Consider the following 57,671-nt stretch of genomic DNA (forward strand, 5'->3'; position numbering starts at 1 on the left):
AGGCATGATTATAGGGCTAGTTTTAGAGCCGGTGCCACCAGGTTTAGTGGCATTGAGCGCGTTAGTGTTGTGCGTGGCGTTAAAAATTGGAGCGAGTGATAAAGTAGCGAGCGCTAATAAGGCTATTTCGTGGGGTTTGAGCGGGTATGCGAATAAAACGGTGTGGCTTGTGTTTGTCGCTTTTATTTTGGGTTTAGGGTATGAAAAAAGCTTGTTAGGGAAACGGATCGCTCTTTTACTGATTAGGTTTTTAGGGCAAACCCCTTTAGGTTTAGGCTATGCGATTGGTTTGAGCGAATTGTGTCTAGCCCCCTTTATCCCTAGCAATTCCGCTAGAAGTGGGGGCATACTCTATCCAATCGTTTCTTCTATCCCGCCTTTAATGGGTTCGACTCCAAATAATAACCCTGACAAAATCGGCGCGTATTTGATGTGGGTCGCTTTGGCTTCAACTTGCATCACTTCGTCCATGTTTTTAACCGCGCTCGCTCCTAACCCCCTAGCAATGGAAATTGCTGCCAAAATGGGGGTGAATGAAATCTCATGGTTTTCGTGGTTTTTAGCGTTCTTGCCTTGTGGGGTGGTTTTGATCTTGCTTGTGCCTTTATTAGCGTATAAAACCTGCAAACCCACCTTAAAAGGCTCAAAAGAAGTGAGTTTGTGGGCTAAAAAAGAATTAGAGGGCATGGGGAGGTTTTCTTTAAAAGAAATTTTAATGCTCAGTCTCACTTTACTAGCTTTATTGGGTTGGATTTTTGGCAAACCTTTAGGCTTGCATGCGAGCGCGACGGCTTTGATCGTCATGGTTTTAATGGCGTTTTGTAAGATTGTAAGCTATGAAGACATCATCAAAAACAAGAGCGTGTTCAACATTTTTTTATTGCTTGGATCGCTGCTCACGATGGCTGGCGGGCTTAAAAATGTGGGTTTTTTAAATTTTATCGGCAATGCGGCTCAAAATTTTTTAGAGCATGCCAACTTGGATCCGTTAATAGCGGTATTATTTATTGTAGCCCTCTTTTATCTGTCGCACTATTTTTTCGCTAGCATCACCGCCCATGTGAGCGCGTTATTCGCGCTTTTTGTAGGGATTGGTTCACACCTTCAAGGGGTCAATTTGCAAGAACTAAGCTTGTTTTTAATGCTTTCTTTAGGGATTATGGGGATTTTAACCCCCTATGGCACAGGCCCATCCACCATTTATTACGGGAGCGGGTATATTCAAAGTAAAGATTTTTGGAAATGGGGGTTTATTTTTGGCTTTTTGTATTTAATCGTGTTTTTAAGCGTGTGCGTGCCTTGGGTCAAATTCATCGCTTATAGGTGGTTGTAGTTGGAAACTTTACACAACGCCCTTTTAAAATGGTATGAAGAATGTGGGCGCAAAGGTTTACCTTTTAGGAATTTAAAGGGCATTAACGCTCCTTATGAAGTCTATATCAGCGAAGTGATGAGCCAACAAACCCAAATCAACACGGTAGTTGAGCGTTTTTATTCCCCTTTTTTAGAAGCTTTCCCCACTTTAAAAGACTTAGCGAACGCTCAATTAGAAGAGGTTTTATTGCTCTGGCGAGGGCTTGGTTATTATTCAAGGGCTAAAAATTTAAAAAAAAGCGCTGAAATTTGCGTGAAAGAACATAACTCACAATTACCCAATGACTATCAAAGCCTGTTAAAACTCCCTGGGATTGGTGCATACACGGCTAATGCGATCTTGTGTTTTGGTTTTAGGGAAAAAACCGCATGCGTGGACGCTAATATCAAGCGCGTGCTTTTAAGGCTTTTTGGTTTAGATCCTAATACCCACGCTAAAGACTTACAAATTAAGGCGAATGACTTTCTTAATCCTAATGAAAGCTTTAATCATAACCAAGCCCTAATTGATCTAGGGGCTTTAATCTGCTCCCCTAAACCCAAATGCACGATTTGCCCTTTCAATCCTTATTGTTTAGGTAAAAACCACCTAGAAAAACACACGCTTAAGAAAAAACAAGAGATCATTCAAGAAGAGCGTTACTTGGGCGTTGTGATTAAAAATAATCAAATCGCTTTAGAAAAAATAGAGCAAAAACTCTATTTGGGGATGCACCATTTCCCTGACTTAAAAGAAAATTTAGAATGCAAACTCCCCTTTTTAGGCGCGATCAAACACAGCCACACTAAATTCAAGCTCAATTTAAACCTCTATTCAGCTGCAATAAAGGATTTAAAAAACCCTGTTCGTTTTTATAGCCTTAAAGACTTAGAAACTTTACCCATAAGCTCTATGACGCTTAAAATCTTGAATTTTTTAAAACAAAAAAATTTATTTGGGGGTTAAACCCTTCCAAATCTAAAATGGCTCTACTTTATCGCAGGCACCACTTCAGGGATCAAATACGCAATCGCGCTGATCACGACTCCCATAATCGCTACAAAAATAAGCGAGTATTTAACCGTGAATTTGAATAAATCGCTCTCTTTCCCGGCTAACCCCACTGCCGCGCAAGCGATAGCGATGCTTTGAGGGCTTATCATTTTGCCCAAAGTGCCACCCACGGTATTAGCCGTTAGGGTTAAAACCTCAGGGAGGTGCAATCGTTGGGCGGTGAGTTGCTGTAAAGAGCCAAATAAAAGATTAGAACTCGTATCGCTCCCGGTTAAAAACACGCCTACCCATCCGATCAAGGGCGAGAAAAAAGTAAAAGCCAGACCCGTATGGGTGAGCGCTAAGGCTAGAGTGGAAGAAATCCCGCTGTAATTAGACACATAGGCAAAGCTTAAGACTAAACCAATGGTGAGAATGGGGTAACGCATTTCTTTTAAAGTCTCGCCAAAGACGCTCAGCGCATCGCTCACTCGCACCCTTAAAACGAGCATGCTAACAAGAGCGGCCAAAAAAATGGAAGTGCCAACCGTGTTGATTAAGAAAAATTTAAACACCACCGGAAAACTCACGCTTTGATTGGCTTCTACAAAAGGTGGGCTTTTAAAGATGTGGTTACTGATGTTATTGAATTCAAAATAAAAATTAGAAAAAGCTAACAAGCCGTCTTTTTCAAATAAAGCTTTAAAAAAAGGCTGTATCCATAACACAATCACTAAAACCAAAATCACAAAAGGAGACCAAGCGACATAAACCTTACAAATATGATGGTTACTCTTAGTGAATGAGGCCGCTTTGCCGTCGCTTCTAAAAATCACTTTAGGCTGCCAGAATTTCAAAAAGAGCGCTGTTGCAACGAGTGAAACAAGGGCTGAAATAATACCGGGCAATTCTGGCCCTAAATAATTAGAGCTTAAAAATTGCGCGCCAGCGAAAGAAAAAGCCGCGATAAAAACGGCCGGAAAAGTCTCTTTAATCCCCTTAAAGCCATCCATTAAAAACACAATGAAAAACGGCACTAACAAGCTCACAAAAAAGAGGATTTTACCCGTCATGGCTGAAATTAAAATCGCTGGCACCCCTACCGCGCTCGCCATAGCGCTTATAGGGATACCCACTGCGCCAAAAGCTACAGGAGCGGTGTTAGCGATTAGGCACAATCCGGCAGAATATAAGGGGCTTAACCCTAAGCCCACTAAAATCGCCGCTGTTATAGCAATAGGCCCTCCAAAACCGATCGCTCCTTCTAAAAACGAGCCAAAACAAAAGCCAATCAAAATCACTAAAATCCGGTGATCTAAAGTGATGGATTGGACGCTTTCTTTTAAAATTTCAAAATAGCCGGATTTAACGCTGAGTTTGTATAAAAAAATCGCCGCAATGATGATCCATGCGATCGGCCATAAGCCATAGAGGAAGCCATAAAGAAAGCTTGATCCCACCATGCTAACAGGCATTTTATACACTAAAACCACAATAATGGCTGATAAGGCCACGCTCAAAAAGGCCGCTGTATAACCTTTGAGTTTAAAAACCATTAAAGATAAGAAAAATAACAAAATCGGCAATAAAGCTACAAGAGCGCTCAGCCAAATATTACCCAAAGGGTCATAAATTTGATGAAATTCTGACACTAAAAATCCCTTTAAAAAATATTCTCTTACTCCCCCAAACCCCCTCCATTAAGTAGGAGTAACTGGAATAATAAAGGGGAAGACATAAGCAATAAGAGTGAAGACAATCCCCATAATGATTGCCAAAGCGATAGAGTATTTTACTGTAAATCTGAACAATTCGCTCTCTTTCCCCACTAACCCCACCGCTGCACAAGCGATAGCGATACTTTGAGGGCTTATCATTTTACCCACAACGCCCCCGGAAGTGTTGGCCGCTAAGAAAAGCACTTCAGGCAAGCCAAGCTGTGTGGCGATGAGCATTTGCAAAGAGCCAAATAAAAGATTAGAACTCGTATCGCTTCCGGTTAAAAACACCCCAAGCCAGCCTACAACAGGCGAAAAGAAAGTGAAAACATGCCCGGTATCCGCTAACGCTAAAGCGAGCGTGGCGCTCATGCCGCTATAATTAGCCACATACGCAAACGCTAAAACCACGCCAATGGTTAAAATCGGCAAACGCATTTCTTTTAAAGTAGCCCCAAACACCCCTATCGCATCGCTGATTTTCACGCGCAACAAAAACACGCTTAAAAGAGCGGCTACAAAAATGGAAGTGCCTGTCGTTAGAATCAGAGGGAATTTAAACACGACAGGGAAATTGGTCGCTTCAGTAACAATGGGAACGGTTTTAAAAATCTTTTGACTGATGGAATTAAATTCAAACGCAAAGCTAGAAAACGCCAAAGCCCCGCCTTCTTTAAAGAGTGCTTTAAACCAGGGTTGTGTCCATATGATAATCGTAATAGTGAGCAACACAAAAGGCATCCACGCCACAACCACCTTACAAATATGGTGTTTTTCTGTGCTGATTGCAGGCTCTTTGCCATTGCTGGTGAAAATGCGCTTGGGCTGCCAGAATTTTAAAAATAAAGTGGTAGCGATCAATGACACTAAAGCTGAAATAATATCCGGGAGTTGCGGCCCCAGATAATTAGAGCTTAAAAATTGCGCAATAGCGAAACTAAACCCGGTAACAGCCACTGCAGGAAAAGTTTCTCTAATCCCTCTAAAACCATCCATTAAAAACACGATGAAAAAAGGAATGCCAATGGAAAAAATGGGTAACACCCTGCCCACCATTTGAGAAATCTCTAACTCAGGGATACCCACCACGCTAGCCATAGCCGTAATAGGAATACCCACTGCGCCAAAAGCTACAGGAGCGGTGTTAGCGATTAGGCACAATCCGGCAGCGTATAAGGGGTTTAGCCCAAGGCCGACTAAAATCGCCGCTGTGATCGCTACCGGGCCTCCAAAGCCGATCGCTCCTTCTAAAAACGAGCCAAAACAAAAGCCAATCAAAATCACTAAAATGCGGTGATCCGGCGTCAAACTTAAAATGCTTTCTTTTAAAATCTCAAAATACCCGGATTTCACTGAAAGGTTGTAAAGAAAAATCGCAGCGATCACAATCCATGCGATCGGCCATAAGCCATAAAGAAAGCCATAGAAAAAACTCGCGCTCACCATTTGAGCAGGCATTTTATACACAAATAATGCAATAATGATTGAAAGCACTAAGCTTAAAAACCCAGCGCTATACCCTTTAAGTTTAAAGACAATAAGAGAAATAAAAAAGAGCACAATAGGCGATAGCGCCACTAAAGCGCTCAGCCAAATATTACCTAATGGGTCATAGACTTGATAAAATTCCATAAATTTTCCTTGAATAATTAAAAGTACTTTTTTATCTTACTTAAAAGAAAAAACTAATTTTAAGTAGCATTTAATATTAAGTCAAATTTAATGGTTTTGTGGTTTATTTTAGTAACAATGTTTGAGCGAGTGGGTTGATCAACTTGTGGTTACAATCTTACTAATTTTGAGTATCATATTGTGTTTGAAACTCTTAATTTGGAATTTTAAGGAGCCTTCTTTGAAAGTCAATTTCTTTGCTACTTGTCTAGGAGCAGCCATATACAGCAACGCATCGCTTAACGCTATCAAATTACTCCGTAAGGAAAATTTGGAAGTGGTTTTTAAAAAAGACCAGACTTGTTGCGGCCAGCCAAGCTACAACTCAGGGTATTATGAAGAGACAAAAAAAGTCGTTTTATACAATATCAAACTTTATTCCAATAACGACTACCCTATTATTTTACCGAGTGGTTCATGCACGGGGATGATGCGGCATGATTATTTGGAATTGTTTGAAGGGCATGCGGAATTCAACATGGTTAAAGATTTTTGCTCTAGGGTGTATGAATTAAGCGAATTTTTGGATAAAAAATTGCAAGTCAAGTATGAAGATAAGGGCGAACCCCTTAAAATCACATGGCATTCTAATTGCCATGCCTTAAGGGTGGCTAAAGTGATTGACTCGGCGAAAAACCTCATCAGACAGCTTAAAAATGTGGAACTCATTGAATTGGAAAAAGAAGAAGAATGCTGCGGGTTTGGAGGGACTTTTTCGGTTAAAGAGCCTGAAATTTCAGCGGTTATGGTCAAAGAAAAGATTAAAGACATAGAAAGCCGTCAGGTGGATGTGATTGTTTCAGCGGATGCTGGGTGTTTGATGAATATCAGCACCGCTATGCAAAAAATGGGCTCTCTAACAAAACCCATGCATTTTTATGACTTTTTAGTCTCAAGGCTTGGGCTTTAACATTAAAGAATTGTTTTAAGGAATAATCATGGAAAAATACCATAGCGACCAAGAATACGAAGAAATCATCACCGACCAATTAGGCGATATGCAATTAAGGGAAAATTTGCGTTCTGCAATGGATACCTTAAGGGTTAATCGCAAGAATTTGATTAAGAATCGTTACAGCGAGTGGGAAAATTTAAGGGAATTAGGCAAAGAAGTCAAGCTTAAAATCTTATCCAGGCTTGATGAATATTTGGAATTGTTTGAAAAAAACGCCACTCAAAACGGCTTTAAAATCCATTACGCTAAAGACGGCAATGAAGCTAATGAAATCATTTACAACCTCGCTAAAGAAAAGAATATCAAGCGCATTTTAAAGCAAAAATCCATGGCGAGCGAAGAAATTGGCTTGAACCATTACCTCAAAGAAAAGGGCATTCAAGCGCAAGAAACGGATTTGGGCGAATTGATTATCCAGCTCATTAATGAACACCCTGTGCATATTGTCGTGCCGGCTATCCATAAAAACCGCAAGCAAATCGGTAAGATTTTTGAAGAAAAACTCAACGCCGCTTATGAAGAAGAACCTGAAAAGCTTAATGCGATCGCCAGAAAACACATGCGCAAAGAATTTGAAAGCTTTAAAATGGGGATCAGTGGGGTGAATTTCGCTATCGCTAATGAGGGAGCGATCTGGTTAGTGGAAAATGAAGGCAATGGTCGCATGAGCACCACCGCATGCGATGTGCATGTCGCTATTTGCGGGATTGAAAAATTAGTAGAAAGCTTTGATGATGCGGCGATTTTAAACAATCTGCTCGCTCCAAGCGCTGTGGGTGTGCCTATCACATGTTATCAAAACATCATCACAGGCCCTAGAAAAGAGGGCGATTTAGACGGCCCTAAAGAAGCCCACATTATTTTATTAGACAACAACCGCTCTAATATTTTGGCTGATGAAAAGTATTACCGCGCTCTTTCATGTATTCGTTGCGGGACTTGTTTGAACCACTGCCCTGTGTATGATAAAATCGGTGGACATGCCTATCTTTCTACTTATCCTGGCCCTATAGGCGTGGTGGTATCCCCCCAACTCTTTGGCTTGAATAATTACGGGCATATCCCTAATTTGTGCAGCCTTTGCGGGCGTTGCACTGAAGTTTGCCCTGTAGAAATCCCTTTAGCCGAACTCATTAGAGATTTACGATCCGATAAAGTGGGCGAGGGCAGAGGCGTAGTTAAGGGGGCTAAAAGCACCCAACACAGCGGGATGGAAAAATTCTCTATGAAAATGTTTGCCAAAATGGCAAGCGATGGGGCTAAATGGCGCTTCCAATTGAAAATGGCTCAATTTTTCTCGCCTTTAGGCAAGCTTTTAGCTCCCATACTGCCTTTAGTCAAAGAGTGGGCGAGCGTGAGAACCTTACCCAATATAGACACAAGCTTGCATGCAAAAGTCCAACACTTAGAGGGGGTGATTTATGAGTAAAGAGCTTATTTTAAAGTGCATTAAAGAAGCCAGAGCCAAGCATGCCATTCAGGGAGCAAACCCTATTTATAGGAATATCATTAAAGTGGAGTTTGAAGACTTGGTGGAAGAATACAAACATTTCCAAGTGTTGAATAAAGCTGAAGTCATTGAAAGCGCTAAAGAAAATTTAGAGCAAGCAATTTTAAAGGCTTTAGAAAATTTTAAGAGCAAAAAAGTCTTACACTCTACAGATTTAAATTTGAATTTTGAAGCGTTTAAGGATTTTACTTTACAGCCTTATGATAAAGAAATTGAAGCGATGCGTGAAGAGTTGTTTGAGATTGATACGGCTTTATTGCATGGGGTTTGTGGGATTTCAAGCTTGGGCATGATCGGGGCGGTTTCTTCGCATGCAAGCCCACGATTGCTTTCGCTCATTACCCTTAATTGCATTATCTTATTGAAAAAAGAATCCATTGTACGCAATTTAAGCGAAGGCGTGCAAGCTTTAAAAAACCAAAGTAAAAACGGCGTATTACCCACCAACATGCTCCTTATTGGCGGGCCTAGCCGGACAGCCGATATTGAATTAAAAACCGTTTTTGGGGTGCATGGGCCTCAAAAAGTCGCTATCATTCTCTACTAAAGGATACGAATGGAAAAATTAGAAGTGGGGCAATTAGCCCCTGATTTCAGGTTGAAAAACAGCGATGGCGTAGAGATTTCTTTAAAAGATTTGCTCCATAAAAAAGTGGTTCTGTATTTCTACCCTAAAGACAACACCCCCGGATGCACTCTAGAAGCCAAAGACTTTAGCACTCTGTTTAGTGAATTTGAAAAGAAAAACGCTGTTGTCGTAGGCGTAAGCCCTGATAACGCTCAATCGCATCAAAAATTTATCAGCCAATGCTCTTTGAATGTGATCTTGCTCTGCGATGAAGATAAAAAAGCCGCCAATCTTTACAAAGCTTATGGCAAACGCATGCTTTATGGGAAGGAGCATTTGGGGATTATCCGCTCCACTTTCATTATCAACACGCAAGGCGTTTTAGAAAAATGCTTCTACAATGTCAAAGCGAAAGGGCATGCTCAAAAGGTTTTAGAGAGTTTGTAGTTTAACTTTCTAACTTTCGCCCGTTTTAATTTGAGATTTTTTAGCCATTCTCTCACTTTTAAAAACTTGTTGTTTTAAATTTTGTTTTAGTTTTATAATAAAACTCATAAGGGATGATAGGGGGTGTTTTGAAATCATTCCCCTTTAATAGCCCTTAAGACCGCTTTACAAAAGACGACCACCCACTAGCTTTTTGATTGTGTTATTTTAAAAACGCTTTTGAGTATTTTTACAATTTTTATTTTTGTTCAGGTTGCCAAATGGTTTTTTCTGAAGGGGTGCTATCGGCTTCGTTTTGTAAGATTTGTTTTTTAGTTTCGTGGCAAGCCACAAACAATAACGCTAAAATTACAGCTAAAAGAGAAATTCTCATTTCAAGCTCCTTTGAATATTAAAATGCTTACGATAATTATAAAGTAAAAGAGTTAAAAAAAGATTAATCTCTTTTTAACTAAGCATGTTGTTTTTTAAGCATGTCAGCGATTAAAAAAGCGAGTTCTAGGGCTTGGGTAGCGTTTAGCCTTGGATCGCATTGCGTATAGTAATGGCAACTCAAACCCTCTTCGGTGATCGCTTGCGAGCCACCGATACATTCTGTAACATTCTCACCTGTCATTTCCAAATGAACCCCTGAAGCCAAACTCCCTTCAGCCCTATGGATTTCAAAAAAGCTTTTCACTTCATCTAACACGCTATCAAAAGCCCTTGTTTTAACCCCCAAGCTGGTTTTAACCGTGTTGCCATGCATGGGATCAATGCTCCATAAAATATGGCGTTTTTCTTTCAACACCCCTTGTAAAAGTTTAGGTAAACGCTCTTTAATCGTCTTAGAACCCATGCGCACGATCAAATTCAAACGCCCCTTAATGTTATGCGGGTTTAAAACATCGCACAATTCTAACACTTCGCCCGCGCTCGCATTAGGCCCGATTTTCACGCCAATAGGGTTACAAACCCCCCTTAAAAACTCCACATGCGCACCCTTAGGGTCTCTTGTCCTTTCGCCAATCCACAGCATGTGCGCGGAGCAATCATAAAACTGGTTAGTCAAACTATCCTTACGCACCAAAGGCTCTTCATAATGGAGCAGTAACGCTTCGTGGCTGGTGTAAAATTCCACTTCCCTAAGAATAGGCGTTTTTTCTATCTCCACCCCGCATGCTTGCATGAACCCTAAAGCTTGCGTGATTCGGTCAGCGATTTGCTGGTATTTTTGCCCAAAGTCGTTGTTTTTGACAAAATCCAAATTGAAACGATGCACTTGCTCTAAATTGGCTAACCCGCCTTGAGCAAAAGCTCTGATAAGGTTTAAAGTCGCTACGCTTTGATGATAAGCTTTAAGCATTCTTTCAGGCTTTGGCTCTCTTTCTTTTTTGGAAATCCCATTGATAATATCCCCCCTATAGCTTAGCACTTCTTCATTATCTAGTATTTCAGTCGCATTGGAGCGAGGCTTGGCAAATTGCCCGGCAATGCGCCCCACTTTCACGATCGGTATAGAGCCAGCAAAAGTTAAGACAATCGCCATTTGCATCATCACTTTAAACATGTCCCTAATTCGGTTAGCACTAAATTGAGAAAACGACTCAGCGCAATCGCCCCCTTGCAATAAAAACGCCTTATTGTCAATGACTTGAGCTAAGCGCTCTTGCAAGTTCCTCGCTTCGCCAGCAAACACTAAGGGAGGGTAAGAGCGCAATTCTTTTTTGACCCTTTCTAATTCTTGTTTATCTTTATAAGTGGGGTGTTGCTCTATCTTAAAAGAATGCCATGAAGCGGGCGACCAAGTTGTGTTTGACATTTCTACCATCCTTTATTAATCTTTTTTTAAGCGTTATTATAGCTTGTGCGGGTTAAATCGTGGATTTTAGAAAATAAATGCACGCTAAAAACCACCCCCCTAATCTCAAAAAACCCCAATCATAAAAAGCTTTATGCTACAATGAGAACTCTTTAACACGATAAAAGGGCGGTTTAATAGCATGGCACAAGAAAAAGCGGTCATAAGAGATCCTAAAAAACTCAATTTGTTTGATTTGCGTTGGATAGCGTCTTTATTTGGCACGGCGGTGGGGGCTGGGATTTTATTTTTGCCTATTAGAGCCGGTGGGCATGGGATATGGGCTATTGTGGTGATGAGTGCGATCATCTTCCCTTTAACTTATCTAGGGCATAGAGCTTTAGCTTATTTCATAGGATCTAAAGACAGAGAAGACATCACCATGGTCGTTCGCTCTCATTTTGGCGCTCAATGGGGTTTTCTTATCACTTTGCTTTATTTCTTGGCGATTTATCCTATTTGCTTGGCTTATGGGGTGGGTATCACTAATGTGTTTGATCATTTTTTCACTAACCAGTTGCATTTAGTACCTTTTCATCGGGGCTTACTGGCTGTGGTGTTAGTTTCTTTAATGATGTTGGTGATGGTTTTTAACGCTACGATTGTTACGCGCATTTGTAACGCTTTAGTGTATCCTTTATGCTTGATTTTATTGCTTTTTTCTTTGTATCTTATCCCTTATTGGCAAGGCGCTAATCTTTTTGTGGTGCCGAGTTTTAAAGAATTTGTGTTAGCGATTTGGCTAACCTTACCGGTGCTTGTGTTTTCATTCAACCATAGCCCCATTATTTCAACCTTCACCCAAAATGTGGGAAAAGAATACGGTGCTTTCAAAGAGTATAAACTCAATCAAATTGAATTAGGGACATCGCTGATGCTTTTAGGGTTTGTGATGTTTTTTGTGTTTTCGTGCGTCATGTGCTTGAATGCTGATGATTTTGTGAAAGCAAGGGAACAAAATATCCCCATTTTAAGCTATTTTGCTAACACTTTAAACAACCCTTTAATCAATTATGCGGGGCCTGTGGTGGCTTTTTTAGCAATTTTTTCATCTTTTTTTGGGCATTATTATGGGGCTAAAGAGGGTTTAGAAGGCATTATCATTCAAAGTTTAAAATTGAAAAAAGCTTCTAAAACCTTGGGCGTTAGCGTAACGATTTTTTTATGGCTGACTATCACGATTGTGGCTTATATTAACCCTAATATCTTGGATTTTATTGAGAATTTAGGCGGCCCCATTATCGCGCTCATTCTGTTTGTGATGCCCATGATAGCTTTTTATAGCGTTTCTAGTTTGAAGCGTTTTAGAAATTTCAAAGTGGATATTTTTGTGTTTGTCTTTGGGAGCTTAACGGCTTTGAGCGTGTTTTTAGGACTATTTTAATGGCTAGTTTTTCTATTTTATCCATTTTTAAAATCGGCGTGGGGCCTAGCTCTTCACACACCATAGGGCCTATGGAAGCGGGAGCGAGATTTTGCGGGTTGTTAAAAGGCGTTTTAGAGCAGGTTGCGCGCGTTCAAATCACCTTGCATGGCTCATTAGCTTTAACCGGCAAAGGGCATTTGAGCGATGAGGCGGTTTTAATTGGCTTGCATGGTATTTATGCTAACGAATTAGAGGTAACAACCAAAAAAGCCTTATTGCATGAAGTTTTTGAAAACAAGGTTTTAAAACTCGCTAACCAGCATCGCATCCATTTTGATTATTCTAAAGATTTGATTTTTGACAATAAACCTTTAGCCAAACACCAAAACGCTCTCATTCTAAAAGCTTTTAACACTAAAAATGAGGTTTTAAAAGAAGAGACTTATTATTCTGTCGGTGGAGGGTTTGTCTATACTGAAAAAGAATTAGACAACTTGTCTGAAGAGAGCGGGAATGGAAGTATTGCCTATGATTTTTCAAGCGCTAAGGAATTGCTAGAATTATGCCAAAAACACCAAAAAAACATCGCTGAAATCGTGCGTTTGAGAGAAGACGCTCTCAAAAACCGCCCTGATGCAATGATGGCTAAAATTTATCATGCGATGCTTGAGTGTTATGATAATGGGGCTAATTCTAAAGAAAAGTATCTGCCCGGTTCTTTGAGAGTAACACGATTAGCTCCAAGCATTAAAGCGCGTTTAGAAAAACACCCCACAAGTGGGAAAGACCCCTTAGCGTTGATTGATTACATTTCGCTTTACGCTCGCGCCATTGCTGAAGAAAACGCTAGTGGAGGAAAGGTGGTAACCGCTCCCACTAATGGAGCGTGCGCGGTGGTGCCAAGCGTGCTTTTATACGCTAAAAACCATTTGTTTGAAAATTTATCGCAAAAGGTCATCAATGATTTTTTACTCACCAGTGCAGCGATTGGCTATCTTTACAAGAAAAACGCTTCCTTAAGCGGTGCAGAAGCGGGGTGTCAGGCTGAAATTGGCGTGGCAAGCTCTATGGCTGCGGGGGGGTTAGCCTGTTTGTGCCAAGCGACCACGCAACAGGTTTTAATCGCTAGTGAAATCGCTATGGAACACCATTTAGGATTGACATGCGATCCGGTGGGGGGCTTGGTGCAAATCCCTTGCATTGAGCGCAATGTTTTAGGAGCGATTAAAGCGATCAGTGCTTCTAAATTAGCCCTAGAAGATGAATACAAGCCTAAAGTGAGCCTAGATGAAGTGATCGCTACGATGTATGCGACCGGAAAAGACATGAATGAAAAATACAAAGAGACATCGTTAGGGGGGTTAGCTAAGACTTTAGAATGCTAATGGATAGCTCTAATCTTTAGGGGTTTTATTTCCTAAAAAAGGCTTTATTTTTATCAAATGCAAACAAGCTTTATCCAACTTTAATATCCTTCAAAAATTTTAAACATAGGGTTTTAAAGCGTTATTTTATTGTTCTGGATTCCATTTTATAGTAAAAAGTTTATTTAAAACTCATAAGGGGATAAGGAGGTATTTTGAAATAACTCCCCCTAACCCTATAAGAGTGCGTTATGAGAAATTATGTTGGTGCAGGCTCTTTTATTTTGATTGTAAAAAACACTCAAAGGCATTCATTTGATTACCAATACTCCATTAAAAATTTTATAGGCTTTATAAAATGCGTTGGAATGTCTTAAGGTTATGTTTAACTCTATCAACCGCTGTATTTCAAAGATTTTTGCGCAACAAAACCTTAAGCTTACCGCAAAAAAACTAAAAAGCTTAAAGTCTAAAGGTTTTAAAAAAGCGGTGGTTTTTAAAAAAGATAGTCCTAACACAGAACGGAGTGATAGGGAGCTAAAAGCTTAAAAAGGAGTGTTTAAGAGACTCATTTAAAGCCCCCTACTAAAAAAGTAAGTTAGCTATTTTTCAGACTTACTAGAGTCGCTAATTTGTTTTTCAAACTCTTGTTGCAAGGCTTGTTGTTGCTTTTCTTTCTTTGAAAGACGGCGTTTTTTCTTAGGTTTTTTCTCTTTCTTTGAAGAAGTCTCCGGCTCTTTTGAAGCTGTTTCTTTGAGCGCGTTAGCATTGGTCGTAGGATCTAGATCCGAATTAGAAGCGTTCTGTGTATTCTTAGAATAGCTTATAAATTCAGGGCTATCAGTATGGTCTTGAATCTCCCCACTACTCCTCTTTTGAAACGCTGCCTTAGTGTCTTTCTCAGCCTGATCTTCCATTTTTTTAAGAGTGACTGCATCCAGTTTTTTAGTCTTTTCTCTTTGGCTTATCCTAACCATGCTGATCAAATATTTGATATACCCATCATACATATCCCCAAACTGCTCATGCAAAGCCCCAAAATCCGAGCCTTTGTAAAGCCAGTTAAACAAAGGGAGTGAAAGCTCTGTCCCTAAGTCTTTAAGCACATGTTTATAAAACTTCTCCCTGTCATTCACCACAAAAGAAACCTTGCCATTTCTATGCTCATAATAACAAATCTTTTGATCCACGCAACTTTCCAAACTCCCCTTAAAGAAAGCTCCAAAAGCGGATAAGTCGCCCTTACTCATCTTGGTTTCAGAATACTGGTTAAAATTCTTCACGCGCTCTTTTTCCAAATTAACCATGCTCTTTAAAACCCTCTTGCGGTCTTTTTTCACATTCCCTGTGGAGCTTTCAGAAAACATAACATTGGGATCAATCGTAGTGTTAATAGTGGCAGAATCCGTTTCTGCTCTCAACAAAAAAGTCGTAGCTACTAAAAAAAATAAAATCCGTTTCACACCAAACTCCTAATAAATATATAACCGCAACAAAAATAAATACTGTTCTTCATAAGCTCTCTTTTGAAATCTTCTTCTATTGATAAAAAACCACCTAGAATTCAAGCTGTTTTAGCCGTCTTAAAATACAGACTTTCAAAGGGTCTTTACTATTGGGTATGATACTATAAATATCCAAAAAATACAAACACTCCAAAAACTTTAACTCTAAAAAATTGGCATGCCCTTCACAGCTAAAGGATTTTAAGAGTAGCAAAGCCCACTCACCAGGCAAGTAGCCTCTATTTTAAGAGTCAATGCCCAAACGCTATGACGAATCATAACAAAAAAACGCCTTATATCCCCCTAGCCAAAAGCTAGGGACTTACGGCGTGGCTTCACAAAAATCAAAAAGTCAGCACACCTTAAGCGTTAATGCTCATGATGGTTTGGTTTTTTCCCTTTCTTTCCCTTTTTTTCATGATCGTGAAAAGGACCTTCACATGCGCAATCGTGCAAATCTAGCCCCTCTTCACGATATTCTTTCATGGTCATTGTTTTCTTTTTGTTAGCAATCACTTCAAGAATTTCTTTTTTACGCTTGTTGCGATCTTCTTGGCTTAAAGAAGCTAAATTTTTATCCATCGCTTTCTTAAAATCCGCTTTATATTTTTTACGCTCTTCTTCTTTCATCACTGCTAATCGCTTATTGATTTCTGCGCGAAACTCTGGAACTTCGCTAGGAGCAACTTTCCCTGCTTGCTCTAATAGTTGCTTGTCATCCATGCTCTTAAAATCGCTCGCATTCAAAAAAAGCCCCAAAAAAGTCCCTGTAAATAATAAAGAAAACGCCAATTTTTTCATCAAATGCTCCCAATTCAAAAATAAAAGACAAATTCTATCATTTGATTGATTAAAGATAACTTACAGTGCTTTAACAGCGAATTGATTTTTAGATTTTATGATCAGCGCTCCGTTAAAATCATTAATTCATTTTTGATTTTTCAAAGATTTGTTTGTGTGCTGTTGTTGGTAAGTTTAATTGCCTGTAAGGATTGTGCTTTAATTTTTATGCCGTATTGATTTTTTGAAGCCTTTGATACAAGAAAACTATAAAAGGCCATAAAGAGCAAAAGCCCTTTTCTATGCCCCCATAAGATTAACCCTAAAACACCTTAAAAGCTTACAATGTAACGCCAATAAAAGGCATAGGGGCGGTGGAAGGTGAATCTATAAGTAGTCCCTTCAGGCACATTATCCGCACTAGCGGTATAATAATTGTTGCGAATAGTTTGGATTTTCAAGCCAATTTCAAAACCTTGGTGTTTAGTGCCTAATCGGATCCCACCATTAACTAAGACCTGGAAATTTGATGGGTGGAAACTCCCTCTGTATTCATCAGCTAGGTCCTTAAAATAATAATTTGTTGGACCCCAAGAGGTGCCACCGATCGCAACGCCAACGAAAAACCCAAAATGCAAGTTCTCACGATTGAAAATAGCCGGGTTAAACAACACATCTGTGCCAGCCCCATAGCCAAACATGAAACTTTGAGAACCCTTGCGAGCGTCTCTCATACCATAATCATTATAAGTGTAATACTTATAATAAGAGCTTGCAAAATCAAAGAATCCGTAATAACGCATTCCAAATTGCGGGGATTTCTTAAAAAAATGCTTATACCCTACAACAAAACCAAAACCATTGATAGCGTATTGCTGATTGCTTAAGCCCTTATACCCACGAGTCCCTAGAGCACCATGAGTAAGACCTCCTGTTGGGTTTGACGCTGTAGGCATGTTAGGCGTATTAGAGCCATAAGCCCCACTTTGATTACCATTACAATTCCCATGGGAACAATTTTGAGCGGTAGTGCTAAGCATACCCAACTGGTAATCAATCCCTATAAAAGCAGCATTTCTTTCACCTTTTTTGGTAGGGCTAGTCTTAATAGCTTTTTCTTGCTTAGGGGTCTCCGCTGACAATAAGCTTGTCATTGCTAGAGAGACAGCACCTACTATAACAGATTTCTTCATGTATTCCTTCCTTCTACATTTTCTCTACTTGAGTTCTAAATGCTACATTCTACTATAAAATTGCTTTCTTTTTGATTAAATGTAGCGATTGAATGAGAATAAATTGAAACAAAAATCAATTTTAGGAACTTTTTAGTAAAAAGTCCTAAATCCTCTCCCTTTTTTAGGCTAAAACTAAAACCTAACAGCCAATAGAGATTAAAGATGCTCTTTCACGCTCTCTAACACGCTCTCAAAAGCTTGCATGTCATTCATCGCCATGTCTGCTAAAACCTTGCGGTCTAACTCCACGCCAGCCACTTTCAAGGCATGCATGAAGCGCGAATAGCTTGTATTGTGCATTCTGCAAGCCGCATTGATCCTTACCACCCACAAACTCCTGAATTCTCTTTTCTTTTGTTTGCGATCCCTAAAGGCGTAATACATGCTTCTTTCAAGCTGTTCTTTAGCCTTTCTAAAATGCTTTCTTCTGCCACTATAAAACCCTCTAGCGAGTTTTAAGACTTTTTTATGGCGTCTTCTGCGCACAACGCCTGTTTTAACTCTCATTTCTTTACCTTTCTTTTTAAAATATTTTTAGGTGCGTTTTTACAACGACTTTCCCTTAAATAAGGGGATTAACTCCACTTTCTAATCAGCATTCTCAAGCCCTGCAAAGCAACGACATGACAGAATGCGCGTTAGTGTGATGCACATGTTTTGGCGCGTTTAGATTGGCTTTACGCTTAGGGCTTTTTTTAGTCAAAATATGGCTTTTAAAAGCACTGCCACGCTTAATCAAGTTTTTTTTAACTTTGAAACGCTTAGACGCGCCGCGATTAGTCTTCATTTTTGGCATGATTTTCTCCTTTCATAAGGTTAATACGATTAAAAGGCGGGTTATTTTCTTTGGTTTTCTTTTCGTTTTTGGGGGCTTCTTTAGCCTTAGGCACAAACATCCACGAAACAAAACGCCCCTCGGTTTTTGGCTCTTTTTCAGGGTTGGCTAAATCTTGCATCATCGTTTGGACCCTAAAAAGCACATCAAGCCCGGCTTTTGAGTTTTGGCTCTCCCTACCCTTTAAAACCACTTTGAATTTGACATGCTTATTGGATTCAATAAATTCTCTCGCATGCTTGACTTTGTAGTTAATATCGTTTTGCGCGATTTGAGTGGAAAGCTTGATCTCTTTGATTTCAATTTGCTTTTGCTTTTTCTTGGCTTCCTTGATTTTCTTTTCATTCTGGTAGCGGAATTTATTATAATCCATCACCTTGCACACGGGAGGTTTCGCGCTCGCTGAAATCAAAACCAAATCCAAACCTAAATTTTGAGCGATATTGAGCGCTTCTTTGGAAGAAATGATCCCATACACTTCGCCATTATCGCCCACGCAACGCACTTCTTTAAAATTAATGTCTCCGTTTAACAACACTTCGTTTCTACTCAAAAACTAACCTCTTGCATCTTAGATTCAACCATGTTTAAAAACTCCTTTAAGGGTATTTTATATTGAGCTTGTTTTTCTCTGTCTCTAATGGATAAAATTTCTGTTTCCACTTCTTCATTCCCTAACACTAAAATCATAGGGATTTTTTGCTTTTCGGCTAAGCGTACCTTTTTATTCAAGCTGTCGTTTTTATCCAGCACTTCTACAAAAATATCGCGCTTTTTTAGTGCCTCTTTTAATTTCAAAGCAAAAACATGATGCTCTTCATTAATAGGAATGAGAGCAATTTGAGTGGGCGCGACAAAGAAAGGGAAATTCCCCCCAAAATGTTCGCTCAAAATCGCAATAAACCTTTCAAACGAGCCTAAAATCGCTCTGTGGATCATCACCGGCTGTTCAGCGTGATTATGCTCATTAGTGAAAGCGAGCTTGAAGCGTTCAGGCAAATTCATATCCACTTGAATCGTGCCGCACTGCCATTTACGCTTTAAAGCGTCAGTGATCTTAATGTCAATCTTAGGCCCATAGAAAGCCCCTCCGCCTTCATCAATCTTGTAATCAATGCGGTGCTCTTTTAGGGCTTCTTTTAAAGCGTTAGTGGCCTTTTCCCACACTTTATCATCGCCTATGGATTTAGCCGGCCTTGTGGATAATTCCATTTCATAGCTAAAATCAAACGCTTGCATGATCTTATGCGTAAAATCTAAAATCGCGCTCACTTCGCTTTGAATCTGTTCAAAAGAGCAAAAAATATGCGCATCATCTTGGGTAAATTCCCTAACCCTTAAAAGCCCATGCAACACGCCACTTTTTTCGTGCCGATGCACCACGCCGTATTCATAAAACCTTAAGGGCAAATCTCTGTAGCTGTGTAAAGCGCTTTGATAGACTTTAATATGCCCCACGCAATTCATAGGCTTTATGCCGTATTCTTGCTCATCAATCGTGGTGAAATACATGTTTTCTTTATAGTTGTCATAATGCCCGCTGATTTTCCACACATCGCTCTTTAAAATCTCAGGACCTTTAACCGGCTCATAGCCTCTTAAAAGTAACGCTTTACTCAATAAATCTTCAATGCGTTTTCTGAGTCTTGCCCCTTTAGGCAGCCATAAGGGTAAGCCCGCCCCTATCTCATCATCAAAACTAAAAAGTCCTAGCTCCACGCCTAACTTTCTGTGATCTCGTTTTTTCGCTTCTTCTATTTGGAAAAGGTAGTCTTTTAAGCCCTCTTTAGTGGCAAAAGCGATGCCATAGATTCTAATGAGCATTTCATTGTTTTCATCGCCACCCAAATAAGCCCCAGCCAGTTTAGTGAGCTTGAAATGGTTTAAAAAACGAGTGTTTGGGAGATGCGGCCCCTTACACAAATCTTCAAACTCGCCTTGTTGATACACGCCAAATGCATCGCCACTGATTTTACTCATGACCGCATGCTTTAATTCATCGCCCTTAAAACGCTCCAAGGCTTGCTCTCTGGTTAAAACCTCTTTAGTGATAGCGAGCTTTAACTTCGCAAATTCTTTCATTTTCGCTTCAATTTTAGGCAAATCCTCTTCGCTGATTTTTGAAGCAGTCTTAAAATCGTAATAAAACCCCTCTTCTACCACAGGGCCTACAAAAAATTTTGCGTCCGGATAAAGGGCTTTCAAGCTTTGTGCAAGCAAATGCGCACATGAATGCCTGATCACTTCTAAAGCCAAAGGCGAATCATCAAAATATATCGGCTCGCTCCCTTTTAACGCTTTAATCCCATCGCTCAGCCCTAAGACCTTCGCGCCCTCTAAATCTATTATTTGCTCATCTTTATAAACAGCAATCAGTTCCGCACTCATTCTTTAAAACTTATGTTTCCTTTCTTATAAACCTTAAAATTTAGCAATCTTTTGAGCCAAACCCACATTGCACTTGCGAATCCACTTTCTCAGCTTTAGGGTCGCTCATAGGCTTTAAACACGCTTGTAAAAACACCATACAAAGCAAATTCAATAACAACCGCCTATACAAAACCACCCTTTCTATTCAAAAATACCTAACTAACCGCCCATTATACAATAAAATCATAAACCAAAAAGAATACACCCCTTATTAAAAAGCTTGGAATACAAACTGGCTAAAACTAAAGCTCTATCATGCTATCATTATTATATTTTTGTTTTAAGAGACTTAATGATCATTTTTAAGGGAGTTTTGTGCGATATATCAAGTTTTTCAAAGAGTTGAACAATAAGAATGTGAATCTGGTTGGGGGCAAGAACGCTAGCATTGGTGAGATGTTTCAAGAATTAGTGCCTATTGGCATCAAAGTGCCTGATGGCTTTGCGATCACAAGCGAAGCGTATTGGTATCTTTTAGAGCAAGGGGGGGCTAAGCAAAAAATCATAGAGCTTTTAGAGAATGTTGATGCCACGGAAATTGATGTGTTAAAAATCCGCTCCAAACAAATCAGAGAGCTTATTTTTGGCACGCCTTTTCCTAGCGATTTAAGAGATGAGATTTTTCAAGCTTATGAAATTTTAAGCCAGCAATACCACATGAAAGAAGCCGATGTGGCGGTAAGAAGCTCCGCTACCGCAGAAGATTTGCCGGACGCTTCTTTTGCCGGGCAGCAAGACACCTATTTAAACATTAAGGGTAAAACAGAATTGATCCACTATATCAAATCCTGTTTAGCGTCGCTTTTTACCGATAGAGCGATTAGCTATAGAGCGAGCCGTGGGTTTGATCATTTAAAAGTCGCCTTGAGTGTGGGGGTGCAAAAAATGGTGCGAGCGGATAAAGGTAGCGCGGGCGTGATGTTTTCTATTGACACCGAAACCGGCTTTAAGGATGCGGTATTTATCACTTCAGCGTGGGGGTTAGGCGAAAATGTGGTGGGCGGCACGATAAACCCTGATGAATTTTATGTGTTTAAGCCCACTTTAGAGCAAAACAAACGCCCCATTATCAAACGCCAACTCGGCAACAAAACGCAAAAAATGGTCTATGCCCCAAGGGGTAGCGAACACCCCACCAGAAACATTAAAACCACCAAAAAAGAATGGCAATCCTTTTCACTGAGCGATGAAGACGTGCTGATTTTAGCCAAATACGCCATTGAAATTGAAAAACATTACTCTAAAGAAGCCAAACAATACCGCCCTATGGATATAGAATGGGCTAAAGATGGCGATAGCGGGGAAATCTTTATCGTTCAAGCGCGCCCAGAAACCGTTCAAAGCCAAAAAACCAAAGAAGAAAGTCAAGTCTTTGAAAAATTCAAATTCAAAAACCCTAACGAAAAGAAAGAGATTATCTTACAAGGCAGAGCGATTGGGAGTAAAATTGGCTCAGGGAAAGTGCGTATCATCAATGATTTGGAGCACATGAATTCTTTTAAAGAGGGCGAAATTTTAGTTACGGATAACACCGACCCAGACTGGGAGCCTTGCATGAAAAAAGCGAGCGCGGTTATCACCAATCGTGGGGGGCGCACTTGCCATGCCGCTATTGTGGCTAGAGAAATTGGCGTGCCAGCGATTGTTGGGGTGAGCGGGGCGACTGATAGCCTTTATACCGGCATGGAAATCACGGTTTCTTGCGCTGAGGGCGAAGAGGGCTATGTGTATGCGGGCATTTATGAGCATGAAATTGAAAGGGTGGAGCTTTCTAACATGCAAGAAACGCAAACAAAAATTTACATTAACATTGGAAACCCTGAAAAAGCCTTTGGCTTTTCTCAGCTCCCTAATCACGGCGTAGGGCTAGCCAGAATGGAAATGATTATTTTAAATCAAATCAAAGCCCACCCTTTAGCCTTAGTGGATTTGCACCACAAAAAAAGCGTGAAAGAAAAAAATGAAATTGAAAACCTCATGGCAGGCTATGCTAACCCTAAAGATTTTTTTGTGAAAAAAATCGCTGAAGGCATTGGCATGATCAGTGCAGCGTTTTACCCTAAACCTGTGATTGTGAGAACGAGCGATTTCAAATCCAATGAATACATGCGCATGCTTGGCGGCTCTAGCTATGAGCCTAATGAAGAAAATCCCATGCTTGGCTATAGGGGGGCTAGTCGGTATTATTCAGAAAGCTATAATGAAGCGTTTTCATGGGAGTGTGAAGCTTTAGCGTTAGTGAGAGAAGAAATGGGATTAACCAACATGAAAGTGATGATCCCTTTTTTGCGCACCATTGAAGAGGGTAAAAAAGTCCTAGAAATCTTAAGAAAAAACAATTTAGAATCCGGTAAAAACGGGCTTGAAATTTACATCATGTGCGAATTACCGGTGAATGTCATTTTGGCTGATGATTTCTTAAGCTTGTTTGATGGCTTTTCTATTGGCTCTAATGATTTAACCCAGCTCACTTTAGGCGTGGATAGAGACAGCGAATTGGTCAGCCATGTCTTTGATGAAAGGAATGAAGCGATGCTAAAAATGTTTAAAAAAGCGATTGAAGCTTGTAAAAGGCACAACAAATATTGCGGGATTTGCGGGCAAGCCCCAAGCGATTACCCTGAAGTGACAGAGTTTTTAGTCAAAGAGGGCATCACTTCCATTTCTTTAAACCCCGATAGCGTGATCCCCACTTGGAACGCTGTAGCCAAGTTAGAAAAAGAGTTGAAAGAACATGGCTTAACTGCACATTGATAATAAAGGGGTTGATCTAACTTGAGTGGGTTTTTTCGTATTGGTTTCCATGATGTAGTTTTGATGGGTAAGATTATTTTTTAAAAAAAAGGTTGGTAATGGAATCAGTAAAAATAGGAAAAACAAATAAAGTTAGCAAGAACACAGAGATGGCTAACACAAAGACAAGTAAAGAGACTCATTTTAAACAAGTGAGCACCATTACAAATACACTCCGATCAATTGGTGGGATTTTTACAAAAATTGTAAAGAAAGTCAGAGAGCTTTTCAAAAAACACCCCAAGAAAAGCAATGTGGCGTTAGTAGTATTAACCCATGTTGCATGCAAGAGAGCAAAAGAATTAGACGATAAAGTCCAAGATAAATCCAAACAAACTGAAAAAGAAAATCAAATCAATTGGTGGAAATATTCAGGATTAACCATAGCGACAAGTTTATTGTTAGCCGCTTGTAATGCTGGTGATATTGATAAACAAATAGAACTAGAACAAGAAAGACAGAAAACAAACAAGAGTGGGATAGAGTTAGAACAAGAAAGGCAAAAGACAAATAAGAGTGAGATAGAGTTAGAACAAGAAAGACAGAAAACAAACAAGAGTGGGATAGAACTCGCTAATAGTCAAATAAAAGCAGAACAAGAAAAACAAAAGACAAGCAATACACAGAAAGATTTGGTTGAAAAAGCAGAACAAAATTGCCAAGAAAATCATAGTCAATTCTTTATTAAAAAATTAGGGATTAAGGGTGGTATTGCTATAGAAATAGAAGCTGAATGCAAAACCCCTAAACCTACAAAAACCAATCAAACCCCTAAAGAGCCAAAACACCTTCCAAACTCCAAACAACCCCGCTCTCAAAGAGGATCAAAAGCGCAAGAGCTTGTAGCTTATTTGCAAAAAGAATTAGAATCTCTGCCCTATTCACAAAAAGCTATCGCTAAACAAGTGGATTTTTATAAACCAAGTTCTATCGCCTATTTAGAACTAGATCCTAGAGATTTTAAGGTTACAGAAGAATGGCAAAACGAAAATCTAAAAATACGCTCTAAAGCTCAAGCTAAAATGCTTGAAATGAGAAAAACACAAGCCAACCTTTCAACCTCTCAAAGCCTTTTGTTCGTTCAAAAAATATTTGCTGATGTCAATAAAGAAATAAAAGTAGTTGCTAATACCGAGAAAAAAGCAGAAAAAGCGGGTTATGGCTATAGTAAAAGGATGTAGCGCTTAAAAACATTAAGTTTTTAATGATCTGTCGGCTTTTGAGATCATTTTTTATGGTGGCGTTATTTGGTAATAAAAGAGATCCTTATTTAAAAGCTTAAGCTATCCCTAAAGTAAGGTAAAACTATGGGTTACCAATGGAGGTTAAAACGTGCAATAAAACTCCAAAGAGCCGACTTTTTTAATCGTAATTTGCTTATGGTTTAATAAAGTTTCTAAATGCTTAAAGGTGTTAGGATCTAGTATTAGGGGGGCTTCTTCTGCACTTAAAGGGCGCCTAGAAATTAAAGCGAGCAATTCGTCTATACCGCAAGAAATCAATTTTTTGGCTTGAGTAATGGATCGTTTAGGCAAACTCACGCAAAGCCCTTCAAAAAACAAAGAGCATTTTAACAATTCATCTTCGCTTAATTTAGGGGCTTTAAAGCTTGAGGGTCTGTCTATGGTGCTTAAATCCACTCTGGCTATATTGATTTGTTTTAAAAATTCAGCGATGAGCTTTAAGTTGTTCGCGCTATCATTCACGCCCTTAACCAACAGCACTTCAGCCACCAGTTGCCCTTGATAGATTTGAGAAAAGCTCAAAATCCCCTCTAAAATCTTGTTAATGTCTTTGGAATAAGGCTTATCCACTCTTTCAAAGGCTTTCAAATCAATAGCATCTAAAGAAAATTTAACGATGTCAAATTCCTTTAAGGCTTGCTGGACTTTTGGCTCATAAAAGAGCGAGCCATTGCTTAAAATCAAAGTTTTAACGCCCTTTAAAAAAGGCTTGATACTTTGGATAAGCTCTAATAAATGAGGGTATAGCGTGGGTTCGCCATTAGCGGTAATGGTTAAAACATCAATGGGGGTAGCAAGGTTGTTTAGGGCGTTTTGAATGGCGTTAATCAAGGTTTCTACTTTTATCACTTCTTCCATGCACTCAATGGGCTTGGCTTTACCCAACTCGCAATAAATGCAATTGTAATTGCATTGTTTTTTAGAGGGCGATAGATCCACGCCCAAAGACTTCCCAAAACGCCTAGATAAAATGGGTCCAAAAACGATAGGCAGATTTTCTTTAGCCATCATCTTCCTCTAAAAACACGCGCTCTTTGCATTTAATGCATTCATGCGCCTTTTTTTTGCGATAGATTCTTTCACTCATTAAATAATGGCATTTCTCGCAACGCTTATTGATGGGCTTATGGTTGGATAAAAAATGGCATTTAGGGTAATTGTTGCAGCCATAAAACGAGCCTTTCTTGCTCCTTTTTAAGGCAATATCCCCCCCACATTCTGGGCATTTCACGCCTTCTATTACTTCTTTTGCGTTAGGGGTGTTTTTTAACGATTTGGTGTTTTTGCATTCAGGGTAGTTGTTGCAAGCCAAAAACGCCCCGTTTCTGCTGAATTTTTGCACCATTTCCCCTCCGCATTTTTCGCACAATTCTTGATTGGCTCCATCATTGGCGTTTTCAGTTTGTTTGACATATTTGCATTTAGGGTAATTGTTGCAAGCGATAAACTCCCCATAACGGCTATTTTTTTTGACCAATTCCCCACCGCATTTAGGGCATGATTGGCCGGTTTTTTCATGCACTTTTTGAGAGATGATGTTCTTTTTCCCGGCTTCAATTTTATCCATAAAAGGGTAGTAAAAGTCCTTTAAGACTTGCTGGTAGTCGGCTTTATTTTGAGCGATATTGTCCAGTTCCTCTTCTAAAGAAGCGCTGAATTTGGAATCCACGATTTCTTCAAAATGCTTTTCTAAAATTTCTATCACCTTAAACGCGCTCTCTAAAGCGCTGATCTGCTTTTTTTCTACCTTAATATAGTCTCTGTTTTGCAAAAGGGAAATCGTTGGGGCGTAGGTGCTAGGTCTGCCTATGCCTAAACTTTCTAAAACTTTAATCAAGCTCGCTTCTGAATAGCGCGCTGGAGGTTCTGTAACATGGGCGTTGCTCTCTAGTTTTTCTAATTTAATGGGGTTATTTTCTTTCAAATTGGGGAGCAATTTGTCCTTATCGTCATTGCCTAAAATTTTATAATAGCCATCAAAAAGGAGTTTTCTGCCACTCGCTTTAAACTCGCCTTTTTCGCAAGCCACAACCACGCTTTGGCTTTCAAAAAGAGCGTCTTGCATTTGAGAAGCTAAGAAGCGTTTGTAAATTAAAGTATAGAGCTTTAATTCTTCAGGCTTAAGATAGTCTTTTAAAGCGTTTGGCTCTAAAATAATAGAAGTGGGCCTGATCGCTTCATGGGCTTCTTGGGCGTTTTTATTCTTGCTGGAATAGACTTTGGCTTTAGGGGGTAAGTAGTCTTTGCCGTAGTCTTTTAAGATCTTATTCCTCGCTTCTTCTAAAGCTTCTTTAGCGATATTCAAGCTATCGGTCCTCATGTAAGTGATCACCCCCATAACCCCTTGCGGGGTGGCTACGCCCTCATACAATTTTTGAGCGATACTCATGGTTTTTGTGGGCGAAAAGCCTAAAAGACTGGAAGCGCTTTGCTGTAAAGTAGAAGTCATGAAAGGGGGCGGTGTGGGGGATTTTTTAGATTTTTTAACGATACTGGAAATAGCGTAGCTTTCTTTTTCTAATTCGTTTTTAATCTCTTGAGCTTTTTTTTCATCAATGAGTTCTTGGGCTTTGAGTTTGTTGCCTTTATAACTAATGAGTTGCGCTTCTAAATGCGACTCAAAATAAGCGTCTAGCGTGAAGTAGGTTAAAGGCTTAAAGGCTTTGATCTCCCTTTCTTTATCAACCACAAGCTTTAAAGCGGCGCTTTGCACCCGCCCAGCGCTCAAACCTTTAATGATTTTTGATGAAATCAACGAGCTGAGCTTAAAGCCCACGATCCGATCTAAAAAGCGTCTGGCTTGTTGGGCATTGACCTTAGACATGTCAATTTGTCGTGGGGTTTTTAGAGCGTTTAAAATCGCATTTTGCGTGATCTCATGAAAAACAATCCTAGGATAGCTCTCCAATTTCCCCCCAATCAAGCATGCCACATGATAGCCTATCGCTTCCCCTTCTCTGTCTTCATCGGTAGCGATGTAGGTGGTAGATGCCTTTTTAGAAAGCTCTATGATCTGTTTGACAAGCTCTTTATGGTCTTTATCCACGACATAATTAGGAGTAAAGCCGGTTTCATCAATCTTAATGCCTAAAGCGAATTTGGATAAATCCCTAACATGCCCTTTAGAGGCAATGACTTCATAATTTTTATCCAAAAAATTTTTAATGGTTTTGGCTTTTGCTGGGGATTCTACGATAATAAGGTGCTTCATTGAACGCCTTTAATGAAATGTTTATACCTATTAGGAATGATTGTAGCATAGAATTTTGACTGAACGCCCTATTAAACCATAAAAACGATAACAGCACTAAAAATCAAAGAGTTGGAACACCCTTTGCTTGACTAACAGCAAATATCTATGCAAAGGATGCAAACATGAGTTTTAGGATAAATACCAATATCGCCGCTTTAACTTCTCATGCGGTAGGGGTTCAAAACAACAGAGACCTTTCAAGCTCGCTTGAAAAGTTAAGCTCAGGGCTTAGGATCAATAAAGCCGCTGATGATTCTAGCGGGATGGCGATCGCTGATAGCTTAAGGAGTCAAAGCGCGAATTTGGGTCAAGCGATCCGCAACGCTAATGACGCTATTGGTATGGTTCAAACCGCTGATAAAGCGATGGATGAGCAAATCAAAATCTTAGACACCATTAAAACCAAAGCCGTTCAAGCCGCTCAAGATGGGCAAACTTTAGAAAGCCGAAGAGCGCTCCAAAGCGATATTCAAAGGTTGTTAGAAGAACTAGACAATATCGCTAACACCACAAGCTTTAACGGCCAACAAATGCTTTCAGGAAGTTTTTCTAACAAAGAATTTCAAATTGGTGCGTATTCTAACACCACAGTTAAAGCGTCCATTGGCTCAACGAGCTCAGATAAGATTGGGCATGTGCGCATGGAAACCTCTTCTTTTAGCGGTGCAGGCATGCTCGCTAGCGCGGCGGCACAAAACTTGACTGAAGTGGGATTGAATTTCAAACAAGTCAATGGCGTGAATGATTACAAGATTGAAACCGTGCGCATTTCTACAAGCGCTGGCACTGGGATCGGAGCGTTAAGCGAAATCATCAATCGTTTCTCTAACACTTTAGGCGTTAGGGCTTCTTATAATGTCATGGCTACCGGTGGCACTCCTGTGCAATCAGGAACCGTGAAAGATCTTACCATTAATGGCGTAGAAATTGGGACCGTGAATGATGTGCATAAAAACGACGCTGACGGGAGGTTGATTAATGCGATCAACTCCGTCAAGGACCGCACCGGCGTGGAAGCGAGCTTGGATATTCAAGGGCGCATTAATTTACACTCCATTGACGGGCGCGCGATTTCTGTGCATGCAACGAGCGCGAGCGGTCAGGTTTTTGGGGGAGGGAATTTTGCAGGGATTTCTGGGACACAGCATGCGGTGATTGGGCGCTTAACCTTGACCAGAACCGACGCTAGAGACATCATTGTGAGCGGTGTGAATTTTAGCCATGTAGGCTTGCATTCCGCTCAAGGGGTGGCAGAATACACCGTGAATTTGAGAGCGGTTAGGGGCATTTTTGATGCGAATGTGGCTTCAGCAGCCGGAGCGAACGCTAATGGTGCGCAAGCTGAGACCAATTCTCAAGGCATAGGGGCTGGGGTAACAAGCCTTAAAGGGGCGATGATTGTGATGGATATGGCAGATTCTGCGCGCACGCAATTAGACAAGATCCGATCTGATATGGGTTCGGTGCAAATGGAATTGGTTACAACCATTAATAATATTTCTGTAACCCAAGTGAATGTTAAAGCGGCTGAATCTCAAATCAGAGATGTGGATTTTGCTGAAGAGAGCGCAAACTTTTCTAAATACAATATTTTGGCGCAAAGCGGGAGTTTTGCTATGGCGCAAGCGAATGCGGTGCAACAAAATGTCTTAAGGCTTTTACAATAACAGCCCTTGATTTAAGGGGGCGTTAGTCTTTTTTATAAGTTATTTTTATAAGTTAAAATAATGGATATTTATCAAAAAAACTTACAAGCTCTTTTCAAAAAAGACCCTCTTTTGTTCGCAAAGCTCAAAGCCGTTAAAGAAAACAAAAAATACGAAGTGTTTTTAGGGAATGATAGCGCGAATTTCAACCTCTTAGATAAAGAAACAAACACGCCCTTATTTGAAAAAAGCCCGCTAGATTCAAGCTTAGAGTTATACAAAAATAGCGAAATTTACATGCTTTATCCTTATTTGTATTATTTTGGCTTGGGTAATGGGGTGTTTTACCGCTTGCTTTTAGGCAATGGCAATTTAAAACGCTTGGTGGTCATTGAGCCTGAAATAGAAATTATTTTCATCGTGCTGAATCTCTTGGATTTTTCCACTGAGATTTTAGGAAATCGTTTGATTTTATTGCATGCGGATTTTTGCAATTACAACATGATCGCTTCGTTGTTTGATATGGATAAAAAGTCTCGTTTATACGCAAGAATGTATGATTTAAAACTTTTTAACGCTTATTATGAACAATACTCTAGTCAAATGATAGAAATCAACCAGCATTTCACGCGTGCTTTAGAGCATGGCGCTATTAGCGTAGGCAATGACGCTAAAGACGCGCTCATAGGCATCAAACAGCATGCCGCTAATTTGCCTGAAGTCATCAAAAGCCCTAGTTTAGTGGATTTTGTGAGCGCTTTAAAAAACAGAGACACCGCTATCATTGTCTCAACCGGGCCCAGTTTGAACAAGCAACTCCCCCTTTTAAAAGAAATCGCTCCTTACGCGACGCTTTTTTGCATAGACGCTTCTTTCCCTATTTTGGCTAAAGCCGGTATCAAGCCTGATATTGTGCTGTCTTTAGAAAGGGTGGATTTAACGGCGAAATTCTACGAAGAAACCCCCTTAGATTTTCAAGAAGGCGTTATTTTTGCTCTGACTTCCATTGTGCATAAACGATTGATTCAAGCGATTAAAAAGGGGGTTAAGCAATTCAGTTTCCGCCCCTTTGGTTATACCAACCTTTTTGATTTGCACCAGTATGGTTATGTGGGCATAGGCATGAGCGCAGCGAACATGGCGTATGAATTAGTAGTGCATTCTCGTTTCAAAAGATGCGTGTTTATTGGGCAGGATTTGAGCTTTTCACAAAGCGGTAACAGCCACGCTAGTGGGGCGATTTATGGCGATAAAGAGATCAAGCCTAAAAAAGATAAAGATAAGATTTTTATAGAAAAATACGGGGGTAATGGGGAAGTAGAAACCACTTTAGTGTGGAAACTTTTCTTAGAATTTTTTGAAAAAGATATTTTCAACACGCCCTATAAATTAGAAGTCATTAACGCTACTGAAGGGGGGGCTAGGATTAAAGGGACTAAAGAAATGCCTTTTAAAGAAGTGTGCGAAAAAATAGACAAATCCAAGCCAAAGTCTCCTATCAATTTGATTTATCCCACTCAATCAGAACAGGCTAAAAATTTAAAGATCGCTAAACAAAAATGCGAAGAGATCATCAAATACGCCAATGAGAAAAAAACTCAAGTTGAAGAAGTGTTTTTAAAAGTGGCGCCATTTTTAGAAGAAGTGGAAAAGCTTCATGAAGAAAAAAAATTAGAAGAGCTGGATTTTAAAAAATTAGAAAATTTGAGTGCTGAAATTGATAATATTAAAGAGCTTTTTGACGACAAACAATTCAATTCGTATTTTATGGATGCGATACAATCTTACATCTTCCACCAGGAATTGCATATCGCTGAAATCGTGTGTAAAAAAACGAATAATGAAGACGAATTAAGGGCTAAGCAATTGGAATACATTTACGCGCACAAATACTGGCTCTTTAGTTTAGCGGGTGGGATGGACTGCGTGATAGAAGCGATCAAAATGGCTTTGAAAGAATGGTAAAACCCCTTTTTAAGCGTATGTGTCTAGGCTGGAATAAATTTCAGGGATATTTTCACCATCAACAAGATTTTTCTCAACTTGGGATCTATCTTTAATCTCGCCGTCGTTATTGATAGCGTTTAAAGCTTGTAACCTGTCAAAATCAGGGGCGTTTGGCGCATTATCTTGGCTGAAACCATCTTGAATATTGCTTTGTTGTAAATTTTGCTCTGCTTGATTCCTGTCTTTTATGGTTGCGTCATTATTGATGTTGTTCAAGGTTTGGAGCTGTGTGAAATTAGGGGTGTAATGGGTGTTGATGGTCATGTTTTATCCTTTTTAGCTTTTTACACGTTCAATCGTGGATCATCATTATAGCAATAATCCATTAAATCGCCCAATCGTAAAACCTTGCATGAGTTTTCAATCAAATCAAAAACTTCCATGAGTTTAGAAAGCTCTCTGTGGTAGGCAAAAATCCCACACCCCTTAATGAAAACAAAATATTTTTTGCTCTCTTGCAGTTGGCGTAGAATTTCTGTATCCGCTCTTTCTTGCCAGCTGTCATAGTCTTTGGGGTTAAAAATGGAAATTTCTTCGCCCAAAGAACGATACCCTAAATAATCTCTAGGGAGCAATCGGTTGTGGCGCAAGGAATACGCCAAACTATAAGGAGGGCGTGCGTAAGCGATGAATTTAGCGTCCAAAAACTCCCTATACACGCTCGCATGAATGGGCGAATCCTGGCTCGCTTCTTTCCAGCGGTAATCTATCTTGTCATGCAAAACCAGTAAGGTGTTTTCATTCAATTGATCAAAAACAGCGTTTCTTTTGTTGATCACAAATTGATTTGTGCCAATGCGCGCTGAAATAGAGCCTTGATAAAGCCCAAAAAAACCCTTTCTAAACATGGATAATGAAATGCTTTTGAGCGAATGAATCAGATTGCTGTCAATGCCTCTTGTATGTGTGTTCATGTTTATCATGATAACAAGTTTTTTTTAATAAAAGGTATTGGTTTCCTAACAGATCTAAATTAAATCAACTCTATAAAAAATCCTAATTTAATGCTAGTAAATAAATTTAGTGATATAGACTAAACTTTAAAGAAAAATCGGGTAATTTTTATCACTTTTTTAAAACAAGTGATAGATTATTAACTTTTTATGCTATAATGCGAGGGTTCTTTCATCAAGAATGGTGATTGACGAGATTTTTCAAATCAAATAATGATGTTAAGAAGAATTAAAGTAGGTTCTGATTTGAATAAAAAAGAGAGTTTGTTAGATGCGTTTGTTAAAACCTATCTGCAGATTTTAGAACCCATTAGCTCTAAACGCTTAAAAGAGTTGGCAAACTTGAAAATATCTTGCGCCACGATCAGGAATTATTTTCAAATCCTTTCTAAAGATGGCATGCTCTTTCAAGCCCATTCTAGTGGCGCTAGATTGCCCACTTTTAAAGCGTTTGAAAACTATTGGCAAAAGTCGTTGCACTTTGAAATTTTAAAGGTGAATGAAAAACGCTTAAAAAGCGCGAGTGAAAATTTTGGGCTTTTTACGCTGTTAAAAAAACCGAGTTTGGAGCGTTTAGAAAGAGTCATTGAGTGCGAAAAACGCTTTTTGATTTTGGATTTTTTGGCGTTTTCTTGCACACTGGGTTACAGCGTTAAAATGGAGAAGTTTTTATTAGAGCTTGTGGGTAGAAGCGTTAAAGAAGTGCGCTCAATCGCTGCTTCTGTCAATGCGTTGAGTTTGGCCAGGCAATTAGAGCGTTTGGAGTATTCCAACACACAAATCACACGCTTTAATCTGATGGGGTTAAAAACGCTTTTAAACAGCCCTTTATTTTTTGACATTTTAGGGGGTAAGGTTTTAGAGCGCTTGAAAAATGGTTTGCATTTTATAGAGCCTGATTGCATGCTAGTAACACGCCCTATAGAATTTCAAAACAAGCGGATGCAACTGCTTTGCGTGGGGAAATTAGAATGCGATTATGAAGGGTTTTTTCAAACGATTTCTAAGGAGGAATAATGAAAGATGAACACAACCAAGAACACGATCATTTAAGCCAAAAAGAGCCAGAATCTTGTGAAAAGGCTTGCGCTTGCAAAGAACAACAAGGTGAAGAAAATCAAGAAGCGGGCCAAAAAGAATGCGAGATTAAGGAAGATTTTGAGCTTAAATATAAGGAAATGCGCGAAAAATACTTAAGAGTGCATGCGGATTTTGAAAACGTGAAAAAGCGCTTAGAAAGAGACAAAAGCATGGCGTTAGAGTATGCGTATGAAAAAATCGCATTGGATCTATTGCCGGTGATTGATGCGCTTCTTGGGGCTTACAAGAGTGCTGTAGAAGTGGATAAAGAGAGCGCTTTAACCAAAGGCTTGGAGCTTACGATGGAAAAGCTGCATGAAGTTTTGGCAAGGCATGGCATTGAGGGGATTGAATGCTTAGAAGAATTTGATCCTCATTTCCACAATGCGATCATGCAAGTCAAAAGCGAAGAAAAAGAAAACGGGAAAATCGTGCAAGTTTTGCAACAGGGCTACAAGTATAAGGGTAGAGTTTTGAGGCCAGCAATGGTGAGCATTGCTAAAAACGATTAAAAACATTTATTTTAATAAGAAAGGATAACGCATGGGAAAAGTTATTGGAATTGATTTAGGGACAACCAACTCCGCAATGGCGGTTTATGAAGGCAATGAAGCAAAGATTATTGCTAATAAAGAGGGTAAAAACACCACTCCTTCTATTGTAGCCTTTACGGATAAGGGCGAGATTTTAGTGGGCGAGAGCGCGAAAAGACAAGCGGTAACCAACCCAGAAAAAACCATTTATTCTATTAAAAGAATCATGGGCTTGATGTTTAATGAAGATAAGGCTAAAGAAGCTGAAAAACGCTTGCCTTATAAGATTGTGGATAGGAATGGGGCTTGTGCGATTGAGATTTCGGGTAAAGTTTATACCCCTCAAGAAATTTCAGCCAAAATTTTAATGAAGCTCAAAGAAGACGCTGAAAGTTATTTAGGCGAGAGCGTTACGGAAGCGGTGATCACCGTTCCGGCTTATTTTAACGACAGCCAACGAAAAGCGACTAAAGAAGCCGGCACGATTGCAGGGCTTAATGTTTTAAGGATCATCAATGAGCCTACTAGTGCGGCGTTAGCTTACGGCTTGGATAAAAAAGAGAGCGAAAAAATCATGGTTTATGATTTGGGTGGGGGGACTTTTGATGTTACCGTGTTAGAAACAGGCGATAATGTCGTGGAAGTTTTAGCCACAGGGGGCGATGCGTTTTTAGGGGGCGATGATTTTGACAATCGTGTGATTGATTTCTTAGCGGCTGAGTTTAAAAGCGAAACGGGCATTGAGATTAAAAACGATGTGATGGCGTTGCAACGCCTGAAAGAAGCGGCTGAAAACGCTAAAAAAGAACTGAGCTCTGCGATGGAGACTGAAATCAATTTGCCCTTTATCACAGCAGACGCTACCGGGCCTAAACACTTGGTTAAAAAACTCACTAGGGCTAAATTTGAAAGCTTGACAGAAGATCTCGTGGAAGAAACGATTTCTAAAATTGAAAGCGTGATCAAAGACGCAGGGCTAACCAAAAATGAGATTTCAGAAGTGGTGATGGTGGGCGGTTCCACTCGTATCCCTAAAGTCCAAGAAAGGGTGAAAGCGTTTATCCATAAAGAATTGAATAAAAGCGTCAATCCTGATGAAGTCGTAGCGGTGGGCGCGAGCATTCAAGGGGGCGTGTTAAAAGGCGATGTGAAAGATGTGCTTTTATTAGATGTTACGCCTTTAAGCCTTGGGATTGAAACTTTAGGGGGCGTGATGACTAAAGTGATTGATAGAGGCACGACTATCCCAGCGAAAAAATCTCAAGTGTTCTCAACCGCTGAAGACAACCAGCCCGCTGTGTCCATTATGGTTTTACAAGGTGAGAGGGAATTGGCAAGGGATAATAAATCGTTGGGTAAATTTGATTTGCAAGGCATCGCTCCAGCTCCAAGAGGCGTGCCGCAAATTGAAGTAACCTTTGACATTGACGCTAACGGGATTTTAACCGTGTCAGCGCAAGATAAAAATACCGGTAAAAGCCAGGAGATTAAAATTTCTGGCTCTAGCGGGTTGTCTGATAGCGAAATTGAAAAAATGGTGAAAGACGCTGAATTGCACAAAGAAGAAGACGCTAGGAAAAAAGAAGTGATTGAAGCGAGAAACCATGCCGATAGTTTGGCACACCAGACCCAAAAGAGCCTTGATGAGCATAAAACGAATTTGAATGAAAACGACGCTAACGAGATCCAAAACGCCATTAACGCTCTTAGAGATTGCGTCAAAAACGATAACGCTACTAAAGCTGAGCTTGAAGACAAGACAAAAGCGTTAGCGCAAGTGGCTCAAAAATTAGGCGAAGCCATGGCGAATAAAAACAACGCCGAGCAGCCCAAGAAAAAAGACGATGATGTGATTGATGCGGAAGTGGAGTGAAACGCTTTTAAAACTTCTTTTAAGTGGGCGGTTTCAATGAAAATCCGCTTGCTTTTCTCATTTTCATCAATGGGATACCGATTGCAAAATCTAAAAAGTAGCGTTTTTTAATCCAAGTATCAAAGCTTGATTGTAATCAAGCGGTAGCTTTTCAAGGTTTAGACTAAAAAGCATTAGTGGGATTTTAGGAAAATCCCTTATGGGGGAGTTTTTTGTATGGGGTTGTTTCTTAATGGTTTGAGCCAGATGGTTCTAATTCAAAACACGCAGTGGGGATTTGATTAAATTCATTAGCAAAGCGTAAAAAATCGTTGGTAATGTTTTCAAGATCGGCTTCTAAATTGTCATAGAACTCTTGATAATATTCGCCTCCATTAGGCTTAACGATCTTGTCATACGCCAGGCATTTTTGACACTCTTTTTTCTCATCATCCTCTGTGGATCGCCCTATACAAAGATAAAACTTTTCAAAATCGTTGCACCAATAGTAAGCAAACCAAAGGTAAAAACCTTTTTTTGGGGTTGGTTTTTCACCATTGACAAATCCTTCCCCTAAAATATCCTGACGGCAAAAAGCGATGGATGGCTCATGGGATAAGTTCCCAGAGCCAAGACTGATTTTACACGCATAACCCCATGGCGTTAAAAACTTGTTCAGCCCGTTTTGGCATGAACCATACTTTGGTATTTTTGGTCTTTTACCTGTTTGTTTTTCCTCTTGCGCTTTAGCGTCTATTAGCACTACAAATTCTCTTAACAAGTCCTAAAAACGCTTTTCTTTGCTCCTCATTCCATTCTATCGTTTTCATGAAAACTCCTTAATCCATTTCAATAAACCAACATTTTATCCTAAACTTATTCCATTTAATGAGTTTAGGCATAATCGCAAAATTGAATTTTATTGTTTGTTATAGGAGGAATGATGATTATCACCACAATGCAAGACGCCATAGGCCGCACTCCCGTTTTTAAATTCACTAACAAGGATTACCCCATTCCCGTAAATTCCGCTATTTACGCCAAACTGGAGCATTTAAACCCAGGAGGGAGCGTTAAAGATCGCTTAGGCCAATACCTTATAGAAGAAGGGTTTAAAACAGGTAAAATCACTTCTAAAACAACCATCATTGAGCCTACCGCAGGCAATACCGGCATCGCTCTAGCCTTAGTCGCGCTCAAGCATCATCTCAAAACCATCTTTGTTGTCCCGGAAAAATTCAGCACAGAAAAACAGCAAATCATGAGGGCTTTGGGGGCTAAAGTGATCAACACGCCTACTAGCGAGGGGATTTCTGGCGCCATTAAAAAAAGTAAAGAGTTAGCCGAAAGTATCCCTGATAGCTATTTGCCCTTGCAATTTGAAAACCCTGATAATCCCGCCGCTTACTACCACACCCTAGCCCCTGAGATTGTCCAAGAATTAGGCACAAATCTTACGAGCTTTGTAGCCGGGATAGGGAGTGGTGGCACTTTTGCAGGCACGGCTAGGTATTTGAAAGAACGCATTCCTAATATTCGCTTGATTGGGGTGGAGCCGGAGGGTTCTATTTTGAATGGGGGAGAGCCTGGGCCTCATGAGATTGAGGGCATTGGCGTGGAGTTTATCCCTCCTTTTTTTGCAAACTTGGATATTGATGGCTTTGAAACGATCTCAGATGAAGAGGGTTTTAGCTACACTAGGAAGTTAGCCAAGAAAAACGGCTTATTAGTGGGGAGCTCTAGTGGGGCAGCTTTTGTAGCAGCATTAAAAGAGGTGCAACGCCTCCCAGAAGGCAGCCAGGTTTTAACCATTTTCCCGGATGTTGCCGATCGTTATCTTTCTAAAGGTATTTATTCATAAAAATTCAATAAAAAAGGAAAAACCATGCACATGCAAACAAAACTAATCCATGGGGGCATTAGTGAGGACGCGACAACGGGGGCGGTGAGCGTGCCTATTTATCAAACTTCCACCTACCGCCAAGACGCCATAGGCCGCCATAAGGGCTATGAATACTCTCGCTCAGGCAACCCCACGCGCTTTGCTTTAGAAGAACTCATCGCCGATTTAGAAGGGGGGGTTAAGGGGTTTGCTTTTGCCTCTGGCTTAGCTGGAATCCACGCCGTTTTTTCCCTCTTGCAATCAGGCGATCATGTGTTATTGGGTGATGATGTTTATGGGGGGACTTTTCGCTTGTTTAACAAAGTGCTTGTCAAAAACGGGCTTTCTTGCACCATTATAGACACTAGCGATATATCCCAAATCAAAAAGGCTATCAGGCAAAATACCAAAGCCCTTTATTTAGAAACCCCTAGTAATCCCTTGCTTAAAATCACGGATTTAGCGCAATGCGCTAGTGTTGCTAAAGATCATGGTTTGCTCACTATTGTGGATAACACCTTTGCCACCCCCTATTGCCAAAACCCGCTTCTTTTGGGGGCGGACATTGTGGCGCATAGCGGCACCAAATACTTAGGCGGTCATAGCGATGTGGTCGCTGGGCTTGTAACCACTAATAATGAAGCACTAGCCCAAGAGATCGCTTTTTTCCAAAACGCTATCGGTGGGGTTTTAGGCCCTCAAGACAGCTGGCTGTTGCAAAGAGGGATTAAAACGCTAGGATTGCGCATGGAAGCCCACCAAAAAAATGCCCTTTGCGTGGCTGAGTTTTTAGAAAAACACCCTAAAGTAGAAAAGGTTTATTACCCGGGTCTTCCCACTCACCCTAACCACGAGCTAGCCAAAAAACAGATGCGTGGCTTTAGCGGGATGCTCTCTTTCATTCTCAAAAATGACAGCGAAGCGGTTGCTTTTGTAGAAAGCCTTAAACTATTCATTTTAGGCGAGAGTTTGGGCGGGGTGGAAAGTTTGGTGGGGATTCCGGCATTTATGACCCATGCGTGTATCCCTAAAACACAACGAGAAGCTGCAGGGATTAGAGATGGCCTGGTGCGCTTGTCTGTAGGGATTGAGCATGAACAGGATTTGTTAGAAGATTTAGAGCAAGCGTTCGCTAAAATAGGCTAAAATTTGCCACTTATAAACTAAAGGAGTTAAAAACATGAAAACACCAAAAATGAATGTAGAGAGTTTTAATTTGGATCACACCAAAGTCAAAGCCCCTTATGTGCGTGTCGCTGATCGCAAAAAGGGCGTTAATGGGGATTTGATTGTCAAATACGATGTGCGCTTCAAGCAGCCCAACAAAGATCACATGGACATGCCGAGCCTACACTCTTTAGAGCATTTAGTCGCTGAGATCATCCGCAACCATGCTAATTATGTCGTGGATTGGTCGCCTATGGGTTGCCAAACGGGATTTTATCTCACGGTGTTAAACCATGACAATTACACAGAGGTTTTAGAGGTTTTAGAAAAGACGATGCAAGATGTGTTAAAGGCTACAGAAGTGCCTGCCAGCAATGAAAAACAATGCGGTTGGGCGGCTAACCACACTTTAGGGGGCGCCAAGGATTTAGCACGCGCTTTTTTAGACAAACGCGCTGAGTGGTCTGAAGTGGGGGTTTGATAAATGGGGGAATGATTTTACTCCCCTACCCCCTTACCCATTTTGCCCATAAGCGTTAAATGCCAATCAAAAATCATCGTATCGGTGTTAATATTATGTAAAAATTAATGTTATGAATCTCTTGTATTAAAAGGATTTCAATGAAAAAATTGATTTTGGTCATCTTTTTAACGCTAACGCTTTCAATATCTGCAAAAGAAGTCAAAATCGTGTTTTTAGAAACTTCAGACATTCATGGGCGGCTTTTTTCGTATGATTATGCAATTGGCGAACAAAAACCCAATAACGGCTTGACAAGGATTGCGACTTTAATCAAAAAGCAAAGGGCTGAGAATAAAAATGTGATTTTGATTGACAGCGGGGATTTGTTGCAGGGTAATAGCGCGGAGTTGTTTAATGATGAGCCTGTTCACCCGCTAGTTAGAGCCGAAAACGATTTAAAATTTGATGTTCGTGTGCTTGGCAATCACGAGTTTAACTTCAGTAAAGATTTTTTAGAAAAAAATATTAAGGGGTTTAATGGCGGTGTCGTGAATGCGAATATTATCAAAATTGCGGACAATAAGCCGTTTGTGAAGCCTTATATGATTAAAAAAATTGATGGCGTGAGGGTGGCGGTTGTGGGATATGTGGTGCCACACATCCCCACTTGGGAGGCCGCTACGCCTGAACATTTTGCAGGCTTGAAGTTTTTGGACGCCAAAGAAGCGTTAAAAAAGACTTTGAAAGAGCTGAAAGGGAAGTATGATGTTTTGATTGGCGCTTTTCATTTGGGGCGAGAAGATGAGAAAGGTGGCGACGGGATACCTGATTTGGCGAAAAAATTCCCGCAATTTGACATCATTTTTGCAGGGCATGAGCATGCGGTCTATAACACTAAAATAGGAAAGGTGCATACCATTGAGCCTGGAGCGTATGGGGCTTATCTGGCAAAGGGCGTGGTGGTGTTTGACACCCAAACGAAGAAAAAAATCGTAACGACTGAAAATTTACCCACAAAAGATATTTTAGAAGATGAAGAATTAGCGAAAAAATACGAATATGTGGATAAAAAATCAAAAGAATACGCTAATGAAGTGGTTGGCGAAGTTACAAAAACCTTTATTGACAGGCCTGATTTTATCACAGGAGGAGAAAAAATCACCACGATGCCAACCGCCGCCTTGCAAGAAACACCGGTGATAGAATTGATTAATAAAGTGCAAAAATATTACGCAAAAGCCGATGTTTCAGCGGTAGCCTTATTCAATTTTGGGGCGAATTTGAAAAAAGGGCCTTTCAAAAGAAAAGATGTCGCTTACATTTATAAGTTCGCTAATACGCTTATTGGGGTGCATATCACGGGTGAAAATCTGTTGAAATACATGGAATGGTCATACCGATTTTACAATCAGTTGCAGCCAGGCGATTTAACGATCAGTTTTAATGAAAATATTCGTGGTTATAACTTTGATATGTTTTCTGGCGTGAAATACCAAGTTGATGTTACAAAACCCGCCGGATCAAGGATTATTAATCCTACAATCAACAACAAACCCCTTGACCCCAAAGCGGTCTATAAATTAGCGATCAACAATTACCGATTCGGGACATTATCCACGACATTAAAATTGGTTACAGACGCCAACAGGTATTATAATTCTTACGACGAGTTACAAGATAACGGGCAAATACGAGATTTAATCATCAAATACATCACGGAAGAAAAAGGCGGGAAGGTAACCCCTGAACTGGAACATAACTGGGAAATCATCAACTACAATTTCAAAAACCCGTTGTTGGAAAAATTGAGAGAAAAATTAAAAGAGGGGAGCATCAAAATCCCCACTTCAAAAGATGGGAGGACTTTGAATGTCAAATCCATTAAGGAAAGTGAAGTTAAATAAGATTTTTATTTTTATTATGTTTATTTTTAAGCCTAACTTAAAAAAAGGTGTTTTATAATTTTGTCTCGTTTGTTCTCTGTTTACAGTGGTTTTCAAACAACCGGGTTTTTAATTTTGTTTTGTGCCACCACTCATTTTTCGGGGGGGGGGGGGGGGGTGCATTTAGAAGCTAAACTCTAAAATTAGGGTTTGACTTAAAAATGATTGATAGGAGATGAATGGTGTTTTTTTCAATGTTTTCTTCGTTGGGGACTCGTATCATGTTAGTCGTGTTAGCCGCTCTTTTAGGTTTAGGGGGGCTTTTTATTGGTTTTGTAAAGGTTATGCAAAAAGATGTGCTAGCGCAACTCATGGAACATTTAGAAAACGGGCAATACAAAAAGCGTGAAAAAACGCTCGCTTACATGACAAAACTTCTTGAACAGGGCATTCATGAGTATTACAAAAGTTTTGACAATGCTACTGCAAGAAAAATGGCGTTGGATTATTTTAAACGCATCAACGACGATAAGGGCATGATTTACATGGTGGTGGTGGATAAAAATGGGGTAGTATTGTTTGATCCGGTCAATCCTAAAACCGTAGGTCAATCAGGGCTTGACGCTCAGAGCGTTGATGGGGTGTATTATGTTAGGGGGTATTTGGAAGCGGCTAAAAAAGGGGGAGGCTACACTTATTACAAAATGCCTAAATACGATGGAGGCGTGCCGGAGAAAAAATTCGCCTACTCGCATTATGATGAGGTGTCTCAAATGGTGATCGCAGCGACTTCTTATTACACTGACATTAACACCGAAAATAAAGCGATTAAAGAAGGCGTGAATAAGGTTTTTAATGAAAACACCACGAAATTATTCCTTTGGATACTGACAGCGACGATAGCGTTAGTGGTTTTGACGCTCGTATACGCTAAATTAAGGATCGTGAAACGCATTGATGAACTGGTCCTTAAAATCAATGCTTTTAGCCATGGGGATAAGGATTTGAGGGCCAAAATTGATGTGGGTGATCGCAACGATGAAATCTCGCAAGTGGGCCGTGGGGTCAATTTGTTTGTGGAAAACGCCCGCTTGATTATGGGAGAGATTAAAGGGATTTCCACCCTCAATAAAACTTCAATGGATAAATTAGTCCAAATCACGCAAGAAACCCAAAAGAGTATGAAAAATTCATCAACCACCCTAAATTCCGTGAAAAATAAAGCCACTGATATAGCGGGCATGATGAATGCTTCCATAAAGCAGTCTCAAGGGTTAAGGAAGCGTTTGATTGAAACGCAAGCGTTTGTCAAAGAGAGCAAGGATGCGATTGGGGATTTATTTTCTCAAATCACAGAGAGCGCGCACACTGAAGAGGAACTCTCTAGCCAAGTGGAGCAACTCAGCCGTAACGCTGATGATGTCAAATCCATTTTGGATATTATCAATGATATTGCCGATCAAACGAATCTATTAGCCCTAAACGCCGCTATTGAAGCCGCAAGGGCCGGCGAGCATGGCAGAGGCTTTGCGGTGGTGGCTGATGAAGTTAGGAATTTAGCCGGGCGCACTCAAAAGTCTTTAGCTGAAATCAATTCCACTATCATGGTGATTGTCCAAGAAATCAATGCCGTGAGCTCGCAAATGAATCTCAATTCGCAAAAAATGGAGCGCTTGAGCGATATGAGTAAAAGCGTGCAAGAAACTTACGAAAAAATGAGTTCTAATTTAAGCTCAGTCGTTTTAGACAGCAATCAAAGCATGGACGATTACGCTAAATCCGGACGCCAAATTGAAGCTATGGTAAGCGATTTTGTAGAAGTGGAAAAAGTGGTTTCTAAAACTTTAGCGGATTCTTCAGATATTTTAAACATCGCTACGCATGTGAGCGAAACGGCCATGAATTTAGACAAACAAGTGAATTTGTTTAAAACTTAATTAGGGGGAGTTTATCAAAAAAGGGTTGGATTGTTAAAAGTTTCTGTGATCACAGCGTGTTTTAACAGCGAAAAAACCATTGAAGACACCATTCTTTCCGTGCTTCATCAAACTTATAAAAACATTGAATACATCATTATAGACGGATCTAGCACGGATAGCACTTTAGAAATCATTCAAAAATACAGAGATAAAATCGCTTGCGCAATAAGTGAAAAAGATGAGGGCATTTATGACGCTATGAATAAAGGCATAAAGCGTTCTAGTGGGGATATTATCGCTTTATTGAATAGCGATGATTTTTACAAAGATGAGTTTGTGGTAGAAAAAGTGGTGCACGAGTTTGAAAAGAAAAATTGCGATAGCGTGTATGCGGATCTGGTGTTTGTCAAACCGGATCGTTTAGAAAAAGTGGTCCGTTATTATGAAAGCGGGGAGTTTAACCCTAAAACCTTGCTTTATGGCGTGGTGCCAGCCCACCCCACGCTCTTTGTCAAAAAAGCCATTTATGAACGCTACGGGCTATACAAAACCGATTATAAGATTTCAGCGGATTTTGAGATGATCATCCGCTTGTTTGTGGTGCAAAAAATAAGCTTTTCTTACTTGAAAGAAGTGTTAGTGGTGATGCGCACCGGGGGGGCTAGCGCAAATGGGTTTAAAAGCCTTTTATTAAGAAATAAAGAAAACATAAGAGCATGTAAAGAAAACGGCATTCAAGCGAATGTTTTTTCCATGTTTTTAAAATACCCTAGGAAAATCATGGGCTTATTTAAAAGGGGAAAAGGGGGATTAAAACGAAACGATTAAAGAAAGATTAGCGTTAAATCGTGGTTTGAATCTTTCTTGATGGTTGTTGTAGGTGTAAAAAACATTCCTCACTAAGGGTATTTCAATCCCTAATTGCAAGGACAAATAGCCGATAAAATCCACGATAAAACCAAAGCGAAAGGGGGCTTGAAAAAAGGTTTTCTTGGTTCTTGGGATGATGGTTGTGATAGCGCCGGATTTAATCGTATCCACCAATAACACCCCTTGCTCTAAAGCGATTCCTAAATAACTCCTAAAACGATAGGTTTTTTTATCCACAAAAATCCAAGAAAAATCTAACGCACCCCCATAATTTTGCACCATTAGGATTTGAGGCTGAGAGAGCGAAACGGAATGGGAATAGTTATAGACGCTAAAGATTCTAAAACCGACTTTAGGGTGGTTTCTTAAAAAATGCTCCAAGCCCGTAGCGGTATTAAACCCTATGCTATTCGCCGTAAGAGTCAGGTTTTGGTTAGTGGTTGAATAAGCGGCTTGCGAATAGTTGTATCCAAAAATAAAGAAAAATTTAAGGCTTTTTTCTAAAGCCCTTTTTAAGATTTCTTGGTTTTTGTCTAGAACTTTCTGTTTTTCATTGTTTTTATCAAGGGTTAGGGGTTTAGGTTTGTCGTCTTCATTCTTGTTTTTAAAATTCTCTAAGAATTGAGACCAAGTGATTTCTTTAGCTTCTAAAAAGAGTGGATTCAACAATAAAAAGAGATAAATACTAAATAGAGTTTTCAAATACAGCCTTAAACTTTTTACGGCTATTGTGCCTAATTATCTTAAATTGATTTTAAATTACTTGTATGTTTTTACTATAACCCCCACCCGCACACAACACTATATTTTAAAATACAATCTATTGAGATTTCACCGCTCAATTAAAGTTTAGCTTAGAGCAAATAAAACACCTTTTCTTCTTGAAAAATGCTTTTAATTTCCACAAAAAGGGTTTTTTCTATGCGTTCTTCTAGCACGATAATAGGGTTTATGCTCTCGCTCCCGCTCACTAACGCCCTTAAAAACAACTCTTCTTCATAATTTAAAGGGTTAAGGTTTAACTCTTTTAAATTTTCGTAGTTTTTTGCCATAAGAGTATTAAGGCCTTCTAAAGTTAAAAACAAGGTTTCATCTCTTTGGCTATAACCCACTAGCGCGTTTAAACGCTGGGAAAAAACCCACCTTAAATCGTTAATCCTTACTCTAGCCTTACTTTTAGAGCGCGCTAGAATATAACAATTCAGGGGGTTTGAATTTTTAGAAAGCCACACGCCCCCATTCAATAAGCGGTAAGTTGCGATCGTTTTTTGGGCTAAAGAAGGCTTATTAGCATCCTTTTTAGCTGCGTCTAGTTCTCTAAAAACTTGCGTTCTTTCTTCAACGCTTGCGGGTAAAATCTGGCGTTTTAAAGGCGAGTAAAGCTCAAAGGGGCTTCTGTTTTGGGACTCTTTTTGGATTTTTAAAGCGAATTGGCAACCGCAATAATTTTGCCGATAAAGCTCGTTTTCTCTCGCTAAAGCTTGCAAGTTTAAATCCAACTCGCTCTTAAAATGTTCAAAATTATCGTTTCTAAACACAACAAATTCCAAATTGTGCCTTTGCGCGATGTGTTGTCCCTTAGCGATGAGCTGGTTAGGGTCTTTTTTAGGGCTTGTGAGTAAGGTGGTGGTGAATTTTTCTTCCCCTAATTCAAAGGCTTTCAACGCGCTCGCTTCTAAGCGTAAGTCAAAGCACTCAAAACAGCGCTCGCTTTTTTCCCCTAACAATTCCTTACCCTTAGCTTTATCTAAAAATTTTTCTAATTCATAATCGCCCTCAAGCAATTCAATTCCTAGCATCTCGCAAGTGCGTTTCACATCTTCTAAACGCAACAGATATTCGCTATAAGGGTGGATATTGGGGTTATAAAAAAACCCTACAATTTTTTCACCCGCAAAAGCCTCTTTAGCCTTTTTTAAAAAATAGAGGTTATCCACTGAGCAACAAATATGAATGAGCATTAAAACTGCTTTTTATTCACATCTTCTAAAATATCGTTAGAGACTTTGTCAATTTCTTGACTGATTTCTAAAGAATCGCTAGCGATTTTTAGATTGCCCTCAGTAACCGATCTTAAGGCTTCAATAGAAGCGTTGATTTCTTCCACTTCTTTAACCTGGTTTTTAATGCTTTCGCTCGTGTCTGAAATGCTTTGAACGAGGATATTGATATTGGCTTCAATCTCGCTGAGCGATTTTTGCGTCCTTTCAGCGAGCTTCCTCACTTCATCAGCCACCACCGCAAAGCCTCTGCCATGCTCGCCGGCTCGTGCGGCTTCAATAGCAGCGTTTAGGGCTAAAAGATTGGTTTGATCGGCAATATCTCTAATGATTTCCACAATGCTTTTAATGTCTTGCCCTTGCTCGATCATGGCTTCACTTTGAGAGCTCACGCCTTGAATGGAAGTGGTGATATTTTCTATCGTTTTAGAAGTTTCCATCAAGCTTTTGTGTTGGGAGTTTGAAGCCTTTTCTAAATTTTGCACGCATTCTTTTAAATTCGCGCTATCGTTCGCTAAATCTTTGGCAAAATTAGACGAAGTTTCTAGCATTTTTTGGATTTCTTGCCCTAAAGCGTTAGTAACCAATTCCACCCTACCCGAAGCGTTTTGGATCCGGCCTCTAAAATCCAAACTAGAATAGCTTTCAAAGATTTTGAAAATGCTTGGCATGTGAGTCCCTACGCTTTCTTGCAAATAATCCATGATCCCGTTTAGCGCGTCCCTCAATTCTTTCAAATCAGGGCTTGCGGGATCAGCTGTGATGCGCACCGCAAAATTCCCTTTTTTCACATCTGAAACCACTTTAATGGTGTCTTGAACGGCTTGCTTGTCTTCTTGCATGGTTTTTTGGGTTTGCAAGATATTTTTATTGATCGCTGTTTGCATGCACCCTAATTCGTCATTGGATTTCGCTTCAATCAATTTAATATCGCTAGAATGGGTTTGATTGTTCAATAATTTAAAGAAATGAGACAAGGTGCTAGAAACGACTTCCAAACGACTGCTCACGATCGCTCGCATTAAGAGAGTGATCGCTATAATCAAGGCTAACACCATGATCGCACTCGCTATGATCACCACAAAACGCACCGAGCCGACTTGCTCATAGACCTTGTCTTTTTCAATGATTAAAGCGATCATCCAATTGAGATTGTCTTTACTTTCTGTTTTGCCTAGCATTTTAAAGGTTTCAACGGCTAAAAAGTTTTCCTTATGGCTAAAGGGATCTAGGTATTCTAAAGTCGCTTTAGAGCCGTTTTCTAAAATAGCCATCACTTCATTAGTGGCTTTAGGCACGCTCTTATAAATTTCGGCGATAGATTTGTCTTGCAAACTCTTATTCGCGCTCAAAAGCATTTTACCTTTAACGCCAATTAAAAACAAATCGCTCCTGTTTTTAGTGATTTCATTACTGAAGCTGTCAATGGAAATAAAAACCATCAAAGCCCCTATAGCCTCTTGAGCGTTTCCGTTCAATAAAGGTAAAAGAATATCAACCCCATAAACTTCCGCCCCGTTAGGCATTTTCCTATAATAAGGCAAGCTTTTAGAAATTTCTTTATTTTTCATCGCTTTTTGTGCTAAAGGGTTATTCCCTAATGACGGGTTTTCCATTAGCTTAATCGTATCGTTATCCCTTAAAAGCGTTAATCTTAAATCTTCTCTGTCTTTAAAAAACACGCTCGCCCCAGCGACATGCGAATTGGCTAGAATGAAGTTTTTTAACAAGTGGATTTTGATTTCTCTTTTGGTGTCTTTAGGGAGCATTTCTTTGACAATGCCCATGCTCGTATAAGTGTTTTCAAGAACCCCTTGCACTTCCTTAACCTTGAAATGTAAACTATCTTGCATAGAATGCAGAGCGCTTTCTTTTAAAATCTCTTTCACCCTGCTGTTCAAGGACACCCCTAAAATGCTCACGCACACGATCACAATCAACGCCACGCACAATATGATTTTATTACCGATACTCAAACCTTTAGACATAAAATAACCTCACTATGATGGATTTTTTGCCCATTTGCGGCAAAATTTTAAACCGCATTATAGTATTATAAGCATAGATCCAAAATTAAACTGAATTAAAAAAGGCGATCAATCGTTCTCATTAAAAAACCATTTAAGGTTGCATTCGCTCTTTTAGGGTATGCTACGACTTGAAATTATCCCAATATAAATAAGGAATCATCATGCCTTTTGTCCCCACGCGCTCTTTGAAAGAAAAAAAGATTGATTTTATTGAAGCAATATTAAACCCCAACGCCCCAAAAGGCGGGCTTTACACTTTAGAGCGTTTTGAAACGCTAGAATGGCAGGATTGTTTGAATCTGAGCTATAACGAGCTGGTAGAATGCGTGTTTGAGCGGTTGGGTTTAGAGATTCCTAAGGGTTTATTGACAAGCGCTTTAAAACGCTATGAAAATTTTGATAACCCTAAAAACCCGGCCCCCATTTTTGCGCTCAATGAAAGGCTTTTTGTCCAAGAGCTCTACCATGGGCCTAGTTTGGCGTTTAAAGACATGGCGTTGCAGCCTTTAGCGAGCTTGTTTTCTAATCTAGCGGTAGGAAAAAATGAAAAGTATTTAATGCTCGTTTCTACAAGCGGCGATACCGGCCCTGCGACTTTAGAAAGTTTGGCGGGCATGCCTAATGTTTTTGTGGTGTGTTTATACCCCAAAGACGGCACAAGTTTAGTCCAAAAACTCCAAATGGTTACCCAAAGCGCTAGCAATTTAAAGGTCTTTGGGATCAGTGGGGATTTTGATGATGCGCAAAACGCACTCAAAAACCTTTTAAAAGACGATGATTTTAACGGCGCTTTAAAAGCGCGCCAATTAAAATTAAGCGTGGCTAATTCCGTGAATTTTGGGCGCATCGCTTTTCAAATCGTCTATCATATTTGGGGCTTTTTAGAATTGTATAAAAAAGGCGCGATCAATTCTAAAGAAAAAATCACCCTAGCCATACCTAGCGGTAATTTTGGGAACGCTTTAGGAGCGTTTTATGCCAAAAAAATGGGCTTGAATATTGCTAAAATCAAAGTTGTAACCAACAGCAATGATGTTTTAAGGGAGTTTATAGAAACAGGGCGTTACGATTTAACCCATCGTTCTTTAAAGCAAACTTACTCGCCGGCTATGGATATTTTAAAAAGCTCTAATGTGGAAAGGGCGCTTTTTGATCTCTTTGGGTTTGAACGCACGCTAGAATTGATGCAAGCTTTAGAAGAAGAGAAGTTTTATGCACTAAAGCCTAAAGAATTAGCCCTTTTACAGGAGTATTTTTCTTGCGCGAGCTGCTCAGATGAAGCCTGTTTGAAAACAATCCAAGAAGTTTATGCAGAGCACCAATACCTGATTGACCCCCACACCGCCACCGCTTTAAACGCCAGCTTGAAAACCAATGAAAAAACCCTTGTTTCTGCCACCGCCTCTTATGAAAAATTCCCTAGAACCACCCTTTTAGCCCTAAACGAGCAAAAGGAAAACGATAACGACAAAACCGCCCTAGAAACGCTTAAAAACAGCTACAATACCCCAGATAGCCAGCGCCTTGATGATTTATTTGAGAAAGGAATCAAGCACCAAGAAGTTTTAAAACTCAATGAGATCAAATCTTCTATCCTTTTGTGGCTAGAAAGCCTACATTAAATCTTTTTAAGCTCTTGCTTTTAATAAAATCTTAATTTTAAGTCAAACTACACTATAATAAGGAAATTCTAAACGAAGATTAAACTTTGAATGAAAGGAGTTTGAATGAAAAAAATCATTTTAGTAGCGATAGCCTTACTGATGAGCGCTTGTGCGAGCTATAAGATCACGCCTGAACATGTTACATCCTATAACAATGGGATTCAAGTGATGACTTCCACGCAAGCCAAATCTAAAGTCCAGCTAGAAATCGCTCAAAGCAAATTAAAAGGCTTGAGCGAATCCCCTTTAGTGCTGTATGTAGCGGCACAAGTTTTAGAGGGAAATCCTGTGGTGTTTGGCCGTAAAGCCATTTCAGTGTCTATCAACCAAACGAATTTACCGGTCTTAAGCTTGAGACAGGTGATGAAATCCAGTTTTGATTTTGAGAGTATTTTACAAAGTTTTAATATTGCCGTGCCGACCACCCCTATTGATAATGTCAATATGATCACCCCGCCTATGTTTTATTACGGGCAAGGGGGATTTTTAGCTTATGCCATGATGTATGGGGGAATGGGTCTGTATGGGCCAGGCTTTGGCATGATGATGGTGGATGATGTGGAAGAGCAAGAAATCATGCAAGAAAGCCGCCAAGCTTTAAAAATCCTAGCGATCAATTACCTTAAGAAAAACACCCTTAATGTTGAAGGTAAGGCTAAGGGAGGGTTTGTGGTAGTGGATACCAAAAACCTTAAAACCCCGGGTGTGGTGGTGGTTAAAGTCTTTTTAGAAGATGAAATCCACACCTTTAAAATTGATATTTCTAAGATGTAATCGTTCTCTTTAATAAAAGCCTTTGGGCTAACCCACCTAAAGGTTTTTTCTTAATTGGGCTAAAAACGATTAAACCTTACTCCATTGTTTAGATTTTATCCCACTAGTGCGAAAAAACTCTGTCCTTTAGGGCGCAAGAGTGCATAGCCGTTAGGCTATATTCAAGCTAAAAGAGGTTAAAATCCCCCTAGTCTTTTTGGGGTAGGAAATATCCATGCAGACTATAAAGAGCCTTTCGTGTTAGCGTTCAATGCTTTAGTTAGGAAGTTTCTTTCTTTAGAAAGGGGCGGGTTTCACTTTATGGCAAAAGGGGAGAAAAGCGGGGAGAAAAGCCCAACAATTAAACCCCCTTTTTTTGCGTTTATTTTTGAGAAGCTAAAAAATCCTGGATATTTTCTTTGGTTTTTTCCACTAAGGTTTTCAAGCTGTCGCTATACGCCCATGCGATATGGGGGGTTAAAAGCAATTTATTTTGGATTTTTGGGTTCAAAAACGCATGATCTTTTTCAAAAGGCTCTTTCACAAACACATCGCTCCCGTAATACAAATCTTTGGTTTCTAAAATTCCAGCCAGATCCTTTTCATTCACAATGCCCCCACGCCCCACATTGATTAAAATCGCCCCATCTTTTAGGCTTTGCAATTCTTTTAGAGCGATTAAATCGCGCGTGCTTTCATTTAAAGGGGCATGAATGCTGATAATATCGCTTGTTGTGAGCAGATCTTTTAAACTCAAGCGCTCATATTCTTCTTTTTTATCTTTAGGGGAAAAATACACCACCTTTGCCCCGAAAGCTTGAGCGAGCTTGGCGACTCTTTTACCGATATTGCCTAAACCAATAACCCCCCATTGACCCCCTTTAATAAGCCCCATTTTAATATCGCTAATGTGCGTAAAAATATCGCTTTGACTATACTCCCCGCTTTTGCAATAATGATCGTAATCATTAATCCTCCCCAATAAAGACAACGCGCACGCTAAAGTGTGCTGGGCTACGGATTCTGTAGAATAGGCGCTCACATTTTTGACTTCTATGCCTAAAGCTTTCGCACTTTTTATATCCACATTGTCCGTGCCTGTAGCGGTGATGCAAATGAGTTTGAGTTTAGGCAATTGGCTTAAAATTTCTTGAGTGATAACGACTTTATTCAATACTACAATCTCAGCGTCTTTGCAACGCTCAACCACTTGATTAGGCGAAGTGATCTCATAAAAATCAAAATCCGCCACTTCTTTTAAAACTTCTAGCGCTTTTAACCCCACGCTTTTAGCGTCTAAGACCACGCCTTTTTTGAATGTTTGCATCTCTTTACTCCTAGATTTAGTTTTAAAGTTATATAATTAAACCATAAAATCCTTTTTTAAAAGAAACTAAGCATGCCAAAACCCAAGAAAAACACCCTCCCCTGTAGCCTTTCTATCAAAATGTCTTATTTCATGCGTCTTCTCATTAAATGGCGCACCCGCTCTTTAAGCCATAAAATGATGACGCTGGTTCAAATTTTAAGCATTTTAGCTTTAGCGAGCAAGGCTAGTGAAGATTTAGAAGAGCAACTCAAAAAAATCAAAGACTACATTTATAGAACCCTAAACGCTAAAATCGCATCGGATGTGTATAACCGAGTGCTTATTTTAGTGAATGAATATTGCGCTAATGAAGAATTGCTTGATAAAGAGAGCGTTAAAATTTCAGATTTACTCATTCAAGACATTCAGCTTTACGCTTTAGTGGATGAAATGCTTAAAGAAGATAAATACCAAGTCCAGCACACCATTTTAAAGGGCATCATCAAGCGCAAATACGATGAAGCCTACTCGCTCAATAGCGAAGACAGGATTCTTTTAGAATATCAAGAACGCTTGCTAGAACCCTCATACGCGTCTTTTTCAAATAAAAAATTCAAATGATTTGAAAGCGTTACCCCACTTTTTAGGTTTTTATTGAAAAAGGGCTTTAAAATGAGCTAAAATGAGCGTTTTATTTGAAAATATAAAGGGATTGAATGGCTTTTAAGGTGGTGCAAATTTGCGGGGGGCTTGGGAATCAAATGTTTCAATACGCTTTCGCTAAAAGTTTGCAAAAACACCTTAATACGCCTGTGCTGTTAGATATTACTTCTTTTGATTGGAGTAATAGGAAAATGCAATTAGAGCTTTTCCCTATTGATTTGCCCTATGCGAGTGAAAAAGAAATCGCTATAGCTAAAATGCAACACCTCCCCAAGCTAGCAAGAGAGGCGCTCAAATGCATGGGGTTTGATAGGGTGAGTCAAGAAATCGTTTTTGAATACGAGCCTAAATTATTAAAGCCAAGCCGCTTGACTTATTTTTATGGTTACTTCCAAGATCCACGATATTTTGATGCTATATCCCCTTTAATCAAGCAAACCTTCACCCTACCCCCCCCCCCCCCGAAAATAATAAGAATAATAAAAAAAAAGAGGAAGAATACCACCGCAAGCTTTCTTTGATTTTAGCCGCTAAAAACAGCGTGTTTGTGCATATAAGAAGAGGGGATTATGTAGGGATTGGCTGTCAGCTTGGTATTGACTATCAAAAAAAGGCGCTTGAGTATATGGCAAAGCGCGTGCCAAACATGGAGCTTTTTGTGTTTTGCGAAGACTTAAAATTCACGCAAAACCTTGATCTGGGCTACCCTTTTACAGACATGACCACTAGGGATAAAGAAGAAGAGGCGTATTGGGACATGCTGCTCATGCAATCTTGTCAGCATGGCATTATCGCTAATAGCACTTATAGCTGGTGGGCGGCTTATTTGATAAAAAATCCGGAAAAAATCATTATTGGCCCCAAACACTGGCTTTTTGGGCATGAAAATATCCTTTGTAAGGAATGGGTGAAAATAGAATCCCATTTTGAGATAAAATCCCAAAAATATAACGCTTAAAGCGGCTTAAAAAAGGCTTATTAGAGATTTAAATCTTTGATTTTAGATCGGATTTCCTTAAAGCGAGCGTCTAATTCTAATTTCCTGTCCATTGATATTTTGACAAACTCGCTTTCTTTTTCTATGCCGATAAATTGCCTCTTCAAAAGATTAGCCGCAATGCCTGTGGTAGAGCTCCCGCTAAAAGGATCGCCAATGAGAGAATTTTCATCGCTCGCCATTAAAAGCAAGCGCACTAATAAAGCGAGGGGTTTTTGAGTGGGGTGCTTGCCATTTGCTTTTTCCCAAGGAGCGATCGCTGGGAAGCTCCACACATCGCGCATTTGTTTATCGTTATTGATCTTTTTTAAAACCTCATAGTTAAAAACATGCTTATGCTTGCGGCTTTTTCTCGCCCAAATGATTTGCTCAGCTGAATGTGTCAAATAACGGCAGCTGAAATTGGGAGGAGGGTTGGTTTTTTGCCAAGTGATGAGGTTTAAAATCTTAAAATCCAATTTTTGTAAAACACGCCCTAAAGAAAAGATGTTGTGGTAAGTCCCGCTGATTAAAAGGCTTCCTGTGTTTTTTAAAGCCTTTTTGGCGTTGTTTATCCACTGGTAATTAAACTCATCAATACCATTAATCCCGTCTTCTTTATCCCAATCGCCTTTATTGACGCTCACGATTTTACCGCTCTGTATGCTTAAGCCGTCATTAGAAAGGAAATAAGGCGGATCGGCAAAAATCAAATCAAAAGCATTTTCAAATTGGGGCAAAACCTCATTGCAATCCCCTTGATAAATGGTGAAAAGCTGGTCTTGGCTTTTAAAAATGGGGCGTGCGATTTCATTAGAATGCGCGATTAGCATTTTTGCGCCTTTGATATAAAATCACCCACATTGCTCAAATTGTAGATCTCCACAGATTTGTAAGCTTCTTGAAGTTTGTTTTTAGCGTCTAGCCAACCTATGCCATCGGTTATCCAAATAAATTCGTAATTGGGGAATGCTTCAAATTTTAAAGCTAAGTCTTGATAGGATCTTGCGACTTTATTAAGCTTACTCCCACTAATAGTATAAAAATTAGCTTCTATAAAATAAGTTTGATCTTTACCACAAACAACAAAATCAAATTTTTTAATATCATTTCCAAAAGCTTGGCATAAATCCTCAAATTCTCTAATATCTACTTGTTCTTTAAAATTTAATTGAGCTTGAAAAAAAAGACCGCTAAGATGATTTTCCATAACTTTTCCGCTGCGATTTTTTCTTGCATTGCTATCAAGCCCCACTTCTATACCAAAAACAAAATCATTTAAATCTTTAATATTTCGGTTACAAAAAATTTGCTCCAACCCCGTTTGACGAATAAATTCATAGACTTTTTCATCATCTTCAAAATAAGAATATAAGGGGTAAAAATTGCCATTAGCATCAAGCGCTATATCATTTTTATCTCTCACAGCAATGAGAATATTTAAAACATTAAAAGCTTTGGGGTATTCTTTAAAAAGACTCTTAACGCAACTTTTAAATTCTTTTGTATCTTTCCCAAGTAAAAAATTCAAGTGGTTTAAAGCGATGCTTATTCCATTTTTATTTTTGAGACACTTTTGCCAATCGGTAAAAAAGCCTAAAGTCCTATTGCTTGTCTTAAGGCTTTTTAAAAAAGTATCAAAGAGCAGATGGTTTTTCATTTTTGCTCCGCTTTAATGTTTTTCTTTATTATATATTTTTTGCGCTTTATACAACCCTTATAGGGTTTAGGCTGGGTGTCTCTCTTCACCCAACCTAAAATTTGTATTTGTAAAATCTGTAAAAGGAGTGTCGTAAAAGGAATGCTTAGAAACTATGGTGTCTCGTTAATACATTCTAAACAAAAAGTTTTTAAAGGCAAAAAGGCTGGCGGACAGGGAGGGATTCGAACCCTCGGTAACCTTGACGGCTACGCATCCTTAGCAGGGATGTGGTTTCAGCCAACTCACCCACCTGTCCTTCAAAAAGTAGAATTATAGTAAAAATAAGTTAAAATAAAGCTTAAACTTTAATGGTTTCTAAACAAAACTAAGGGCTTTTATATTACAATTTTAAATTATGGATTAATAAAATTTAAAGGATAACACCATGCAATACGCGCTATTATTTCCAGGGCAAGGCTCGCAATGTATAGGAATGGGAAAATCATTCTATGAGAGCCACACCCTAGCTAAAGAATTGTTTGAAAGGGCTTCTAGTGCGCTTAAAGTGGATATGAAAAAAACGCTTTTTGAAGAAAATGAGCTTTTAAAAGAGAGCGCTTACACCCAGCCTGCCATTTATTTAGTGAGCTATATCGCTTACCAATTACTCAACAAGCAAGTCAATGGGGGGTTAAAACCCGTTTTTGCTTTAGGGCATTCGCTCGGCGAAGTGAGCGCGGTGTCTTTGAGCGGGGCGCTAGATTTTGAAAAAGCCCTTAAACTCACACACCAAAGAGGCAAAATGATGCAAGAAGCGTGCGCGAATAAAGACGCTTCCATGATGGTCGTTTTGGGCGTTTCTGAAGAAAGCCTTTTGAGTTTGTGTCAAAGGACCAAAAATGTGTGGTGCGCGAATTTCAATGGCGGCATGCAAGTGGTTTTAGCCGGGATTAAAGACGATTTGAAAGCCCTAGAGCCGACTTTAAAGGAAATGGGGGCTAAAAGAGTGGTTTTTTTAGAAATGAGCGTGGCGAGCCATTGCCCTTTTTTAGAGCCTATGACTTTTAAATTCCAGGAATTGCTAGAAAAAAGCCTGAAAGATAAATTCCATTTTGAAATCATCTCCAATGCGACTAACGAAGCGTATCACAACAAAGCCAAAGCCGTTGAATTATTGAGCTTGCAACTCACTCAGCCGGTGCGTTATCAAGACTGCGTGAAATCCAATAATGACCGAGTGGATGCCTTTTTTGAATTAGGCTGTGGGAGTGTGTTAAAGGGGCTTAACAAGCGATTGAGCAACAAGCCTACCATAAGCGTGGGGGATAATAAAGGGCTTGATGAAGCGATTGAGTTTTTAGAAGAATACGTGTGATGGGGAGAAAATGGTGCAAAAAATTGGCATTTTAGGGGCGATGAGAGAAGAAATAACCCCTATTTTAGAATTGTTTGGCGTGGATTTTGAAGAGATCCCTTTAGGGGGGAATGTTTTCCATAAAGGCGTTTATCATAACAAGGAAATCATTGTCGCTTATAGCAAGATTGGCAAGGTGCATTCCACTCTAACCACAACGAGCATGATTTTAGCGTTTGGCGTTCAAAAGGTGCTTTTTAGCGGAGTGGCTGGAAGCTTAACTAAAGGCTTAAAAATCAATGATTTGTTAGTGGCTATTCAATTAGTCCAACATGATGTGGATTTGAGCGCGTTTAACCACCCTTTAGGGTTTATTCCAGAAAGCGCAATTTTTATTGAAACCAGCGAAAGCTTGAACGCTTTGGCTAAAAAAGTCGCTAATGAGCAACATATCGCACTCAAAGAAGGCGTCATCGCATCAGGCGATCAGTTTGTGCATAGCAAAGAAAGGAAAGAGTTTTTAGTTAGCGAGTTTAAAGCGAGCGCGGTGGAAATGGAGGGAGCGAGCGTGGCGTTTGTGTGCCAAAAATTTGGCGTGCCATGCTGTGTGCTAAGGAGCATTAGCGATAACGCTGATGAGGAAGCCAACATGAGCTTTGATGCGTTTTTAGAAAAAAGCGCTCAAACTTCAGCGAAATTTTTAAAAAGCATGGTGGATAAGCTTTAGGGCTTGTTTTTACCAAACGCCAACCATTAAAACCCTATTTTTAAAGAATGGAGGTTTTTAAATTTTATTTTAAACTCATTTTATAATTAGAATTTAAGCTATTTTTTAGTAAAATAACAAAGGATTAGGTGTATCTTATCTTATAGACCTAGCTTTTGATTGAAAGCATGGGTTCTTTATTTTATGGAGTATCCAATGAAAAAGAAAGCTAACGAAGAAAAAGCCCCCAAAAGAGCTAAACAGGAAGCCAAAGCAGAAGCCGCACAAGAAAATAAAGCCAAAGAGAGCAATAAAACTAAAGAAAACAATAAAGCCAAAGAAAGCAAATTCAAAGAAATTAAAGCGAAAGAACCTGTTCCTGTTAAAAAGCTTAGTTTCAATGAAGCGTTAGAAGAATTGTTCGCTAATTCCTTGAGCGATTGCGTTTCTTATGAGTC

The 57,671-nt window shown here is 39.7% G+C and carries 51 protein-coding genes, 1 tRNA gene and 3 pseudogenes (2 of these 55 running past the window's edge); 30 read left to right on the forward strand and 25 right to left on the reverse strand.

From position 1 onward, the window contains the following. Both QAP06_RS06620 and QAP06_RS06625 read left to right on the forward strand, forming a co-directional pair. Window positions 1-1,333: the 3' portion of a DASS family sodium-coupled anion symporter gene (locus QAP06_RS06620; protein ID WP_286465536.1), read on the forward strand. 116 nt of this gene lie to the left of the window's left edge; only the last 1,333 of its 1,449 coding nucleotides appear in the window; the start codon falls outside the window, past its left edge; its stop codon occupies window positions 1,331-1,333. Further along, on the forward strand, window positions 1,334-2,320 hold the full coding sequence (locus QAP06_RS06625; RefSeq protein WP_286465537.1) for an adenine-specific DNA glycosylase: 987 nt from the start codon (window positions 1,334-1,336) through the stop codon (window positions 2,318-2,320). A 23-nt stretch (window positions 2,321-2,343) separates the two neighbouring features. Here the strand turns inward: QAP06_RS06625 and QAP06_RS06630 are convergent, their stop codons facing one another. Both QAP06_RS06630 and QAP06_RS06635 read right to left on the reverse strand, forming a co-directional pair. Beyond that, window positions 2,344-3,999, reverse strand: a complete 1,656-nt coding sequence (locus QAP06_RS06630) for an L-lactate permease (RefSeq protein ID WP_286465538.1) — start codon at window positions 3,997-3,999, stop codon at window positions 2,344-2,346. Between the two features lie 48 nt (window positions 4,000-4,047). Next, on the reverse strand, window positions 4,048-5,697 hold the full coding sequence (locus QAP06_RS06635) for an L-lactate permease (protein WP_286465539.1): 1,650 nt from the start codon (window positions 5,695-5,697) through the stop codon (window positions 4,048-4,050). Window positions 5,698-5,917: 220 nt separating this feature from the next. On the opposite strand from QAP06_RS06635, the gene QAP06_RS06640 reads away from it, so the two are divergent. Genes QAP06_RS06640 through QAP06_RS06655 form a run of 4 tightly spaced genes read left to right on the forward strand, consistent with a single transcriptional unit; the run spans window position 5,918 to window position 9,216 of the window. Continuing rightward, window positions 5,918-6,646, forward strand: a complete 729-nt coding sequence (locus QAP06_RS06640) for a (Fe-S)-binding protein (RefSeq protein WP_000867259.1) — start codon at window positions 5,918-5,920, stop codon at window positions 6,644-6,646. A 28-nt stretch (window positions 6,647-6,674) separates the two neighbouring features. After that, the gene (locus QAP06_RS06645) at window positions 6,675-8,120 is read left to right on the forward strand and encodes a LutB/LldF family L-lactate oxidation iron-sulfur protein (protein WP_286465540.1); all 1,446 of its coding nucleotides are present in this window, start codon (window positions 6,675-6,677) and stop codon (window positions 8,118-8,120) included. Then, complete coding sequence (locus QAP06_RS06650) at window positions 8,113-8,748, forward strand: LutC/YkgG family protein (protein WP_033763711.1); 636 nt, start codon at window positions 8,113-8,115, stop codon at window positions 8,746-8,748. The genes QAP06_RS06645 and QAP06_RS06650 overlap by 8 nt, the downstream gene beginning before the upstream one ends. Window positions 8,749-8,757: 9 nt before the next feature. Further along, entirely contained in the window at window positions 8,758-9,216 is a 459-nt protein-coding gene (locus QAP06_RS06655; protein ID WP_000412979.1) for a peroxiredoxin, read from the forward strand. A 238-nt stretch (window positions 9,217-9,454) separates the two neighbouring features. Here QAP06_RS06655 and QAP06_RS06660 read toward each other — a convergent pair whose 3' ends face one another. Then, window positions 9,455-9,589 (reverse strand): HP0135 family lipoprotein, encoded by a 135-nt coding sequence (locus QAP06_RS06660; RefSeq protein ID WP_001222899.1) that lies wholly within the window; start codon window positions 9,587-9,589, stop codon window positions 9,455-9,457. 78 nt (window positions 9,590-9,667) lie between these two features. Further along, window positions 9,668-11,017: a class II 3-deoxy-7-phosphoheptulonate synthase gene (locus tag QAP06_RS06665; RefSeq protein WP_286465545.1), complete on the reverse strand. Its 1,350-nt coding sequence runs from the start codon at window positions 11,015-11,017 to the stop codon at window positions 9,668-9,670. Window positions 11,018-11,198: 181 nt separating this feature from the next. On the opposite strand from QAP06_RS06665, the gene QAP06_RS06670 reads away from it, so the two are divergent. Continuing rightward, window positions 11,199-12,440: a serine/threonine transporter gene (locus QAP06_RS06670; RefSeq protein ID WP_286465546.1), complete on the forward strand. Its 1,242-nt coding sequence runs from the start codon at window positions 11,199-11,201 to the stop codon at window positions 12,438-12,440. Further along, window positions 12,440-13,807 (forward strand): L-serine ammonia-lyase, encoded by a 1,368-nt coding sequence (locus QAP06_RS06675; RefSeq protein ID WP_286465548.1) that lies wholly within the window; start codon window positions 12,440-12,442, stop codon window positions 13,805-13,807. Before QAP06_RS06670 ends, QAP06_RS06675 begins: the two co-directional genes overlap by 1 nt. Window positions 13,808-14,388: 581 nt before the next feature. Here the strand turns inward: QAP06_RS06675 and QAP06_RS06680 are convergent. After that, window positions 14,389-15,249 carry a hypothetical protein gene (locus tag QAP06_RS06680; RefSeq protein ID WP_286465549.1) on the reverse strand — a complete coding sequence of 287 codons (861 nt, stop codon included), beginning with the start codon at window positions 15,247-15,249 and terminating at the stop codon, window positions 14,389-14,391. On the opposite strand from QAP06_RS06680, the pseudogene QAP06_RS06685 reads away from it, so the two are divergent. Next, a pseudogene (locus QAP06_RS06685) lies at window positions 15,173-15,364 on the forward strand (hypothetical protein). The gene QAP06_RS06680 and the pseudogene QAP06_RS06685 sit on opposite strands and share 77 nt — an antisense overlap. Here the strand turns inward: QAP06_RS06685 and QAP06_RS06690 are convergent. The 8 genes from QAP06_RS06690 to QAP06_RS06725 form a co-directional block, all read right to left on the reverse strand. Beyond that, window positions 15,344-15,523, reverse strand: a complete 180-nt coding sequence (locus QAP06_RS06690) for a hypothetical protein (protein WP_286465550.1) — start codon at window positions 15,521-15,523, stop codon at window positions 15,344-15,346. The pseudogene QAP06_RS06685 and the gene QAP06_RS06690 sit on opposite strands and share 21 nt — an antisense overlap. Window positions 15,524-15,660: 137 nt before the next feature. After that, on the reverse strand, window positions 15,661-16,092 hold the full coding sequence (locus tag QAP06_RS06695; RefSeq protein WP_286465551.1) for a DUF1104 domain-containing protein: 432 nt from the start codon (window positions 16,090-16,092) through the stop codon (window positions 15,661-15,663). 311 nt (window positions 16,093-16,403) lie between these two features. Beyond that, window positions 16,404-17,264 carry an outer membrane protein gene (locus QAP06_RS06700; RefSeq protein WP_000750237.1) on the reverse strand — a complete coding sequence of 287 codons (861 nt, stop codon included), beginning with the start codon at window positions 17,262-17,264 and terminating at the stop codon, window positions 16,404-16,406. A 198-nt stretch (window positions 17,265-17,462) separates the two neighbouring features. Next, complete coding sequence (gene rplT, locus QAP06_RS06705) at window positions 17,463-17,813, reverse strand: 50S ribosomal protein L20 (protein WP_001264172.1); 351 nt, start codon at window positions 17,811-17,813, stop codon at window positions 17,463-17,465. Window positions 17,814-17,907: 94 nt separating this feature from the next. Beyond that, a complete protein-coding gene (gene rpmI / locus QAP06_RS06710; protein ID WP_001125542.1) occupies window positions 17,908-18,102 on the reverse strand; it encodes a 50S ribosomal protein L35 in 195 nt (64 codons plus the stop codon). Further along, the gene (infC, locus tag QAP06_RS06715) at window positions 18,083-18,694 is read right to left on the reverse strand and encodes a translation initiation factor IF-3 (RefSeq protein WP_000089219.1); all 612 of its coding nucleotides are present in this window, start codon (window positions 18,692-18,694) and stop codon (window positions 18,083-18,085) included. The genes rpmI and infC overlap by 20 nt, the downstream gene beginning before the upstream one ends. Further along, window positions 18,691-20,529, reverse strand: a complete 1,839-nt coding sequence (gene thrS / locus QAP06_RS06720; protein ID WP_286465552.1) for a threonine--tRNA ligase — start codon at window positions 20,527-20,529, stop codon at window positions 18,691-18,693. Before thrS ends, infC begins: the two co-directional genes overlap by 4 nt. A 40-nt stretch (window positions 20,530-20,569) precedes the next feature. After that, window positions 20,570-20,701, reverse strand: a complete 132-nt coding sequence (locus QAP06_RS06725; RefSeq protein WP_001892720.1) for a hypothetical protein — start codon at window positions 20,699-20,701, stop codon at window positions 20,570-20,572. Between the two features lie 185 nt (window positions 20,702-20,886). Here QAP06_RS06725 and ppsA point away from each other — a divergent pair, with 185 nt between their 5' ends. Both ppsA and QAP06_RS06735 read left to right on the forward strand, forming a co-directional pair. Next, entirely contained in the window at window positions 20,887-23,325 is a 2,439-nt protein-coding gene (ppsA, locus tag QAP06_RS06730) for a pyruvate, water dikinase (protein ID WP_140447850.1), read from the forward strand. Between the two features lie 98 nt (window positions 23,326-23,423). Next, the gene (locus QAP06_RS06735; protein WP_286465553.1) at window positions 23,424-24,545 is read left to right on the forward strand and encodes a DUF874 family protein; all 1,122 of its coding nucleotides are present in this window, start codon (window positions 23,424-23,426) and stop codon (window positions 24,543-24,545) included. Between the two features lie 144 nt (window positions 24,546-24,689). Here the strand turns inward: QAP06_RS06735 and QAP06_RS06740 are convergent, their stop codons facing one another. Next, a complete protein-coding gene (locus QAP06_RS06740; protein WP_286465554.1) occupies window positions 24,690-25,616 on the reverse strand; it encodes a radical SAM protein in 927 nt (308 codons plus the stop codon). After that, on the reverse strand, window positions 25,609-27,819 hold the full coding sequence (topA, locus tag QAP06_RS06745; RefSeq protein WP_286465555.1) for a type I DNA topoisomerase: 2,211 nt from the start codon (window positions 27,817-27,819) through the stop codon (window positions 25,609-25,611). Before topA ends, QAP06_RS06740 begins: the two co-directional genes overlap by 8 nt. A gap of 164 nt (window positions 27,820-27,983) precedes the next feature. On the opposite strand from topA, the gene QAP06_RS06750 reads away from it, so the two are divergent. Beyond that, window positions 27,984-29,528, forward strand: a complete 1,545-nt coding sequence (locus QAP06_RS06750; protein WP_286465556.1) for a flagellin B — start codon at window positions 27,984-27,986, stop codon at window positions 29,526-29,528. 60 nt (window positions 29,529-29,588) lie between these two features. Beyond that, complete coding sequence (locus tag QAP06_RS06755) at window positions 29,589-31,472, forward strand: motility associated factor glycosyltransferase family protein (protein WP_286465557.1); 1,884 nt, start codon at window positions 29,589-29,591, stop codon at window positions 31,470-31,472. Between the two features lie 9 nt (window positions 31,473-31,481). Here the strand turns inward: QAP06_RS06755 and QAP06_RS06760 are convergent, their stop codons facing one another. Together QAP06_RS06760 and QAP06_RS06765 are read right to left on the reverse strand one after the other, a co-directional pair. Next, the gene (locus QAP06_RS06760; RefSeq protein WP_286465558.1) at window positions 31,482-31,778 is read right to left on the reverse strand and encodes a hypothetical protein; all 297 of its coding nucleotides are present in this window, start codon (window positions 31,776-31,778) and stop codon (window positions 31,482-31,484) included. 20 nt (window positions 31,779-31,798) lie between these two features. Further along, a complete protein-coding gene (locus tag QAP06_RS06765) occupies window positions 31,799-32,428 on the reverse strand; it encodes a class II aldolase and adducin N-terminal domain-containing protein (RefSeq protein ID WP_286465560.1) in 630 nt (209 codons plus the stop codon). A gap of 220 nt (window positions 32,429-32,648) precedes the next feature. On the opposite strand from QAP06_RS06765, the pseudogene QAP06_RS06770 reads away from it, so the two are divergent. The 3 genes and pseudogenes from QAP06_RS06770 (at window position 32,649) to dnaK (ending at window position 35,953) form a co-directional block, all read left to right on the forward strand. Further along, a pseudogene (locus QAP06_RS06770) lies at window positions 32,649-33,484 on the forward strand (HrcA family transcriptional regulator). Further along, window positions 33,484-34,059, forward strand: coding sequence for a nucleotide exchange factor GrpE (gene grpE, locus QAP06_RS06775; protein WP_286465561.1), 576 nt, complete (start codon window positions 33,484-33,486; stop codon window positions 34,057-34,059). The pseudogene QAP06_RS06770 and the gene grpE overlap by 1 nt, the downstream one beginning before the upstream one ends. A 31-nt stretch (window positions 34,060-34,090) precedes the next feature. Further along, window positions 34,091-35,953 carry a molecular chaperone DnaK gene (dnaK, locus tag QAP06_RS06780; protein ID WP_286465562.1) on the forward strand — a complete coding sequence of 621 codons (1,863 nt, stop codon included), beginning with the start codon at window positions 34,091-34,093 and terminating at the stop codon, window positions 35,951-35,953. A 229-nt stretch (window positions 35,954-36,182) separates the two neighbouring features. Here dnaK and QAP06_RS06785 read toward each other — a convergent pair. Then, a pseudogene (locus QAP06_RS06785) lies at window positions 36,183-36,762 on the reverse strand (hypothetical protein). A gap of 113 nt (window positions 36,763-36,875) precedes the next feature. Here QAP06_RS06785 and QAP06_RS06790 point away from each other — a divergent pair. The 6 genes from QAP06_RS06790 to QAP06_RS06815 all read left to right on the forward strand — a co-directional run bounded on the left by QAP06_RS06790 (window position 36,876) and on the right by QAP06_RS06815 (window position 44,074). After that, window positions 36,876-37,793, forward strand: coding sequence for an O-acetylserine-dependent cystathionine beta-synthase (locus tag QAP06_RS06790; RefSeq protein ID WP_286465563.1), 918 nt, complete (start codon window positions 36,876-36,878; stop codon window positions 37,791-37,793). Between the two features lie 24 nt (window positions 37,794-37,817). Beyond that, window positions 37,818-38,960: a cystathionine gamma-synthase gene (locus tag QAP06_RS06795; RefSeq protein WP_286465564.1), complete on the forward strand. Its 1,143-nt coding sequence runs from the start codon at window positions 37,818-37,820 to the stop codon at window positions 38,958-38,960. A 34-nt stretch (window positions 38,961-38,994) separates the two neighbouring features. Beyond that, window positions 38,995-39,462, forward strand: a complete 468-nt coding sequence (locus tag QAP06_RS06800; protein WP_286465565.1) for an S-ribosylhomocysteine lyase — start codon at window positions 38,995-38,997, stop codon at window positions 39,460-39,462. Window positions 39,463-39,617: 155 nt separating this feature from the next. Next, window positions 39,618-41,348, forward strand: coding sequence for a bifunctional metallophosphatase/5'-nucleotidase (locus QAP06_RS06805; protein ID WP_350317267.1), 1,731 nt, complete (start codon window positions 39,618-39,620; stop codon window positions 41,346-41,348). 218 nt (window positions 41,349-41,566) lie between these two features. After that, window positions 41,567-43,264 (forward strand): methyl-accepting chemotaxis protein TlpB, encoded by a 1,698-nt coding sequence (gene tlpB, locus QAP06_RS06810; RefSeq protein WP_286465568.1) that lies wholly within the window; start codon window positions 41,567-41,569, stop codon window positions 43,262-43,264. 30 nt (window positions 43,265-43,294) lie between these two features. Then, on the forward strand, window positions 43,295-44,074 hold the full coding sequence (locus QAP06_RS06815) for a glycosyltransferase family 2 protein (protein ID WP_286465569.1): 780 nt from the start codon (window positions 43,295-43,297) through the stop codon (window positions 44,072-44,074). On the opposite strand, the gene QAP06_RS06820 is transcribed toward QAP06_RS06815, so the two are convergent. The 3 genes from QAP06_RS06820 to tlpA form a co-directional block, all read right to left on the reverse strand. After that, a complete protein-coding gene (locus QAP06_RS06820) occupies window positions 44,057-44,818 on the reverse strand; it encodes an outer membrane beta-barrel protein (RefSeq protein WP_286465570.1) in 762 nt (253 codons plus the stop codon). The genes QAP06_RS06815 and QAP06_RS06820 overlap by 18 nt on opposite strands. A gap of 152 nt (window positions 44,819-44,970) precedes the next feature. Then, on the reverse strand, window positions 44,971-46,077 hold the full coding sequence (locus QAP06_RS06825; RefSeq protein ID WP_286465571.1) for an epoxyqueuosine reductase QueH: 1,107 nt from the start codon (window positions 46,075-46,077) through the stop codon (window positions 44,971-44,973). Continuing rightward, entirely contained in the window at window positions 46,077-48,104 is a 2,028-nt protein-coding gene (gene tlpA / locus QAP06_RS06830) for a methyl-accepting chemotaxis protein TlpA (protein WP_286465572.1), read from the reverse strand. The genes QAP06_RS06825 and tlpA overlap by 1 nt, the downstream gene beginning before the upstream one ends. Before the next feature lie 203 nt (window positions 48,105-48,307). Between tlpA and thrC the strand changes: the two genes are divergently transcribed. Then, window positions 48,308-49,768 carry a threonine synthase gene (gene thrC / locus QAP06_RS06835; RefSeq protein WP_286465573.1) on the forward strand — a complete coding sequence of 487 codons (1,461 nt, stop codon included), beginning with the start codon at window positions 48,308-48,310 and terminating at the stop codon, window positions 49,766-49,768. Window positions 49,769-49,873: 105 nt separating this feature from the next. Beyond that, window positions 49,874-50,584, forward strand: coding sequence for a hypothetical protein (locus tag QAP06_RS06840; protein WP_286465575.1), 711 nt, complete (start codon window positions 49,874-49,876; stop codon window positions 50,582-50,584). 361 nt (window positions 50,585-50,945) lie between these two features. On the opposite strand, the gene QAP06_RS06845 is transcribed toward QAP06_RS06840, so the two are convergent. After that, window positions 50,946-51,890, reverse strand: a complete 945-nt coding sequence (locus tag QAP06_RS06845) for a D-2-hydroxyacid dehydrogenase (RefSeq protein ID WP_286465576.1) — start codon at window positions 51,888-51,890, stop codon at window positions 50,946-50,948. 72 nt (window positions 51,891-51,962) lie between these two features. On the opposite strand from QAP06_RS06845, the gene QAP06_RS06850 reads away from it, so the two are divergent. The 3 genes from QAP06_RS06850 (at window position 51,963) to futC1 (ending at window position 53,493) form a co-directional block, all read left to right on the forward strand. Next, the gene (locus QAP06_RS06850) at window positions 51,963-52,493 is read left to right on the forward strand and encodes a hypothetical protein (protein ID WP_286465577.1); all 531 of its coding nucleotides are present in this window, start codon (window positions 51,963-51,965) and stop codon (window positions 52,491-52,493) included. A 95-nt stretch (window positions 52,494-52,588) separates the two neighbouring features. Further along, window positions 52,589-53,056 carry an O-fucosyltransferase family protein gene (locus tag QAP06_RS06855; RefSeq protein WP_286465579.1) on the forward strand — a complete coding sequence of 156 codons (468 nt, stop codon included), beginning with the start codon at window positions 52,589-52,591 and terminating at the stop codon, window positions 53,054-53,056. Further along, window positions 53,053-53,493 carry an alpha-(1,2)-fucosyltransferase FutC1 gene (gene futC1 / locus QAP06_RS06860; RefSeq protein ID WP_286465580.1) on the forward strand — a complete coding sequence of 147 codons (441 nt, stop codon included), beginning with the start codon at window positions 53,053-53,055 and terminating at the stop codon, window positions 53,491-53,493. Before QAP06_RS06855 ends, futC1 begins: the two co-directional genes overlap by 4 nt. A gap of 20 nt (window positions 53,494-53,513) precedes the next feature. Here futC1 and QAP06_RS06865 read toward each other — a convergent pair whose 3' ends face one another. The 3 genes from QAP06_RS06865 to QAP06_RS06875 all read right to left on the reverse strand — a co-directional run bounded on the left by QAP06_RS06865 (window position 53,514) and on the right by QAP06_RS06875 (window position 55,469). Next, window positions 53,514-54,344 carry a DNA-methyltransferase gene (locus QAP06_RS06865; RefSeq protein WP_286465581.1) on the reverse strand — a complete coding sequence of 277 codons (831 nt, stop codon included), beginning with the start codon at window positions 54,342-54,344 and terminating at the stop codon, window positions 53,514-53,516. Continuing rightward, window positions 54,338-55,171, reverse strand: coding sequence for a type II restriction endonuclease (locus QAP06_RS06870; protein ID WP_286465582.1), 834 nt, complete (start codon window positions 55,169-55,171; stop codon window positions 54,338-54,340). Before QAP06_RS06870 ends, QAP06_RS06865 begins: the two co-directional genes overlap by 7 nt. A gap of 206 nt (window positions 55,172-55,377) precedes the next feature. Next, window positions 55,378-55,469, reverse strand: a tRNA-Ser gene (locus tag QAP06_RS06875). Between the two features lie 129 nt (window positions 55,470-55,598). Between QAP06_RS06875 and fabD the strand changes: the two genes are divergently transcribed. From fabD to rpoD, 3 genes are all read left to right on the forward strand, one after another. Beyond that, window positions 55,599-56,528 (forward strand): ACP S-malonyltransferase, encoded by a 930-nt coding sequence (gene fabD / locus QAP06_RS06880; RefSeq protein WP_286465583.1) that lies wholly within the window; start codon window positions 55,599-55,601, stop codon window positions 56,526-56,528. Window positions 56,529-56,538: 10 nt separating this feature from the next. After that, entirely contained in the window at window positions 56,539-57,234 is a 696-nt protein-coding gene (locus QAP06_RS06885) for a 5'-methylthioadenosine/adenosylhomocysteine nucleosidase (protein WP_286465585.1), read from the forward strand. A gap of 195 nt (window positions 57,235-57,429) precedes the next feature. Then, window positions 57,430-57,671: the 5' portion of an RNA polymerase sigma factor RpoD gene (gene rpoD / locus QAP06_RS06890; protein WP_286465586.1), read on the forward strand. 1,777 nt of this gene lie beyond the right edge of the window; the window shows 242 of its 2,019 coding nt (coding positions 1-242); the start codon lies at window positions 57,430-57,432; its stop codon lies off the right edge, out of view.

It is taken from the genome of Helicobacter pylori (genome assembly GCF_030323545.1).
In the GTDB taxonomy this organism is placed as follows: Bacteria; Campylobacterota; Campylobacteria; order Campylobacterales; family Helicobacteraceae; genus Helicobacter; species Helicobacter pylori_CO.

What these genes read in the sequence shown, in the direction of transcription:
- QAP06_RS06635 (WP_286465539.1), bottom strand. Translation starts at nt 5,697, where the DNA reads ATGGAATTTTATCAAGTCTATGACCCATTAGGTAATATTTGGCTGAGC.
- QAP06_RS06645 (WP_286465540.1), top strand. Translation starts at nt 6,675, where the DNA reads ATGGAAAAATACCATAGCGACCAAGAATACGAAGAAATCATCACCGAC.
- QAP06_RS06650 (WP_033763711.1), top strand. Translation starts at nt 8,113, where the DNA reads ATGAGTAAAGAGCTTATTTTAAAGTGCATTAAAGAAGCCAGAGCCAAG.
- QAP06_RS06655 (WP_000412979.1), top strand. Translation starts at nt 8,758, where the DNA reads ATGGAAAAATTAGAAGTGGGGCAATTAGCCCCTGATTTCAGGTTGAAA.
- QAP06_RS06660 (WP_001222899.1), bottom strand. Translation starts at nt 9,589, where the DNA reads ATGAGAATTTCTCTTTTAGCTGTAATTTTAGCGTTATTGTTTGTGGCT.
- QAP06_RS06665 (WP_286465545.1), bottom strand. Translation starts at nt 11,017, where the DNA reads ATGTCAAACACAACTTGGTCGCCCGCTTCATGGCATTCTTTTAAGATA.
- QAP06_RS06670 (WP_286465546.1), top strand. Translation starts at nt 11,199, where the DNA reads ATGGCACAAGAAAAAGCGGTCATAAGAGATCCTAAAAAACTCAATTTG.
- QAP06_RS06675 (WP_286465548.1), top strand. Translation starts at nt 12,440, where the DNA reads ATGGCTAGTTTTTCTATTTTATCCATTTTTAAAATCGGCGTGGGGCCT.
- QAP06_RS06695 (WP_286465551.1), bottom strand. Translation starts at nt 16,092, where the DNA reads ATGAAAAAATTGGCGTTTTCTTTATTATTTACAGGGACTTTTTTGGGG.
- QAP06_RS06700 (WP_000750237.1), bottom strand. Translation starts at nt 17,264, where the DNA reads ATGAAGAAATCTGTTATAGTAGGTGCTGTCTCTCTAGCAATGACAAGC.
- rplT (WP_001264172.1), bottom strand. Translation starts at nt 17,813, where the DNA reads ATGAGAGTTAAAACAGGCGTTGTGCGCAGAAGACGCCATAAAAAAGTC.
- rpmI (WP_001125542.1), bottom strand. Translation starts at nt 18,102, where the DNA reads ATGCCAAAAATGAAGACTAATCGCGGCGCGTCTAAGCGTTTCAAAGTT.
- thrS (WP_286465552.1), bottom strand. Translation starts at nt 20,529, where the DNA reads ATGAGTGCGGAACTGATTGCTGTTTATAAAGATGAGCAAATAATAGAT.
- QAP06_RS06735 (WP_286465553.1), top strand. Translation starts at nt 23,424, where the DNA reads ATGGAATCAGTAAAAATAGGAAAAACAAATAAAGTTAGCAAGAACACA.
- QAP06_RS06740 (WP_286465554.1), bottom strand. Translation starts at nt 25,616, where the DNA reads ATGGCTAAAGAAAATCTGCCTATCGTTTTTGGACCCATTTTATCTAGG.
- topA (WP_286465555.1), bottom strand. Translation starts at nt 27,819, where the DNA reads ATGAAGCACCTTATTATCGTAGAATCCCCAGCAAAAGCCAAAACCATT.
- QAP06_RS06750 (WP_286465556.1), top strand. Translation starts at nt 27,984, where the DNA reads ATGAGTTTTAGGATAAATACCAATATCGCCGCTTTAACTTCTCATGCG.
- QAP06_RS06755 (WP_286465557.1), top strand. Translation starts at nt 29,589, where the DNA reads ATGGATATTTATCAAAAAAACTTACAAGCTCTTTTCAAAAAAGACCCT.
- QAP06_RS06760 (WP_286465558.1), bottom strand. Translation starts at nt 31,778, where the DNA reads ATGACCATCAACACCCATTACACCCCTAATTTCACACAGCTCCAAACC.
- QAP06_RS06765 (WP_286465560.1), bottom strand. Translation starts at nt 32,428, where the DNA reads ATGAACACACATACAAGAGGCATTGACAGCAATCTGATTCATTCGCTC.
- grpE (WP_286465561.1), top strand. Translation starts at nt 33,484, where the DNA reads ATGAAAGATGAACACAACCAAGAACACGATCATTTAAGCCAAAAAGAG.
- dnaK (WP_286465562.1), top strand. Translation starts at nt 34,091, where the DNA reads ATGGGAAAAGTTATTGGAATTGATTTAGGGACAACCAACTCCGCAATG.
- QAP06_RS06790 (WP_286465563.1), top strand. Translation starts at nt 36,876, where the DNA reads ATGATTATCACCACAATGCAAGACGCCATAGGCCGCACTCCCGTTTTT.
- QAP06_RS06795 (WP_286465564.1), top strand. Translation starts at nt 37,818, where the DNA reads ATGCACATGCAAACAAAACTAATCCATGGGGGCATTAGTGAGGACGCG.
- QAP06_RS06800 (WP_286465565.1), top strand. Translation starts at nt 38,995, where the DNA reads ATGAAAACACCAAAAATGAATGTAGAGAGTTTTAATTTGGATCACACC.
- tlpB (WP_286465568.1), top strand. Translation starts at nt 41,567, where the DNA reads ATGGTGTTTTTTTCAATGTTTTCTTCGTTGGGGACTCGTATCATGTTA.
- QAP06_RS06825 (WP_286465571.1), bottom strand. Translation starts at nt 46,077, where the DNA reads ATGCTCATTCATATTTGTTGCTCAGTGGATAACCTCTATTTTTTAAAA.
- tlpA (WP_286465572.1), bottom strand. Translation starts at nt 48,104, where the DNA reads ATGTCTAAAGGTTTGAGTATCGGTAATAAAATCATATTGTGCGTGGCG.
- thrC (WP_286465573.1), top strand. Translation starts at nt 48,308, where the DNA reads ATGCCTTTTGTCCCCACGCGCTCTTTGAAAGAAAAAAAGATTGATTTT.
- QAP06_RS06840 (WP_286465575.1), top strand. Translation starts at nt 49,874, where the DNA reads ATGAAAAAAATCATTTTAGTAGCGATAGCCTTACTGATGAGCGCTTGT.
- QAP06_RS06845 (WP_286465576.1), bottom strand. Translation starts at nt 51,890, where the DNA reads ATGCAAACATTCAAAAAAGGCGTGGTCTTAGACGCTAAAAGCGTGGGG.
- QAP06_RS06850 (WP_286465577.1), top strand. Translation starts at nt 51,963, where the DNA reads ATGCCAAAACCCAAGAAAAACACCCTCCCCTGTAGCCTTTCTATCAAA.
- QAP06_RS06855 (WP_286465579.1), top strand. Translation starts at nt 52,589, where the DNA reads ATGGCTTTTAAGGTGGTGCAAATTTGCGGGGGGCTTGGGAATCAAATG.
- QAP06_RS06865 (WP_286465581.1), bottom strand. Translation starts at nt 54,344, where the DNA reads ATGCTAATCGCGCATTCTAATGAAATCGCACGCCCCATTTTTAAAAGC.
- QAP06_RS06870 (WP_286465582.1), bottom strand. Translation starts at nt 55,171, where the DNA reads ATGAAAAACCATCTGCTCTTTGATACTTTTTTAAAAAGCCTTAAGACA.
- fabD (WP_286465583.1), top strand. Translation starts at nt 55,599, where the DNA reads ATGCAATACGCGCTATTATTTCCAGGGCAAGGCTCGCAATGTATAGGA.
- QAP06_RS06885 (WP_286465585.1), top strand. Translation starts at nt 56,539, where the DNA reads ATGGTGCAAAAAATTGGCATTTTAGGGGCGATGAGAGAAGAAATAACC.